The sequence below is a fragment of the Maricaulis sp. genome (assembly GCF_034670125.1).
GTDB lineage: Bacteria > Pseudomonadota > Alphaproteobacteria > Caulobacterales > Maricaulaceae > Maricaulis.
The window spans coordinates 340,692-393,624 of the sequence record NZ_JAXMOC010000003.1; the positions used below are offsets into that span (position 1 = coordinate 340,692).

The following is a 52,933-nucleotide window of genomic DNA, read 5'->3' on the forward strand; positions in this document are numbered from 1 at the left end:
CTTCCCCCATGGCATTCATTGACCCCGCGAACGAGACCCACAGCGACCAGTCCGACGCCATCGGCGGCGCGGCGCGCGAGCAGCTGAAAGCCTTCGTGGCCCGGATCGAGCGGCTCGAGGAAGACAAGGCCAATGTCATGGCCGACATGAAGGAAGTCTACGCCGAGGCGAAATCCTCCGGCTATGACACCAAGATCCTCCGCAAGGTGATCGCACTGCGCAAGATCGACCGCCATGAGCGCCAGGAAGCCGAAGCGCTGCTGGAATTGTATCTCGGTGCCGTCGAAGGCTAGACTGACAGCCTCAACCGGAGGCTCGCTTGGTTCGCAAGATCGACGAGAAGAAGACACGACGCGCCCTGCGACGGCTCGAGCGGGCCCGCAAGGCCGCCGTGGATTCCGGTATAGAGACCCCCGAGCTGTCGGAATGGGAGGGCGAGTTTCTCGGTTCCCTGGAAGAACGCCTGGAGAAATTCGGCTCGGCCTTCAACGATCCCGACAAGGGCAATACGGACGACGCCCTGTCGGCCCGCCAAGCCCTCAAGCTGCGCGAGATCGAGAACAAGGCCAAGGGCAAGGCGCGCAAGCCGATGTCGCGCGGCAACGGGTTCAAGCGCAAGGCCGGCAGCCCGGCACCGCGCAGTCGCGACATCCATGACGACCTCGACATTCCACCGGAAGCGTCGACGGGTCCACGCCCGCCAGCCGGGAACCGCCGCCCGGCGCCGGAAACCTTGCGGGCCGGATTCCGCGTGATCCCCGGCGGCGGCGGCGCGTCCGACGATTAGCATTTCGTTCAGGGTTAACCCCGCTTCCGCGCGCGTGGCATCGCTGGCGCGGCTATCCTGAGTTTCTGATTAGAACAGGATGGACGCGATGTTTCAGGACGTAGAACTGTTTGACCATCACGAGCAGGCCCTCTTCGAGGCCCTTGCCACCGCTTCCCGCGACGGACTCGCCACCGCGTCGGGGCAGGCCGCCTTCGCGGACGGAATGGCCGCTCTGGACCGTCTGGTCGACGAGCGCGAAGCACGTCTCTACTCGCCGCTCGCAGCCGACCCGCTGACCCGTGACTTCGTCACCCGGCTGGACGGCCAGATCCACGGACTGGCCAGCCGGATCGACATCCTGCGCCTGCATATCGAGCTGGGGCTGATGGCCGAGAATGACTCGGACACAGATCTCGACGCATCCCTGAACCGGCTGGTGCGACAGTTGCGGGCCCGCTTCCGCCGCGAGGCGTCGCTGCTGCCGGTCTATACCGGCTGGCTTGACCGAACCGCCAACGCGCTCGCCGTGGCGGGGTGAAGCCCGGCGGGCAGGACCTGTCCGCCAACGCGGCTCCCCATCCATCTGACATGAAAACGGGCCGGCGCGCATGGCAGCGCCGGCCCGTTCCGTCCCCCGCCCCGCAGGGCAGGCCTCCTCCCGTGGCGGGGAGGCTTTTTGGTGTGATCAGCCGGCGGCGCGGACGCCGTCCACATCCAGCTCGTATTCACGAACCTTGCGGTAGAGCGTCGAACGGCCGACGCCGAGACGCCGTGCCACTTCACTCATCCGACCGGCATAGGTCTCGATCGCGAACTCGATCAGATCGCGCTCGATGTCCTCGAGCGAGCGCAGATGTCCGCCCTCGTCCATGATGTCGACCGGTCCCAGATCGTCGGCAGCCGTGCTGTCGCCAGCGGCGACTGCCTGAGCGACCCCGGCCAGAGCCCCGGTATCCGGCATTTCCCCGATTTGCGGCGTGAGGCCGGAAATCTGCGGGAAATCTTCCGGCTTCAGAAGGTCATCGTCGGACAGGACGACCGCGCGGAAGACCGCGTTTTCCAGCTGGCGGACATTGCCCGGCCAGTCATAGGTCGCAAGCAAGGCATGCGTTTCCGGAGCAGCGTCCTGGATCGACTTGTTTTCCTGGGCGTTGAAACGACCGATGAAATGGCGGACCAAAGCCGGAATGTCGTCCTTGCGGGAACGCAGCGACGGCACCTCGATCGGAAACACGTTGAGGCGATAGAACAGGTCTTCACGGAATGCTCCGGTCGCGACCTGCTCGGCGAGATCACGATTGGTTGCCGAGATGATGCGGACATTGACCTTCACCGGGCGCTTGCCGCCGACCGGGTCGACCTCGCCCTCCTGGAGGGCACGCAGCAGCTTGACCTGCATGTCGAGTGGCAGCTCGCCGATCTCGTCCAGGAACAGGGTACCGCCATCGGCCTCCTGGAACTTGCCCATATGCTTGCCGACAGCACCGGTGAAGGCACCCTTCTCGTGACCGAACAGGGTCGATTCAACGAGATTTTCCGGGATCGCACCACAGTTCACGGCAACGAAGGGACCACCGGCGCGCTTGGACGCGGCCATGATCGATCCGGCCACCAGCTCCTTGCCGACGCCACTTTCGCCCGTAATCAGGATCGGAATATCGGATTGTGCGGCGCGTTCACCCAGACGCACCACCTGACGCATGGTTGCCGCCCCGGCGATCATGTCGGCAAAGCCCAGCGTGCCTTCCGCCTTGCGGCTGAGACGCTTTACCTCACCCGACAGGTTTTGCACCTTGAGGGCGTTGCGGATCGACACCGTGATGCGTTCCGGACTGGCCGGCTTGACGAAGAAATCGACCGCCCCGGCGCGCATCGCGGCCACAACCGTCTCGATACCCCCGCTGGCCGTCAGGACAATGACGGGGAGGTCCGGCTGTTTGCGTTTGACCGCTTCCAGCGTTTCCATCCCGTCCATGCCCGGCATGATCAGGTCCAGCAACATGACATCCACCCCGGGTGATGCCACACGCTCGAGCGCTGCCTCGCCGCTCTCCGCGGTCTCGGCCCGATACCCCTGCTTCTCGATCACCGCCTGAAGGAGGCGGCGTTGCGTCGGATCGTCATCCACGATCAGAACTGATTTCACCATCACCCACGCCTTTTCGGTCGCCTTGTTATTTCGCCGGACCTTGTGGCCTCACCACCCTTTCGAGCGGGGCGTCTATGCGAACCGTTATGGGACACTTGTCTAAATTTGACGTTTAAGAGACGGCAACGAGCGGTTAAGCATAAGGTTCAAGACCTGCTTAACGTTCGGAACGGGAGTGGCATTCGCCAACGACATGGCTGTCTCGCAAGGATCACAAACCCGCTGGCCATTTGCGCGCCATGACGTCTTCGCCGGCCTGGCGGAGCCGCATCGCATGCGGGTCATCCGCTCGCTACCGGGCATGATTGTCTGGCCGGCCCTGATGTTTGTCCTGATCATCCTCGCGCAACTGGCGACGGTCATCGGCTGGGCCATGGCTGGCGGGCCGGCCACCGGGCTGAGCGAAGGCAGTGCGATTTTTCTTGGCAACATCATCGGGTATTCCGGACTGGCCCTGGTCATGTGGATGTGGATGAAGCGCTACGAGGCGCACCGGCCGGTATTCAGCCTGTTTCCGCTTCGCATCACCGATTTCGTCGCGGCCGCGCTGGTCATCGTCTTCATGGTGCTGATCGCCAGCCCGCTGACTCTCAGCTTCCACGAATTCGCCATGAGCAATCCCGACATGACCCTGTCCGGCGGCGCCTCACGTGATGACCTGTCCAATGTCGATGATTTCGCAGGTGCCGGAGCCAGTGTGTGGCTGGTCATCGGCCTGACCCTGATTGCCGCTCCGGTGGTCGAGGAAATCCTGTTCCGCGGCTGGATGCTGCCAATGATGATGGCGCGGGGTGTCCCGGCCATTTTCGCCATCATCATTTCGGCCCTGGCCTTCGGCCTGGTTCATATCACCCAGGGGCTGCTGGTCATGACATCGACCTTCTTCCTGGCGCTGGCACTGGGCGCGGCCCGGGTCTGGACCGGACGACTGGCGGCCCCCATCCTGGGACATGTCGCCAATAATGCATGGGCCGTATTCGCCGTTCCCTACCTGATCTCGCTCGCTCCGGCGACCGGCGGCAATTGACGGCGCCGCCCCCCGGGGCTAGCGCTAGTTGATGAGCCAAAAAGCCGCGTCCTCCCCCCGCCCGCCTGCCCCGCTTGTCCAGTTCAAGGGTGACCGTCCGCCGTCACCCGACTGGTTTGTCAAAGCCCTCGCCGTGCCCACCGACACCGGCACGGTGATCGTCGAGGACGCGACCATTTGCTGGAAGGCGTGGGGGACACGCGGCGCACCCGGACTGATCCTTGTTCATGGCGGCGTCGCCCACAAGGACTGGTGGGACAGTATCGCCCCCTTCCTCGCTGAAACCCGCCGGGTCATCGCGCTGGACCTTTCAGGCATGGGTGACAGCGACCATCGCGACCGCTACCGCATGGAAACCTACGCACTGGAAGTTCTCGCTGCAGGCGAGGACGGCGGTGCGTTCGAGGCGGGCAAGCCCTTCGTCGTCGGACATTCCTTCGGCGGCTTCGTGTCGCTGGCGACGGCCATGGAACATGGCGAACGCCTCGCGGGCATCGCGGTTCTCGACAGCCCGATCCGGCCCAGCGAGAAGCAGCGCCGCTCCTCGCCGCCATCACGCGGCGGCATGATCTACAATTCCTTCGACGCCGCGCTGGCGCGCTTCCGCCTGCTGCCGGAGCAGGGCTGTGACAATGCCTTCCTGCTTGACCACATTGCCCGCCAATCGCTGAAGCCCGTCACGCGTCCGGACGGCACACCGGGCTGGACCTGGAAATTCGATCCAAAGCTCTGGGACAAGCTGGACTATAACCGCCCGCCACCGGCCGATATCGTCGGCGCGCTTAAGACCCGCATCGCGTTGTTCCGCGGGGCCAATTCACGCCTGGTCACGGATGAGGTCTGGGCTTTCATGCGCGAGACGTTCGGACCGGACACAACAATGGTCTCCATCCCGCAGGCCGAACATCATCTCATCCTCGACCAGCCGATCGCTGTTGCGGCAGCGCTGGAAGTCCTGACCGGTCCGGGCTGGAACTGAGCGACGAGGGCGACCGTTCCTAACGGGCTTCAGTGCTCGGGGTGGCGACGGATTTCCCGCGCCACGTCATCGGGAAGCTCGTCCGGCGGCGGTGTGGTTGCCTTGCGGAAGCCGGAGACCACGGCCGCAATCACCACGAGGGCGATCCAGACGCCGGCGACCTTCAGTCCGGTCGGCCACAGATGGTCGAACTCGACCGCACCGAAATTGAGATATTCCCGCCCGGCCAGACCGACAAACACAAGCAGGGCAAGGGCGCCCGACCAAAGGGCAAAGGGTATGCGCATGCGACGCTCCGGACTGGTTGCAGCCAGACCACCCTAGGACAGCCGGTTGTCTACAACCACCCCTTTTGTCGGGCGATGCGGGCCGCCTCGATGCGATTCGTCGCGCCCAGCTTGCCGATCGCGCTGTGCAGATAATTGCGCACCGTACCGCGGGCCAGACCCGACGCCTCGGCAATGGCGCCGCTCTCCAGACCGGCTTCGGCCAGACGCAACAGGCGGCGCTCGGCATCGCTGAGCGGGTCCGCCTCGTCCCACGCACGCGCCGCCAGTTCCGGCGCGATCACCCGCTCGCCGGCCGCGATGCGACGGATTGCGCCCGCCAGGTCGGCAGACGGTCCGTCCTTGAGCACAAATCCGGCCACGCCTGCCTCCATCGCCCGGCGCAGATAGCCGGGCCGGTCGAAGGTGGTGACAATCAGCACCCGGGTCCCGGACTCCTCGCGACGCAACAGGGCCGCCAGCTCGAGACCTGTCATGTCCGGCATTTCGATGTCGGTGAGCAGGATGTCGGGCTGGTGCTGCCGGACCAGCGTGTGCGCCTCGCGGCCATTGCCGGCGAGCCCGACCACGGCGATGTCGGTTTCCAGACCCAGCAGGGTCGACAGCGCGTCACGCAACAGCGTCTGGTCCTCGGCGATCACGACTTCAATCATGGCGACCTCCCGGCCAGGGCAATGAGGCTGTGAGACAGGTCCCCGACCCGAACGGACCCGTCCCGACACGCAAGGTACCGTCCAGGGCTGCCAGACGCGCATCAAGACCGGACAGGCCGCCGCCGGCCGGGTCAGCGCCGCCCACGCCATCGTCGACAATATCGAGACAGGCCGACGCGCCGTCACGGCGGAATGCCAGCGACACCGAACGAGCTTCGGCGTGCCGCAATATGTTGGTGACAGCCTCGCGAACGGCCATCGCCAGAGCCGTCGAGGCGTCGGGCGACAGCGCGGCGGCTTCGTCCGCACCGGTCATCCGGGCTGTGACACCGGCATCACGCAATCGCTGGACGGCATCGGCGAGTGCGTCGGCCAGAGACCGGCCCCGCAGCCCGATCACCGCCTCGCGAACTTCCGCGAGGGCATCCCGGGAGATGACCTGGATCGCCTGCAACTCGGCGCGCGCCCGGTCGCGGTCCTGCTCGAGGAGTCTTTCGGCGATTTCGGCCTTCAGGGTCACCACCGACAGCGTGTGACCGAGCAGGTCGTGCAGGTCCCGGGCAATGCGCTGGCGCTCGGCTTCGGCCGCCGCATGAGCCGCGCGGGCCTGGGTCCGGTCGGCCTGTTCGGCCTGGCGCTCATTGCGGGCGGCGATGGCCGAGCCACCCGCCGCCATCGCCGTCAGCCCCGCAAATCCGAGCGCCATCAACGGGGTCGGGGCAAACATGACCATCGCGACGACACCGGACCCGGTAACAGCGGCGAGCGCGAGCCAGACCGGCAGGCTGAAAGGCAACCGGCCCAGCATGGCCGCGGCAAAGACCAGATAGACGCCGCCGCCCGGGGAGTGAGGCAGCAGCGCCAGGCCGAGACCCGCCGCAGCCAGCGCGGCGGGGTAGATCGTCCAGTCCAGCCGCCGCATGGCCAAGATATAGACCGCGATGAAGCCGGCCATCGCCACCAGGGAGACCGCAGCCTCGACCGGCCCGGGTGGTGCGTAAAACCACCCGAAAAAGAACATGCCCAGATAGAGGAGGTGGATCCAGGGCCGGTTCGGCGATGTCAGCTCGCGCAGGGAAATCACGGTCGTCACCTTCCTCAGGCCGGCATCGCCAGCATGCGGCGGAAGCGGTTCGACTCCCAAGAAAGCCCGGCTGCTGCCAGAAGGTAAAGCCCGCTGACCACCATCGGGATGGCGACCAGGCTGATCTCGGGCAGGCCGAAGAAGATCGCCGTAACCGCCGCGACCCTTACAATGGCGTGGATGAGGCAAACCCGGCTGGCATAACCCCAACCAATGATCGGCCAGTGCAGCGCCATGCCTATGGCAAGCGTCAGCGGTGCCGCCTGGGGGGCCGTCCAGATGACGATCATGTGGACAGGCCAGAGCAGATTGATGGCGACGATGGCGGCGGTCGTGACCCCCGACAAGGGAGATTTGGCCTTCATGAAGGGGGACTTGAACAGACCTTGCAGGAGAACGCCGAGCGGGAAAATGGCACCGGAGAACATGGCCGCCGTATAGGCCCATTGGGTCGGCTCCATGTAGAGGCCCGCAATGGCGAGGCCGGCCCAGTAGACAGCACCCGCGATGGGCAGCGACACGCCGCCGCCGGCGGCCGCGCTGTAGCGGCGGCGTTCGTTGAGAAACTCGGTGGAAAGATCGGTCATGCCGTGGCTCCTTGCCTGTCTTGTCTGCCAACACATTCGCTCGGGCCTGGCGGACGCGGCAGTAGCAGGCGTCACCGATCGGACATGACAGGTGTCACCTGCGGCATATGGCGCTGGCATCTTGGCGGAACATTCAACGCGTGCTATCCGCTCAAAATCCAAATTGACGGAGGCACGCAACCGATGGCGTCTGATTATGTTCGCGGCGAAATGGACATCGCCCACCAGAAATCCACGTTCGGCGGTTTCATCGCGGTCACCGTCTGGGGCAGCCTGCTGACCGTTGTCAGCGTGCTGTTCCTTACCCTGGCCTTTGCTGTCGGCATCGACTGGCTGGTTTCACTGATCGCCACCGCGATTGTCGGCGGCGTGCTTGGCTACGCGCTGGGCATGAAGACGTCCTGGTATGTCACCCTGGGCGGACTTTTTGTCTTCAGCCTTGTCTGCGGCGGCCTCGTACAACTGTTCGGTATGGCGTTCGGCGGCTGATTTCCACGCCGCGACTTCGCACTGCACAATTCTTGCCGACTTCGGTCTAGAAATTTCCTGCGGGGGCCTTCCCCTCACGGGAGAATTCGCGCATCCTCGCCGCATCGAGCCATGAGCGGCGGGACGAAATGCGAATTGCCATTCTGAAAGAACGACATGCGGGCGAAACCCGCGTGGCTGCCACCCCTGAAACCGTCAAGAAATTCGTGGCCGCCGGCCATGAAGTCGCCATCGAAAAGGGCGCGGGTCTGACCGCTGCCGTCACCGATGACGCCTTCACCGACGCAGGTGCGAAAATCGGCACTGCGGCGGCCACCCTCAAGGGCGCCGACGCGCTCTTCGCTGTGCGCAGCCCCGACGAGGCGACGCTGGCCAAGCTGAAGGGCGTGCTGCTGGTCTCCCATCTCAGCCCGCACGGCAATACCAAGATGGCGGAAGGCCTGGCCAAGGGCGGGATCGACGCGCTGGCCATGGAATTCGTGCCGCGCATCACCCGCGCGCAAGCCATGGACGCGCTATCCTCGCAGGCCAACCTCGCCGGTTATCGCGCCGTGATCGAAGGCGCCGAACTCTATGGCCGCGCCTTCCCGATGATGATGACCGCCGCCGGCACGGTCGCGCCGGCCAAGTCCTTCGTGATGGGCGTCGGGGTCGCCGGCCTGCAAGCGATCGCCACCGCGCGCCGCCTCGGTGCCATCGTCACCGCCACCGATGTCCGTCCGGCGGTGAAGGAACAGGTCGCGTCGCTGGGTGCGAAATTCATCGCCGTTGAGGATGACGAGTTCAAACAGGCTGAAACCGCTGGCGGCTATGCCAAACAGATGTCGCCGGAATACCAGGCCAAGCAGGCCGAGCTGGTGGCCAGCCATATCGCCAAGCAGGACATCGTCATCACCACGGCCCTGATCCCCGGCCGCCCGGCTCCGACCCTGGTCACCAAGGCCATGGTCGAGAGCATGAAGCCCGGCTCGGTGATCATCGATCTCGCCGCGCCCAATGGCGGCAATTGCGAACTGACCAAGGTGGATGAAGTCGTCGAGCACAAGGGCGTCAAGATCGCCGGCTATGGCAATCTTGCCGGCCGCCTCGCCGCCGACGCCTCGGCGCTCTACGCCAAGAATCTCGCCAACCTCCTGCCGCTCCTCGTCAATGAGGAAGGCGGCCTCGCCCCGCACTGGGATGATGAAGTCATCCAGGGCATGGCGCTGACCAAGGATGGCGAAGTCATCCATCCGAGCCTGGTGAAGGAAAGCGCGTGATACCCAAGGCCACCCCCCAAGCGACAGTTGCAATTATCAGCGCATTGCTCACGGTCTTTGCGCTGGGGTTTAGCTTGTTGGGGTTGATTGACGGCCTGACATCAAACCAGCGAAACATGGTGGATTCCGACCGCACCACAATTGAGGTGCTTGATCGGTTGATCGCTCTTCATGACGCGCAGCAACGCGACATAGAGCACCTTCGCGAAATCATACTTGCCGCGGAACCGGATGACTTAGCCTCTGCACGCTTTCTCGAAGCCGCACAATTAACCGAGTCCCTCGACGCTAGGCTCAACATCATCGAAAATACCTTGGGTAGCGACCTCGAGCGCGCGCTGTCCGTCCCCCTACTACGTAGCGACCTGCTCGCTCTCGAAGCGAGTTTAGCCGCCACGGCGAGCCACGCGAATGATCGTATCAATCAAAACTTTCAAGCAACGCTTCAAGCGTGGGGCTTTAATGCAATGCTGGCAGTCGCATTGATAGCTGCCATCGTCGCTCAATTTTTCCAACGCAGACAAAGCTCCAGGGAGTCCTGATCATGGAAGCCGTTGATCCCGTCATCTTCCGCCTGGCAATTTTCGTCCTGGCGGTCTTCGTGGGCTATTACGTCGTCTGGTCGGTGACCCCGGCCCTGCACACGCCGCTGATGGCCGTTACCAATGCCATTTCCTCGGTCATCATCGTGGGAGCGCTGCTGGCCGCCACGGCGACCGCGACCGGTGGCGGTGATGCTGCAGCGACGGCCGAGGCCGCCGGCGGTGCCGGCTTCTCGCGCGGGCTGGGCTTTGTCGCCATCATCCTCGCCAGCGTGAACATATTCGGCGGTTTCCTGGTCACCCAGCGCATGCTCGCCATGTACAAGAAGAAGGAGCGCTAGGCATGTCCGCGAATCTTGCAGCCCTTCTCTACCTGGTCTCGGGCATCCTCTTCATCTTCGCCCTGCGCGGACTGTCGAACCCGGAAACCGCGCGCCGCGGCAACCAGTTCGGCATGGCCGGCATGGCGATTGCCATTGTCACCACCCTTCTGGCCGTCAATCTGGACGGGGCCTCGATCGCCCTGATCATTGGCGGGGTCATGATCGGTGGCGGGATCGGGGCGATCATCGCCCGCCGCATACCGATGACCGCCATGCCGCAGCTGGTCGCCGCCTTCCACTCGCTGGTGGGTCTGGCCGCCGTGCTGGTCGCTGCCGCGGCGCTGTTTGCCCCGGAAGCCTTCCACATTGCCGACGCCATGGGCGGGCTGAAACCACTCTCCCTGTTCGAGCTGTCGGTCGGCTCGGCCATCGGTGCCATCACCTTCTCCGGCTCGGTGATCGCCTTTGCCAAGCTGAACGGCAACATGTCCGGCGCGCCGATCCTGCTGCCCGCCCGTCACCTGATCAATATCGCCATTGGTGCCTTCATCGTCATCATGGTGGCCTTCCTGATGGCTTCGGGCGGTGACGCCAAGACTGCCTTCTGGCTGATCACCCTGGCCGCCTTCGTGCTCGGCGTGACCCTGATCATCCCGATCGGCGGCGCCGACATGCCGGTCGTGGTGTCGATGCTGAACTCCTATTCCGGCTGGGCCGCGGCCGCGCTCGGCTTCACGCTGGAGAACACCGCCCTGCTGGTCACCGGTGCGCTGGTCGGCTCGTCCGGGGCGATCCTGTCCTACATCATGTGCAAGGGCATGAACCGCTCCTTCATCTCGGTCATCCTGGGCGGCTTCGGCGAGAGCGGCGACGCCGCGGCTGCCGCCGGTCCGCAAGGCAATGCCAAGCAAGGCTCGGCCGAGGATGCCGCCTTCGTGATGAAAAACGCCGGCAAGGTCATCATCGTGCCGGGCTACGGAATGGCCGTCGCCCAGGCCCAGCACGCGCTGCGCGAGATGGGCGATGCACTGAAAGCCGAAGGCGTCGACGTCGCCTATGCCATCCACCCGGTCGCCGGACGGATGCCCGGCCACATGAATGTCCTGCTGGCCGAAGCCAATGTCCCCTATGACGAGGTGTTCGAGCTGGAAGACATCAATTCCGACTTCTCGAACGCCGACGTGGCCTTCGTGATCGGTGCCAATGACGTCACCAATCCGGCGGCCGAGGACGATCCCGGCTCGCCGATCTACGGCATGCCCGTCCTGCAGGTGTGGAAGGCACGCACTGTCTTCTTCATCAAGCGGTCCCTGGGTTCCGGCTATGCCGGCGTCGAGAACCCGCTCTTCTTCCGCGACAACACGATGATGCTGCTGGGCGATGCAAAGAAGATGACGGAGAGCATTTTGAAGGCGCTGGACTAGGGTCGACTGCAGGTGCTGTCGATAGTGAGACCGTTTACCGTCGGTGCCGCCACCACCCTCGCCTTGGTCGCCCTTGCCTTGCTCCATGCCTACTGGGCGTTTGGCGGGCTATGGCCGGCGCAGTCCGAGCCCGCTCTCGTCAACACGGTGGTCGGTATAACGCATGCCCAGACCATGCCGCCACGCCTGATCACGCTCGCGGTCGCCGCTGCCCTGTTCACCGCCGGCGGCCTGGCGTTCGCGCGAGGCATCCTGGGGTGGCAGGCGGTCATACTGGTCCGCCTGCCTCTTGCCGGCCTCGCCATCCTCTTTGCGATACGGGGCGTGATGGCTTACCTGCCCGGTCCGCTCGCCAATGCGACCGAGCCCTTCGCCCAGCTGAACCTGTACGTCTACTCGCCCGGCATCCTGCTACTTGCCGTCGCCTTTGCCTATCTGGCGACAAGTCGGCGCTGATCATCCGGCGGTCAGCCAGGGTTCATCGCGGACAGGGCAGGCTGTGCCCATGCTCGCCGAACTCACCCTCTCGCTCGCAACCAGCCTGAGCGGCCCCGTCTCCGAAGACTGCACCTTCAACGGCATCCCGCTGCACGGACGTGTCGAGATCGTGGAGAGTTTTCCGGATATCCGCGTTCAGCTCGTCACCAGCTTCCCCGACCTCAAGGTCAAGCGCGTCACATCCTTCCCGGATGCCTGCGGGACATGGGAATTCGTCAACAGCTTCCCGGATTTCACCATTCAGTTCGTGACCAGCTTCCCGGACATCAAAATCGAATATGTGACGAGTTTTCCCGGGATGCCGTGAGGGGATAGGCCCACGACTACGGCGAGGTCCGACTGAATTCGAACACCTCGGTCGTCAGGCTTCCATCCCGCTGTCTCATGTCGAGCCGGGCCGTGAATGCATCCGGTCCGTCGAATTCGAGAACAAGACCGCGGAACTCGATGCGTGTTTCCGAGATCTGCTCGAAGTGGAAGGTGATCTGTTCAGTCTGGGTTTCCCAGCCGGTGAAGTCGCGGTTGAAATGCTTCACCTGATAGCCAAATTCGCCCTCGGCATTGGTGCCGATCATCAGCATTTCCGTGAATTGCAGCGCCCCTTCAGCGGAATACTGGAAGGCCCCCACCAGCTCGCCGCTTTGCGTGCGCATCCAGCACTCCGACATCTCACCGGCGAACCCGTCGGCCTGCCAGCACCCTTCCATCCAGGCCAGCTGCTCGAGCACGTCGGCATCGGCGGGTCGGGCCTCGGCCGGCTGAACCATCAACGCCAAAGCCAGTATCGCATAGGTCATAACGGCCATCCCATTTGCTGCCAGAAGGCCCATCCTAGCGGAATATCAATCGACTGGCGTGCCAGATCTGGCGGTTTTGTCCGGCCCTCGCCAGACAACGCCGCTCATCGCACCCCCGCCAGCCCCCGATAGACATAACCGGCAAATTTCGGCGTGCGTGGCTCATAATCGGCTTCCAGGCGGTCGATGCGGAAACCGCCGCCCTCGATCAACCGGTCCATGGGACGGGTCAGGTGGCAACCGCCTCCGGTGATCTTCCAGACCGGCTCCAGCCGACGCTGCCATTTCACCACGCCCTCATCCGGCGCCAGGCCATGCTCCATGAAGACAAGGCGGCCGTCCGGTTTGAGCACGCGCCGCATCTCGGCGAGGGCGGCTTCATAGTCGGGGATGGTACACAGGGTGAAGGCCAGCAGGACCGTGTCGATCGAGTTGTCCTCGACGGGCAGGGCCTCGCCGGGCGCGTCGACCAGCTCGACCGGGATGGACTGGGCATTGATCGCCCGCCGCGCCTTGACCCGCATGCCGCTGGACGGCTCGACCCCGATGATCCGGCTGACCCGGCCGGCGTCGTAATAGGGCAGGTTCGGCCCCGCTCCCATGCCAACCTCGAGGACGCTGCCAAAGGCTTCCGGCACCATGACTTCGCGGTGGTTGGCGACCGGTTTGCTGCCACAGGCACAGGCGATGATGTTGGGCAGGATGCGCTCGCTGTAAAACCCCATGCAATACCTCCCTCACTGGCCACCGGACACTCGCCCGACGGCCTGCGCCTGTCCATGCACGAAAATGTCAGGCCGCCGGGCCCGGATTGACAGCCGACCCGTCCTGCGCGAGATCGGCGGGCATGACCGAGACCGTCCTGCCCTGCTCGCACGCGCGCCAGATCATCTCCCGGCACGGGCTGCTACGGCGACTGGCGGCATTCACTCCGCGCTGGGTGGGATCCATCCCGCTCAATATCCACGGACCCGGCGCCGATATCGACATCGCATGCTGTGCGACCGCCGGACTGCCGGACTTCAAGGCCGCACTTTCGGACCTGACCGCCAACCGGCCGGATGCCACCGTCAGCGACAACCAGCATGCCGGCGAGGCCTCGGTCATCGCCAGGCTGGAGATCGAGGGTGTGCCGGTCGAAATCTTCGGGCGGGAGCGTCCCGTCGAGACTCATGAGAGCTATGTCCACTGGCTGGCCGAACACCGACTGCTCGGTCTCGCCGAGGACCGACTGCGGCTGGATGTGCGACAGGCCAAGGCCGACGGGTTGAAGACCGAGCCGGCCTTTGCCCGCTGCCTCGGCCTGGGTGGCGACCCGTTTGTCGAATTGCTCAAGCTTGCCTCGCCCGGCGACGACGCCTTGCGGACCCTGATCAGCCGAGCCGGTTACGCGCCGCGCTAGCTGGCCCGGCTGACCGGTCCCGGATCGTCACCGGTCCGTAACCAGCCTGTCACCGACACGCGGTGTGCCGGCACGCCCGCCGCTACCGGGGTCACCTGGTGCGGTTGGGGAACCTTGAACAGGGACAGAGTATTGCCGCGCGGCACGAAGCGCTCGGTGACCGCTCCCAGCGCCGTCTCGAATTGCAGCACACCGCCCCATCTCTCCTGCCAATCCTCGCTCAGCGTGAGAACAAAGGCCGCCACCCGGTTCTTGCCGGGATTGCCGTCATCATGCGTGGTCAGGAAATGCCCGGCGCGATAGCGCGTCAACTGGGCGTCGGCAAAGCTGATCTCCGGGGCGTCCAGGATCTGCCGCATCGGATCCAGGAAGTCGGCGCTGTTGAGGGCGGTATAGAGGTCGGCCAGTACCGGCGCCTCATCGGCCAGCACGCCGCCATGCCATTTGTCGTAAAGCGGATAGGTCTCGTAGAGATATTGAAAGCCCTCCGCCGCGCCCGCCTGGACGCGATGGTCAAACTCGGCTTTCTGGGCGGGCGGCATGGCATCCATGGCCGCCGCGTCAAGGTCGAGATGCCGGCCGCCCAAGCGGGTGACCAGAGTCCAGCGCGGCACGGCATTCACGGCCGACAGCAGGTCCGCGTGCGCGTCGGCGGCCAGCGCCTGTGGCAGCTGTGCCCGCGTGTGATGGTTCAGCCAGTCTTCCGCTTGCGCCAGCAATTGCGCGGTCAGGTCAAACATACACTGTCACTCCCTCTCAGGCAGTTTCCCAGAAGGACGCGCCGGATTGAAGTGACGTGTCAGCAATTTGTCCGGGTCAGGCGCAGCCGGCGCAACGCGGAACGGCGGGGTCCAGGGCCAGCCGGGCGGGTTCGATCGCCTCGCCGCACTCAACGCACCAGCCATAATCATCGTCGTCGACGCGAGCCAGGGCCGCGTCGATCCGACGGACCTCGACGGCGCGTCTCGCATTGGCGGCCTTGGCCATCTCCTGAACCTGCATCGAATCGAGCCGCGACAGACGGCCCACCGATTGCTGATCGAGCTCGACCGGCTTGCGGTCGTCGCGGGCGGCGTCGGACAGGTCCAGCAATTCCTGGCGCAGCGCCATCAGCTGGGTTCGGGCGGTTTCACTGCTCATGCGCGTTCACCCTTGTGTGCTTTTGCAACACGGGCAGTATCGGCCTGAACCGGACCGGCGACCAGCAGATTGAACACTGGTCCGGCCGACAGCGGAGCCCGAGCCATGCGCGACCATTTTCTTCAACTGGCCGACTACAACGCCTGGGCCAACCGGCGGATCTATGCGGCCGCCCGGGAGATCGGAGCCGAAGCCCGCGGCCGCGAGACCGGCGCCTATTTTGGTTCCCTGCAAGGCACGTTGACCCATATTCTGGTGGCTGATCATCTGTGGTTGGCCCGCCTTCAGGCCCGACCCGCCCCGCATGCGCGCCTCGACGAGACGCCGACGGCCGATTTCGAAGCGCTGTGGACCGCCCGGCAGCAGCAGGACGATGCGGTTCGCGCCCTCATCGCCGCCCTGGACGACGCCGCGATCGCCGACGCGTTCGCCTATACCGACATGTCCGGAACGTCGCGCACCCTGCCGCGCCGGATCATTCTCACCCACATGTTCAATCACGCCACTCATCATCGCGGCCAGGCGCACCACCAGCTCAGCCAGCTGGGTCTGGCCGAACCACCCCCGCTCGACCTGCCCTATTTCGTCCTGGACCTGGTCTGACCGGGTGTCTTGGGTGGGAAGGGGGGACGCTGAACTGCCCAATGCCGGTGGCCTCCCGCCACCGGGCTGACTAGGCTCCGCCGGATACAGGATAGGGGGCATCATGTCCGAGACCATTCTCGAACTTTCCAACGTATCGAAGACCTTCGCCGGCAAGCCCGCCGTACGCGATGTCAGCTTCGGCGTGCAACGCGGCCGGATCACCGGCTTTCTCGGTCCCAATGGCGCCGGCAAGACGACCAGCCTGCGCATGTCGCTGGGCATTCTCACCCCCGACAGCGGCTCGGTGAGCCTGTTCGGCGGCAAGCCGCGACCGGCGGCTCTGGACCGCGTCGGCTTCCTGCCGGAAGAACGCGGCATCTACCGCAAGATGAAAGTGATCGATGTCATTACCTTCTTTGCCCGCCTGAAGGGTGTCGGCGCGGCAGAGGCCCGCAAGCGCGGCCTCGCCATGCTGGAAGAGTTCGACCTGCCGGATGTGGCCGAGAGCAAGGTGAAAACCCTGTCCAAGGGCATGGCCCAGAAGGTCCAGATCATCTCGACCCTGGTCCACGAGCCGGAATTCATCATCCTCGACGAACCTTTCTCGGGCCTCGACCCGGTCAACCAGAATGCGCTGGAACAGATCGTTCGCCGCCAGGCCGAAGCCGGGCGCACGGTGCTGTTCTCGACCCATGTGATGGAACATGCCGAACGCCTGTGCGACCAGATCGTGCTGGTCGCCAAGGGCCGCAAAGTCTTTGACGGCAGCGTCAAACAGGCGCTGGGCGAGGTCCCGCGCCGTGTCACTGTGGAGGTCACCTCCGACCATGACCTGTCACAGTTGCTGGCCGGCAAGGGCGAGATTGCCCGCGGTGAGCCGGTCGACGGACATGCCGTGTGGACGATCGACCTTGCGTCCGGCGCCGACGCCCAGGACGTGCTCAAGGCTTGCGTCGATGGCGGCGTGAAACTGGCCCGCTTCGAGCCCGTGCGCGCACACCTCCACGACGCCTTTGTCCATCTTGTCGGCGCCAGCGCCGCCTCCAACACGACTGCCACCACTGAAACGGAGGCCGTGTGATGCGCGCCATCTATCTCATCGCCCGCCGCGAATTCCTCTCCTATGTCGCCACCTGGGGCTTCTGGTTGTCGCTGGCCTCGGTGCCCATGTTCATGGCGCTGGGCATCGGCATGCCGATCCTGATCGAGAACTCCCAGCCAACCCGCTATTACGTCCTCGTCGACGAGACCGGCGGTACGCTGGAAGCCGCTATCGAGGCCCAGGCCGAGGCCAGTCGGGCCGAAGCGCTGGAACGGACGCGGGAAATGGCGCGCGAGATGTTCGGCGACCTGCCGCAGATCGAGGCCGCGCTGGCCTCCCAGCCGCAGCTTTCAGATGAACGCTATATCCGCGTTGACGCCGGCACGACCGAACTGGACCAGTTGCGCCCCTATCTGACTGGCGATGCCAGCATCACGACCGCTGACGGCGAGAGCGGTCTGTTCGCGGCGATCTACTTGCGCCAGTCGGCGACCGGCGCAATCGAGATGGATTACTGGAGTGCCAATGTGTCCGACAGCGGCCTGCGCTCGCAGATCCGCAACTCCCTGCGCGACCACATGCAGACCCAGTATCTCATCGATAATGGCGTCAATCCGGACCTGATCGAAACAGCCGATGACCTGTCGCCGGATGTCCGCGAGCTCAACCCCGAGCGCACTGGCGACACGGCCGAGGTCACAGCTGCCGAGCGCATTCCGCTGATTGTCAGCGCCATGACCGCGTTCGGTCTCTGGGTGATCATCTTTTCGGTGGTCAACATGCTGCTCACGGCGATGATCGAGGAAAAGGGCAACAAGGTGCTGGAAATGATGCTGGCATCGACCCGGCATCATGAGATCCTGACCGGCAAGCTGGCCGGGGTCGCGGCTGTTTCTGCCACCCTGCTCCTGGTCTGGGGCGGAATGGCGATCATGGGCACGCTCGGCGTGCAGCAGATCGCCGCCGGCAGTGACATGCCGATTGCCGACATCCTGGCCGCGGTACTTGATCCGGGCCTGCTGCTGCCAGCGTTTGGCTACTTCATCATCGGATATCTGATGTATGGCGCGATCTTCCTGGCCATCGGTTCGCTGTGCGAGACCCTGCAGGACGCCCAGACCCTGATGAGTCCGATGATGCTGATCATGATGGTGCCGCTTTTCCTGGTCATGATGGCGATCGAATCCCCGGACAGCCCGGTCGTGGCAATTGCCAGCTGGGTGCCGCTTTGGACGCCCTTCATCATGCTCGCGCGCCTGCCGCACGATATCGGCATGGTCGACATTGCCGGCACGACGGCAGCAATGATCGGCACCGCGATTTTCGTGATCTGGGGCTCTGGCGTGCTGTTCCGAATGGGCGCGCTCAACCAGGCCAACCAGGATACTGTGAAGGGCTGGTTCAGCCTTGGCGGCAAGAAGACGCCCGCTGAGGGCTAGGCATGCGACCCGGCTGCCCTTCGGGGCGGCCGGGGCTGCCCTGGAAGACAGGTGCCCGCCGTCTTTGGGCCAGTTGCCCGCTCCTGGACCCGTTAAACCCGAACGTGTTTTGCATGAATTGCTCAGTCTCTCGAAATGAACGAGTAAGCCGAAGGGCTCAGGACAGCAGAAATTGTGTCTGTCCCAGTTATTTTCAGGACAGCAGAAATTGTGTCTGTCCCAGTTATTTGTCACATGATGCGGATAACCGGGCAGAACGATCCGGGCTTGGCGGGCTATCGGAGCATACTCGTGCACCAGAGAATTCATGCAATCCAAAATTGTAAATCGGGCCAGAAACGGGTACGTGTCCCCGGTTTTGCCGGTAGACTGGCAGCCCCCCGTGGCACGCCCTCGCTGAGCCTGCTCGAAATGATTCGGGGAGGGGCCGTACCCTAGCTTGTGCCAGTCTGCTCGCGACGTAAGCGCTCGATAGATCTCTTTGCGCGTGGGTCAACGTGCATCCGTTCGTGACCCGGTTCATCTGCATGGCACAACGCGCAGAGCGGTTCGAGGTTTGAGGGGCGATTGTCGCCCTTATGACCATTTTTGTGATGGACGTGTAGCCAACGGTGGTGCGCTAACGCATGGAGGGATACGTCGCATTTCGAACAGGTCCAACCAGCCTGATATCGGACCCGTTCCGAGATTTTTGACCAGTCATCAACGTAAATGCTGCGAGGAGCAGTCTTGTCAGTATAGCGCGGCGCGCCGCCGAAGAACGTGCTGTAGGACTCTAGGAACTCGGTTACATCGAACTCGGATTGGATCCTCCTCCGAGCAGAACGACGTCCCTCCGCGGCACCTTTGTAGTTCAGCTCCTTCAAGCAGTTCAGGCAAACGTGGATTGGTGCTTCTATTTCGGACAGCGTGACCTCGTCGTATTCGAAAACGTCGATCCGGTAGAGGTTGTCTCTCCGGCTGGTGGCGACATACCGGTCAAATCTCTTGCGGCGACGCATTTCCTCGATCGTCGAACAGGCCTTTAAATGCACCCGGTTACCCCTCGCAGGGTCTTCTCGAACTTCAATTCGTCGGGTGTGGTCTTTGATGTAGATGACGACTTGCTGGCCTTCGAGTTGAAATAGACCGCCTGGGCCGTCCGCGACATCCTCAAGGGCGACGCCGTCGACTTCCACGGCCTCGAACCGAACCGCCTCTCGCTCCGCGAGATCGTCCAGCTCGGGGCGCCAGCTGATATCGGGTGCTTTCAACCTCTCTTGGACCTTGAGCAGCCCTGGATAATTATTCAGGAGCTTGATCATTCCGCTTCGAACTGTTCCAGGATTTCATTGAGCCGGTTCTGCGTTGTGGTACGTACGCGAAATTCAACCCGTCGGGAGCGAACGGGATCTTCCATCGAGCTATCGCCATCGGTGATCGGGCGCGACGAAGCGAGGCCATTGGCCGTCAGCAGTGGTCGCGCCCAGCCAACGTGCGAGGACGAGCCATCGAGCTCAAGGGCGTATTGGAGCACTGAACGGGTACGGTCCTGCGACAGCTCCATATTCCGGAAATAGGCTTCGCCCTCAGAAACACCGACCCAGTCGCTCGACGTGTGCCCTTCGATACGGATTTCCTCGATGAGCGAGGCTTCATAAAACGGTTCTAAGGTTGCGAGATACCGCGGAAAAAAATCCGACAGGATCACTTCGAATTCCGGCCTTAAGGCAGCGTCTCCCGCTTCGAACAGGACGTCTGGAGAGTTGAAACGAAGGGTCAGTTCATTGCGGTCCAACTGGGCATTCCAGCGCGGTAGGTCATCTTCGAACTCGGCTTGAAGGGCGTTGTAGATCTCCAGTTCACCTTCCTGCCAGGCTTGGACGATTGCCTCGACGTTCAATTTTATCCGCTGGAGCGGCTGGATGTAGAGAATGGCAATGAACAGGAAGAAGACCATCAGCCCCGCCATCAGGTCTGAAACTGATAGCCATCCCTCCCCCTCGGAATGCTCTCCTCGGCGAGCGAACATCAGTCAGCCCCAACTACGCGCAACGAGCCGACGGCATCCGCGGTGCGCTCATAATCATCCGCGAGCTTGGCAGAGATGCTGGCCAAGTGGTTGCCCATAACCTCAAGCGAACGTTTCAGTTCTTCCTGCATTTGCTCGTCAAAGGTGGAGAATGCCTGTTCGAGCGATTTCTCCAATCGGTCCATACCTTCGGCCAAGTGGTCCGCGGCCTCGCTGTAGTGGGTCTTCGCTTCAGCGGCGGACTCGCGCAGTGCATCAGCGGATTCCTGAACCTTGGCGGCAAAACCTGTGGTGAGCAGGTCGATGTTTTCGTTGATCGCCGGCATCGCGCCGCTGACCTCCGTTCGGAGGGTCGCGACGGCGTTGGTCAATCCAGCTGTTGCTTCCAGCTGTTCGCCAAGATCAGCCATGATCCTGTCAATCGCGGCCGCGCGCTCGGGCATTGTCTCTACCGACTTGCTGACCTCGGTGAGCGTTTGAGCTGCCGTTTCCAATTGCACGCCGACAGACTTCAAGCATTCTTCGGATTCCTCGATGTGTTGCTTGTACCGTTCTTGCCATTCCAGAAGCTGGCCGACGGCTTCGTTCAGCTGTTTGAAGTTCTCCCCGAACTGCTCGGTGAGCTTCTCGTTGAAATCCCGAATGACTTCGTTGAGCGCCTCGATCAGTGCCTTCGAGTTGTTCTCGGCCATTTCCTTGGCAAATGCATTAAATGCCTCGATTTGGCGTTCAAATCCTTCTTGAACGGCCGCACGGTTGGCGTCGTTTCCATCCTGAATGCTGGTTCTGAGTTTCTGGATTTGCGTTAGCAGACTGGCGTCTTCGCCGCCGCTCAGCGCACGGGTCTGTTCGCCTATGCCCATTTCGATCGCCTGCAGGATTTCAATCGGGTCTGTGGAGGTGCCGCCAGAAGGCGGAGCAATCAGGGGTTGCAGTAAGCGGAAGGCGATTGCCGCTCCCATCCCTGCGACGCTGCTCCAGAATGCGGTCTTGAGCCCTTCCAAAAGCAGAGGGACGCTCTCATCCACCTGCGTAACGTCGAACCCCAACAGGCCAATCAGTATGCCAACGAAGGTGCCGAATACACCGAACGTCGTGAGGAGCCCCGGCATGGAGGCGGCGAACCCAGCGTGTTTGGATTGGTCCTTGTCAGCCTTGCGCGCATGGACCTGGGCGTACAGCCCGAGCATGAAAAGAAGGCCGATTAGACCCAAAAACAATGTGGTTAGTGTCATGAACGTCGCCCCCATCGATATGGCCCGGGCGAAACCTACTCCTGGCAAGGTCTATCTCGCAAGGGTTTCGCATTGAAAAGAAATAGCTAATAGTAGATTTGGCCCTCGCCGCAGCGGGGCAAAGCGCTTGCGTCCTATCGTGTGGGGGCATGTTAGGGTGCGCTGATTCAGCAGAGTTCAGGTGGGGCACTGACCCAGCACCTTAAATTCCGGCCATGGGATGGTAGAGTCCACCGGCGGAGGATGGACGATGCGCAAGAGCCGTTATTCGGAAGAACAGATTATCGGGATGATCCGCGAGCACGAGGCGGGTGTCACGACGAAGCAGCTATGCCGCAAGTACGGCATCTCGCTAATAACCGGGGACACGTACCGATTCAGTCTTCCGGCGGCTCCTGGATTCACAGGGACAAACGCAATTAAATTGCCAGAAATTGTGTCTGTCCCGGTTAATTCCGTGTCTGTCCCGGTTAATTCCCGTCTTCGAAGAAGGTCTGCTGGCGCCGATTGCCGCGTTGCGTGACATGATGCGGATAACCGGGCAGAACGATCCGGGCTTGGCGGGCCATCGGAGCACACTCGTGCACCAGAGTATTGATGCAATCTGGAATAAACGGGGGCTCGTTCCGTTTTTCAGAAGAGCCCCTTTTAATCCGGCGCCGTGGCGCAAACTCCACCCTAAAACGCTTGCCGGAAGACCGCCGTATCCGGTTCTTCAGGTCAAGGGCGGCGCAGCCGCCGCTACGCGGTTCCACCCTTGAGCTGAAGAACCGGATACGGCCTGCTGGCTGACAAGCGATCTATGGTTCGCCCTGCGCACGGCGCCCGGGTCATAAGCGATCAACAGGCGGCCAGGGCTCGACCGACCACAGCAACACATACGCCCATCCGTTTGGCGGCAGGGTCGCGCACTCCGAATGGGGTATCTCGACCCTTTTTCCGCAATCGGGAAGAAGGGCGCAAAGCCCGGAACTCCCCTGAATCCCGGGCAAAAGGAAACCGCCGTGCCCGAGCGGACACGACGGTTTCACTTTACTCGCAATGAGGCCTGGCGACCCTAGCGGCGGGTGGTACCACCACGCTTGGCGATAAGCCCTTCGCGCTGCGCCCGCTTGCGGGCCAGCTTGCGCGCCCGGCGAATGGCTTCAGCCTTCTGGCGAGCCTTTTTCTCCGAGGGCTTCTCGTAATGGTTACGACGCTTCATTTCGCGGAAAGTACCTTCCCGCTGCATCTTCTTTTTCAGCGCACGGAGCGCTTGCTCCACGTTATTGTCGCGCACAACGATCTGTACGATGGCTCTCTCTCCATTAGGTTGGACGCGAGGGCCATTCCTCACGCCACTAGTTCGCCAGAGGCGGGGCTACTAGCAGGCCTGCGACCACGTGTCCACACTGTCAGCACACACGGGCGAGGTGACGAAGTCACCGCACTGGTCTAGACAGATCGACATGATGGAAGCCGATACCCTGCCCCGCTCCGTGAAGGATAGCACACGCGACGCGCTTTTAGAGTCGATTCTACCGCTGGCGGCCTTTGATGGCTGGACCAATGACAGTTTCGACCAGGCCGTCACCGATGCCGGCATCGACAAGGGTCAGGCCCTGCTGGCCTGCCCGCGCGGTGCGCTCGACCTGATCGTGCGCTGGTCGCGCCAGTTGGACCTTGCTGTTGTCGCTGCCGTCCGGGAGGCCGACATCAAGGCGATGAAGATCCGCGAACGGGTCCGATTCGGGGTCATGGCCCGGCTGGAAGCCATCGGACCGCACGAAGAAGCCGCCCGTCGCGCCCGCTCCCGCCTGATGCTGCCCGATGCCGCCAGCGAGGCGCCGCAACTCCTGTGGGCCACCGCAGACACGATCTGGCGGGCCATTGGCGACACCTCCACCGACGTCAACTTCTACTCCAAGCGCACCATCCTGGCCGGCGTTTATGGCTCGACCCTGTCGACCTGGCTCAATGAGGCCGACCTGGACAAGACCGAGGCACAGGCCTTCCTCGACCGCCGCATCCAGAATGTGATGGATTTCGAGAAGACCAAGGCCAATATCGCCAAGCTCACCGCCGACCTGCCCGACCTCGCCGGCCTGCTGGGCAAGCTGAGGCACGGGCCGGGCCCGCGGGTCTGACCGCCACGACGGGTTCAATTCCGACCCGGCAATACCCATATCCCGATTGCGAGACGTATCGCCGCGCGGCGCCGTGACACCTTCCGCTGCCCGACCGACGGGCGCATCGTCACTGGCATGCACCGTCTTTTACGGGAGGCTGACATGCCGACGACGGACCACATCATCCTTGACCAGCACCGCAAGCCGGAGGGCCTTGGCGATCACATTGCCTTCGGCTTTGTGAAATTCCTGCGCTTCATCGCCGATACTTTCTTTGCCAAACGCTATGGCCACCGGGCGGTGGTGCTCGAGACCGTCGCGGCCGTTCCGGGCATGGTTGGCGGACTATTGCAGCACCTCAAGGCGATCCGCCGGATCCGCGACGATGAAGGCTGGATCCGCACCCTGCTGGACGAAGCAGAGAATGAGCGCATGCACCTGATGACCTTCATCGAAATCGCCAAGCCGAGCCTGTTCGAACGCCTGGTGATCATGACCGTCCAGGCGATCTTCTATAATTGCTATTTCTTTCTCTACCTCTTCGCCCCGCGCACGGCCCACCGCGTGGTCGGCTATTTCGAGGAGGAAGCGGTGATCAGCTATACCCAGTATCTGGAAGGCATTGACGCCGGCCGCCACGAGAATGTCGCCGCGCCGCAAATTGCCATCGATTACTGGAAGCTGCCCGCCAGTGCCCGCTTGCGCGATGTCGTCATCGCCGTCCGCGCCGACGAGGCCGGACACCGCGACGTCAATCACGACTTTGCTGACCAGCTCAGCCGCAAGCCGCGCGCCCAGACGGCCTAATCGTCAGCCACATCATCCGCCCAGCGGGGCGAATGATAATAGGTCTGCCGCGCCGGGACCTGCACGCGCTCGCGTTCAGGCCAGCGCAGGGCGGTCAGGTGGCCACCGAAGACACAGCCGGTATCCACACAGATGACATTGTTGCGCTCGCGCACCTCCGGTTCAGCGACATGACCATGCACCACCGTGGCATCGCCACCGTAATTGCGGGCCCAGTCGCGACGGATCGGCAGACCGTGCGCGTCACGCTCCCCGGTCACCTCGCCGAACATGGCAAAGGCCCGCACGCGTTTTGAGTCTTCACCATGCATGTCAGCCTGCACACCAGCATGGGCAACGATCAAGCGGCCCTGATCCAGGATGAGGTGGTGCGGCAGCGCGTCGATGAAAGCGAGCAGTTCGCGCCGGAACTCCGTCGGCTCGGCCTGCACCTGCTCGACAGTTTCCGGCAGGCCGTGCGTCAGCTTGACATCGCGCCCGGCCAGCCAGCGCCGGAACTTGTCATCGTGATTGCCGACCACGCAATGGCCGCGCCCGCCGCTCACGGTTGACATCACTGTGCGCAGAACACCCGGACTGTCGGGCCCTCGATCCACAAGGTCACCGAGAAAGACGAGACGCCGCCCTCGCGGGTGGTGCCAGTCATGCACATCGCGCCGGTCATAACCCAGGCGCTCGAGCAGGCTGACCAGCTCGTCGAAACAGCCATGAATGTCGCCGATCAAGTCGAACGGGCCGCAGTCATCCATGAAAGCACGCGGGTCGGGGGGCGTCCGGATCATGTGCCCAGCATAAGGTGCCCGGCGCGTTTTGGAAGCGGCGTCAGAGCGGAGACAACCGGTTCACATGCCCCATCTTGCGCCCTTCGCGGGTGGAGCGCTTGCCATAGAGATGGAGGCGGGCCTGCGGGTCGGCGGCCAGTTCCGCCCAGGCATCGGCGTCATGACCGATCAGATTGGTCATGAGGCAGGCCGAATGGGCCGACGGGTCGCCCAGCGGCCAACCGGCGACAGCGCGCATGTGCTGTTCGAACTGGCCGCAACCGCACCCGTCCATGGTCCAGTGACCGGTATTGTGAACCCGCGGCGCAATCTCGTTGACGATCAACTCGCCCTCGCCGAGGTCAAACAGCTCGACCGCAAATACGCCGACATGATCCAGCCCGTCCCCGAGGGCGCGGGCAATCTGCAGGGCCCGGTCCTGCGTGGCACTGTCGACGCCGGTGGCCGGAGCCTTTGTCGTCTTGAGGATACCGTCGCCATGGACATTCTCGGCCAGCGGATAGGCCAGCACTTCGCCGCTCACCGATCGCGCCGCCACGACAGACAGCTCGCGCCGGAATGCCGCCGCGCCCTCGAGGATGGCAGGCTGCTGGCCGATCGCCTCCCAGGCCGTGCGGGCGTCGCTCTCGGTGCGGATCCAGGCCTGTCCCTTGCCGTCATAGCCAAAGCGTCGGGTCTTCAGCAGCGCCGGAAGACCGATATCCTCGATCGCCGCTTCCAGCCCGTCGATGTCGTCGACCTGGGCGAAGGGGACCGTCTTCACGCCCTGCCGGTTGATGAAATGCTTCTCGATGAAACGGTCCTGGGTCAGTTCCAGCGATGTCGAACCCGGACGCAGGGGCGCGGCGGCGGCCGCAACAGCCACGGTTTCGACCGGGACGTTCTCGAACTCATAGGTGATGGCGTCACAGCGATCAGCAAAATTGGCAACGGCGCCGGCATCGTCCCAGGGCGCGCAATAGCTGCGCGCGGCGACCCGGCTGGCCGGACAATCGGGCTCGGGATCATAGATGTGGACGTCAAAGCCCAGCGCCGCACCGGCCGTAGCCAGCATGCGGCCAAGCTGACCGCCACCAAGGATTCCGATCACACTGCCCGGGGCCAGGGGCGCATCGCTCATGATGTCAGTCCTCGACCGTCACCGGGACACTGTCCGTTTGCGCCTGACGCCAGGCCGCAAGTCGATCCGCGACGCCCGCATCCATCAGCGACAGGATGGAGGCCGCCAGCAGGCCGGCATTGGTAGCACCGGCATCACCGATCGCCAGCGTGCCGACCGGAACACCGCCCGGCATCTGGACGATGGAGAGCAGGCTGTCCTGACCGTTCAGCGTCCTTGATTTCACAGGAACACCCAGCACCGGCAGGCTGGTCATCGAGGCAACCATGCCCGGCAGGTGCGCCGCACCACCGGCACCGGCGATCACCACCTTGATGCCACGTTCGCGTGCGGTCTTGGAGAACTCGACCAGCCGGTCCGGGGTTCGGTGAGCGGACACGACACGGGTCTCATGGCTGATGCCCAGCTCGTCCAGCACGTCGGCGGCCTTCTTCATGGTCGGCCAATCCGAGCGCGAGCCCATGATGATGGCGACGTCTACGGGACCTGTGGGAGAATTCGGGGACTGGGGCGAAACTTCGCTCATGACGCTTCCTGCGCGGGAAAAGGAAGCGCGCGACCATACCTCTGACCGCGTGAAGGTCAAGATGATCCCGCAAAACCGGGGCAATCGGGCCCAAATCGGGCCGCGTTTGACCGTTTCTTAACCACACTTGGCGAGCCTGAGCGTGAACAGAATCGAATTGGAACGTGCCATGCGCATCGGACCGACCACCCCGACCGGGAATATCTCCCGCGCCGCGAAGACCGACAAAGCCCGACCCGGCAGCGAGACACGCGCGAGTGCCGCGCCGTCTGACGCGGCCTCCATCATGGGCGTGCCGGAAGCCGAACTGACACCGAACGTCCAGCGCGCCCTGCTGTCGCTGATGGGCGAGGTCGACCAGCTCCGCAAGGAAACCGAACGCCTGCGCGGCCGCGTCCGCGAACTGGAATCCCTGGCCGACCACGACGTCATGCTGCCGGTCCTGAACCGCCGCGCCTTCCTGCGCGAAGTCAGCCGGGCGCTGGCCCTGGCCGAGCGCCACGATGCGCCGTCCGCCCTGGTCTATTTCGATCTCAACGGCTTCAAGACCCTCAATGACCAATTCGGTCATGCCGCCGGCGATGCCGCCCTGCATCATGTCTCAAACCTGCTCACCGCCCATATTCGTGAAACCGACGCGGTGGGCCGCTTGGGCGGCGACGAGTTTGCGGTGGTCCTGACCCTGACCGGCGCCGAGGGGGCGCAGGCCAAGGCCCGCGAACTGGCGGACCGCATCTCGACAACACCCTTTGACTATGCCGGTCGTCAGCTGACCGTGGACACGGCCTGGGGCTGTCAGCCGCTGCAAGCCGGCAGCAAGGCGGAAGACGTCATGGCCAGCGCCGATGCCGCGATGTATGCCTGCAAACAGGCACAGAAGTCCGACAGCGACCGCAAGCAGGCCTGATCGCCGGTCAGGCGATGATGTCTGGCGTCAGCTGGTCTTCAAGGTGCGAAATCGCATCCTTGATCCGCAGCTTTTCCTTTTTCAGACGCGCGTATTTGAGCTGGTCGATCACCCCGTTTTCGGTCAGCGCGTCGACTTCGTGATTGAGGGCGACATGCTGTTCGCGCAAACCCTCGATCCGCTCGGTCAGCGCTTGCTGGTCCAGGAATTCTCCGTCCATTCCTCAGCCGTCTCTTTCTGATCTGGTCCTGATCCGGTCACAGCCCGCGTCGGACTGTCCGCCCGCCCCGAAACCGGTTCGGCGGGACGTGCCAATTGCGCACACGAAACTGCGTGGCGCTGCCCATAGGGTAACGGCATTCGCCGGTCAAATAAATTGCCGATCACGCTGCAGATGCGAACACGACCTAGCGGCGGCCGCCTTCGAGGTCCTCGCCCCAGCGCCGGGTGCCGTCCCAGTCCAACCCGAACAGGTCGAGCGCCCGCCCGACAGACTGGTCGACCAGGTCATCAATACATGTCGGTTTGGCATAAAAGGCCGGCAGGGGCGGACAGATGACGGCACCCATCTCGGTCAGGGCCTCCATCGTCCGCAGATGGCCAAGGTGAAAGGGCGTCTCGCGGACCATCAGGACCAGCCGCCTGCGCTCCTTGAGCACCACATCCGCAGCACGGGTCAACAGACTGGAGGTCACGCCCGTGGCAATTTCCGACATGGTTTTCACTGAACACGGGGCGATCAACATGCCCCGCGTGGCAAACGATCCGGAGGCGATGGGTGCGCCGACATCGGGCATTTTGTAGACATGGTCCGCCCGGGCCCGGAAACCCTTGATCGAGACGTCGGTTTCATAACCCAGCGTCATTTCGGCGGCTTTGGAGGCGACCAGGTGGGTCTCGATGCCCAGCGCCTTGAGCGCCTCCATCGCCCGGATCCCGTAGATGATCCCGGAAGCGCCCGAGACGCCGACAATCATACGGTCCGGTTTCATCATATCTTATCCTCGAAACGTTTCGTGAGTAGACATAGTGCGGGAACCTGTTTCAATCGAGTGTTCCACTTCACAAGAGGGAGACGTCTACATGCCCATCGAAGCCCGCATCCGTGAGCTCGACGCCAAACATTCGCGTCTGGATACACAAATCGACGAGGTCAAAAAGCACCCGTCGGCGGATTCCCTGGAACTGGCGCGCCTCAAGAAGCAGAAGCTCCGAATCAAGGAACAGATAGAGGATCTTCGACTATCGGCGCACATCACACTCACGGGTTAGCTGGTTACAACAGCGCAATCATCATCGGGGCGGCTTTCGGGCCGCCCTTTTTGCGCGCTACACTCCGTCCCATACCGAAGTCGTGACCGTCTGGAGTCCCCGATGCGATTAACCGCCCTGCTTGCCGCCAGTGTTCTGCTTCTGCCCGCCGCCCCGGCCCTTGGCCAGGACATGGCTGATGGCGAACCGTCCGCATGCGCGGCCGGTCGTGCCGCGCTCGAGCTGGGCAATTCCGCGGACGCCATTGATTTTTTCCGGACCTGCCTCGACCGGGCCGAACTCGACATGAATGCCGAAATCGGCATCTACGCCGCCATGGGGGCGGCACATCTGTCGGAACAGGATTTCCAGGCGGCACTGGAAGCCTACAACTTCGCCTTCGCCATTGTCGAAACCAATGGCGGTCGGGTGGTCGAACCCAGCCTGTATCGCAATCGCGGGATTGCCCGCTCCGAGCTCGGACAGCTGGACGGCGCGCTTGACGATCTGCTGCGCGCCGCCGCGGCTGCCCCCGACGACACGCTGACCCAGATCAATCTGGGCGTGGTCTATCAGGGTCTGGGCCGCGATGCCGATGCCGTGGTCGCCTTTGATACCGTGGTTCGGCTCGAGCCGGACTGGATCGGCGCCTGGATCAACCGGGCTGGCGCCCTGCTGGATGTCGGCCTGACCGGCGCCGCTGTCGAGGATGCCCGCCGGGCTGTGGAACTGGCGCCGGAAGACGGTACCACGCTGAACATGCTGTGCTGGACCCTGATCCAGGACGGCCGCGCCGAAACGGCCCTGCCCTTGTGCGAAATGGCGGTTGCGGCCGAGCCGGATATCGGCGCCATCGTGCATTCCCATGCGACGGCACTGGAGGCCGTGGGGCGCGCCGACGAGGCCCGTCGCCTGTTCCGTCGGGCCTGGCGCCTGGCGCCGGATGATCCGGAAATCACACAGGATTACGAGCGCACACACAATCCCTGACCGATCCGCCATTCCAGGCGCAGGGGCCGATGGATTGCCAGCGCGCTCTGCCTGTGCGAGGTCAGCGGACTTGAAACGCGCCGTTTTGTCGGTGTCGACTATGGGGACTGAAGATGGGTGACCGCGTCGCAATCGTCACTGGCGGTGCCAATGGCATCGGCAAGGCCTGTGCCCGCCGCCTCGCCGAGGATGGCTGCCACGTCGTGATCGCCGATGTCGACGTGTCGGCCGGCCAGGCGCTGGCCGAGGAGCTGGGAGCCGACAAGGGCAAGGCCCTGTTCGTGTCCTGCAATGTCGCCGACCGCCTGGCGGTCAACAATCTCCTGTCCGAGACCCGGTCGACTTTCGAGCGCCTGGATGTGCTCGTCAACAATGCCGGGATCGTTGCGGGCGGTGACATCCTGACCCTGTCGGAATCGGATTTCGACAAGGTGATGGGCGTCAACCTGCGTGGCGCCTTCCTGGTTGCCCGGGAAGCGGCCCGGCAGATGGTCGACCAGATCGAGGAGGATGGCGAGCGCGCCGAGGATGTGCGCCGCCGCTACGCGATCATCAACATGTCCTCGGTCAATGGCGTCATGGCGATCCCGGACCAGCTGGCCTATTGCGCCACCAAGGGTGCGATCAACCAGATGACCAAGTCGATGGCCCTGTCGCTGGCGAAGTACGGCATCCGCGTCAATGCGATCGGGCCCGGCAGCATCAATACCGACGTGCTCAAGGCGGTGAATGACAACCCTGAAGCGATGGACAAGATCATGTCGCGCACCCCGCTGCAGCGGATCGGGGACCCTGACGAGGTCGCCTCGGTCGCCTCCTTCCTGGCCTCTCGCGACGCCAGCTACATCACCGGCACCACGATCTATGCCGACGGCGGCCGCCTGGCGATGAATTACACGGTGCCGAAAGGCGGGTAGTCAGGCAACGCCTGCCATCACGCGGACACGAAAAAGGCCTGGAACCCGCCGGTTCCAGGCCTTTTGTCTTGCAGCGGCTGGCTGCCTATTCGGACTTGGGACCGCCAAACAGGGTTTCCAGGTTGATTTCCGCTTCCTCGGCCGGCTTTTCCTCGGCCTGGTGCAGGTCTTCCTGGGCTTTCAGCGTATCGGTCAGCAGCTCGGGATTTTCCTCCTCGAGCTTGCGGCGACGGGCCGAGGCCTTCTTGACCTGCTCGTCGAGGTCGATCTGGGTGCACAGACCCAGCGACACCGGGTCGGTCGGCTTGATGTTGGACGAGTTCCAGTGGCTGCGCTCACGCACGGCCTGGATCGTCGTCTTGGTCGTGCCGATCAGCTTGGAGATCTGCGCATCGGCCAGTTCCGGGTGGTTGCGGACCAGCCAGGCGATGGCGTCAGGCCGGTTCTGGCGGCGCGACAGCGGCGTGTAACGCGGCCCACGGCGCTTGGCCGGCTGGTGCAGGCCGGAGTATTTCGGCTTCACCACGGTCATGCGGTACTTGTCGCTCTTCTCGGCTTTCTCGATCTCTTCACGCGTCAGCTGACCGTTAGAAATCGGGTCGGCGCCGCGGACACCGACGGCGACGTCGCCATCAGCAATGCCCTTCACTTCGAGCGGATGCAGGCCGCAGAAATCGGCGATCTGGTCGAAGGTCAGCGAGGTATTGTCGACGAGCCAGACGGCCGTCGCTTTCGGCATCAGGATCTCGGTCATGATCTCAGCTCCCAAGGGATGGATTTAAGGGCACAAAAACAAGAAAAGCCCGACGCGGCGGCCGGGCTTGGGCTTCCGACGCTGGTGGCAGGATCTGCACCATCCAGCGATTTGATGCATTTATAACGCAGACCGGGGCCGCTGCAAAGCCGGGCGGCCTGCACAATTCAGCAATCCAGGAGTATTTTACCAGCGTGCTCACCGGAATCGAGCCGTTCGTGCGCGGCGCGGACATTGTCGAGCGCATAGCGGCTGTCGATCAGCGGGCGTAACGCCCCCGCAGCGATCCACGGCCACACCGTCTGGCGGATGGCTGCCGCCAGGCGCGCCTTTTCCTCGACCGGGCGGGCGCGCAAAGTCGAACCGGTCAGGGTGATCCGTTTGAGCATGACCCGCATCAGATCCACCTCGACCCGGCTCCCGGCCAGAAAGGCTATCGATACGATGCGGGCACCGACCCGGGCGCAATTGATGTTCTTCTGCACATAGCCGCCGCCGACCATGTCGAGGATGACATCGGCCCCGCCCGCTTCGGTCACCACGGTCTCGAAATCCGTGTCGCGGTAATTGATCGCGATATCGGCGCCCAGTTCGCGGCATTGCGCGACCTTTGCGGCCGTGCCGGCCGTGGCGATCACCCGTGCACCGGCAGCCTTGGCCATCTGGATCGCAGTTGAACCGATGCCGCTTGTCCCGCCATGAACCAGAAATGTTTCGTCTTGCGACAAAGCGCCGGTCTCGAACACATTGGCCCAGACCGTGAAGACGGTTTCCGGCAGACCGGCCGCATCCGCGACCGGCACACCATCAGGTACCGGCAGGACCGACCCCGCCGGGGCGACGGACCAGTCCGCATATCCGCCGCCTGCGACCAGCGCGCAGACCGCATCGCCCGGGCTGAATCCGGTCACGCCCTCGCCGAGTGCCTCGACATGACCGGCGACTTCCAGACCCAGGCCCTCCGGTGCACCGGGCGGGGCCGGATAGAAACCCAGGCGCTCGATCTGGTCGGGCCGATTGACGCCGCAGGCCGTGTTGCGGATCAGGATGTCTCCGGCTGCCGGTGTCGGCACGGGTCGGCTGACGACGTCCAGAACGTCCGGCCCGCCGGGCTCGCGCGCGATCACGATGCGATTTTCAGACGTCTGTCGCCGGGTCTTGGTATCGGTCATGGGACTTTGCCCTCCATCGCGCTATTATCTGCCGACACAAAGCTGATGTGGAGGCCAGACCATGTTTCACGACGAGGAGAGCATCGCAAGCCAGCGTGCCAAGCAAGGCATCATCCCGGGTGAGGACCTCAGTGCCCTGTCGCTGGACGACCTGGCCGAGCGCCGCAGCCTGCTGGAAGCCGAGATCGGGCGCATCGACGAGATCACTGACAAAAAGAAAGCCGGTTTGAACGCGGCCGACGCGGTGTTTAAGTTTTGATCAAACTCTTTGGGCACTGTGTGGCCCAAGGCTTGCTACGATTCGCCCAATACCCGTGATCGACGCTCAAATGGACCCGCAATGACCGACAGTCAGACACCGACCCTTTTCCCCGCCGGCGGCGCGCCTGCCGCCCGGGCCCAGGACTTCGCCGCTTCGGAAATGTTCCAGAAGCTGTTCCGCGAAGGCATGGACATGGTGGAAGAGACGGCCAGCTATCTGGACGGGCCGGGTCGTGATGATTCCAAGGCGCTCGACAGGGCAGGTGCCCTCTCCTACGCGACAGAGAGCATGAAACTGACCACGCGCCTGATGCAGGCGGCCTCCTGGCTGCTGGCCCAGCGGGCCGTCGCCGAAGGCGAAATGTCGGCCGAGGCGGCAACGGACGGCAAATACCGGCTCACCGCCGATCGTCCGGCTGAAAACCTGTGGCCGGAAGGCGAAACCCCGCCGGCCGTGCTGGGCGACCTGGTACGCCGCTCACGCTCGCTCTACGCCCGTCTCAAGCGGATTGACGACAATCTCTATGCCGATGGCGTGATCGAGGCCGAGGCCAATCCCGTCGGCGACCAGATGGCCATGCTGCGCGGCGCCTTCGGCCAGCGCTAGCCGCCCCGCCGCACAGCGAACAGAAAAAAGGCCCGCTCCAATCGGAACGGGCCTTTTTCTTGTCGCGAAGGACGTCGAAAGCTTACGCGAAGCCCTTGAACTTGTCCTTGAAGCGCGAAACGCGGCCGCCACGGTCCAGCAGGTGCTGGTTGCCGCCGGTCCAGGCCGGGTGCGACGTCGGATCGATGTCGAGATTGATCGTATCGCCTTCCTTGCCCCAGGTGGATTTGGTCTGGAAGGTGGTCCCGTTGGTCATCACGACATTGATGACGTGATAATCGGGATGAAGGTCCTTTTTCATCGGTCCGGCTCTCTCTTGTCCGCCGCGCCACGGGATTACGTTGCCCCGCACGCAGCTCATATAAACTCAGGAGCGCGGCTAGTAGCTGAAGATGCCGGCCATGGCAAGCGGGCCATGGAGTCTGGCCGCCCGGTCATGGACCAGCGGCATCGCCGCGGGCAGCGGTTTGACGGAATCGGCTCCGGTCCTGCGCGGAGACTGCCTCACGGGCGACCGACCGACTGTGCAATCTCCTGACCCGCCCTTGCCGGGATGGATCAAATCACCCAGCCTGCCGCATCTTTTTTGGTCGCTCCGGAGTGCTGCACATGCTGCGCCTGCCCACCTTGCTTGCCTGTCTCGCCCTGGTCACCGCCGCCGGGAACCCGGTGCTTGCACAATCAAACACCACGAGCCAGCCCGCCGCCGACGGGGCCGTCATCCCGCTGGGCATCCGCCACGAAATCCGGTCCGAGACCCTGGGTCAGACGCGGACGATCAATATCTGGCTGCCACCGGGTCACGACACCGCCGAGACGCCCTACACGGTTCTCTATCTCATCGATGGCGGGGTTGATCAGGACTTCCCCCACATCGCCGGCCTCGCGCAGCTGGGCGTCATCAGCTGGCAGTTCCAGCCCCTGATCGTGGTAGGCATCGAGACCGAGGTCCGCCTCCATGAGCTGACACCGTCGCCTCAGGACCACCGCTATGTCGAGAGCTTCGACACGGCTGGCGGTGCCTCCGATTTCCGCCGCTATATTGCCGACGACATTATTCCCTTCATCGAAAGCCATTACCGGGTCGGCGACCGGCGCGCGATCATCGGCGAAAGCCTGGCCGGCCTTTTCGTGGTCGACACCCTGCTCGAGCAACCCGAGCTGTTTGACGACTACATCGCGGTGTCGCCCAGCCTGTGGTGGGACGATCAGGCTGCGGCGAAAGCCGCCGCCGAGCGCCTCGCGGCAGCAGATCGCGACGACTGGCGCCTGTATCTCACCATGGCCGATGAAGGCGGCACCATGCAGGCCGGGCTCGACCGGCTGCTGCTCGCCCTTGAGGGCACGCCCGGCGCGCCGGAATGGCGCCACGTCGACCGCAGCACCGATGAGACCCATTCCACCATTTACCATCCGGCCGCCCTGGATGCGCTCCGCTGGCTCTACAGTTACCCGCCCTATGACTACGGACCGGCGCCTTGGTACCTGCGCGACGGCGCCAGCCCGGAAGACGATGCCCCCTAGTCGGGCAGCCCACCCCGCCACGCGGACTGAATTGAGCTCGTCCGGCATGTGTGTATGATCATACACACATCGGAGTCCCGACATGTCCGAACCGCGATACCCCGTGACCCAGCGCCGCAAGCGCACCAACCTCACCGTCCGCGAGGACGTGATGGCCGAAGCCAAGGCCCTGGGTCTCAACACCTCCCGCGCCGCCGAAGCCGGTATCGAAGCTGCGATCCGCGAAGAGAAGGGCCGCCGCTGGCTGGAAGAGAACCGTGAGGGGATCAAGGCGCATAATGAGCGGATCGCGCGGGAGGGCATGCTGCTGCCGCCACAGTGGTGGGCCCAGCCGGAAGAGGACTGAGTGGCCCGCTTCGACCTCTACCGGATCAAGGCATGGCGCATTCCGCTGGTCGTCAGCGTTCAGGCCGAGATGCTGGATGACATCGGGAGCCGGGTGGTCATCCCGCTCAGGGCCGTCGGACCGAACGAAGCGCCGACCTTGCCGCGTCTCAATCCGGTTCTTGATATCGACGGCCACCGACATGTGCTGGAAACCACCGACCTCGGAGCGCAACCGCTATATTGGCTGGGCGCACCCATCGGCAATATCAAGGAACACCGCGACACGATCACGGCGGCGATGGACTTCCTGTTTCAGGGGTATTGAGGGAGGGGTGCTTCCTTCCCCGCCTCGCGGGGAGGCAGACTGCCCGCTGACAATCAGCCTTTCTGCTGGACCTCAAGTGAGCCGCTGATGTCGCTCTGCGGCGCGCTTGCGTCAGCTGCAACCGGGCCCTCGTCCACCATTTCCGCCATCTCGAGCATGACAAGCATCGCCGAGGCGTCTGGCCGCACAGCGAGCGCTGAAAAATAGCTCATGAGCAAGACGCAAAACGCGCCTCCAATCACTCGGTAACGGGAGCGTACGAACGCCGCGACGTCCCCGGCAGGCGCAAGCCAGTGTGAGAGGGCCTGCCGCTCACGCTCGATTCGATCGGTGATCGCGGCGCGAACGAAAGCGCTACGGCTGACGCCTGTCGTCCGGCAATGCTCTGAAAGCGCCTCCTTGAGCGGCAAGGAAAGGCGGATTTCGAGCATCTCGCTCTTTTTGGAGGCGGTCCCGGGCCGACCGCCAAGGCCGGTCCGTCTCGCAAACTTGAGCCAGTCAAATCCCATCACGGATCAACCTATCGCGGTTCAGACAGGGTCAAACTACACGACCTCAGGCATACTGGAAACAGCACTCGGGCCCTGGAGGGCGCGCTCGCCCGTGCCAGGGGCGCTGTCTCCATGGCTTATCGCAGGTTGTAGTGGTCCAGGATCTGCTGTGGCCAGCTTTCCGGGTCGCCCTGAAGCGGCACGTCCACTGGCACGCCATTCTGATTAAACCCGCCAACGGGCAGGTGCGGATTGTCCGCTATCAACGGGTAGCCCAGGGAAAAGCGCAAATCCCCAGCCCCGACGGGCGTCATCAGCACATTCTGATAATCGATGGAGCCGCGCGTCGGTGCGCCGAAACTGGTCACCCGCGTGGATCGCCCGGCCCGCAGCAGCACGGCCTCCCCGGCGCTCATCACGTCAGCGTCCACCAGGATGGCAACACGGGTCGGCTGATCGAACAGATCGTCAGGCACGCGCGCATCATTGTAGAAAGCGATATGGGCAGGTTCGGTGAGCATCGGCACCAGCGAGCCCGGGTTAGACTCCAAGCGCTGCACCAGATCAGCGAAGACGCTCTGCTCCAGGCCTGGCTGCATCCGGTCAACGATCCCGGCGTAGTACCTGATCGTATCGGGTGATGAGAGCAGAACCGGTGAATACGGATCGGGCTGGTAATCCTCGCGGGCGTCATGGGTCATGATAAAGGGGTCGAGCGGTGCGATCGCCGACGCACTGCCCCCGTGATTGCCTCTAAGATCCACAACCAGCAACTCAGCACCCAGGATATCGTCGCGATGATTGTCGGCGATCATTTGCAGGCTATCGCCGACAAGGGCGGGCGAAAAACTGGGAATGGACAGCCAGGCGACGTCAGCGTTGAGCATTTCGAACCGGGGGCGACGTGGATTGCGCGGGTCCCACTCACCGATCACCTCACCCGGCGCCGGCGCGATGCGTCCCCAGTCGACCGGTGCCATGGACAGGATCGCGTTCGATGCGATGCTGTACCCGGTCCGGATCGGCGCGCGGTCCTCGGCGCGATAGCGGATAGCTTCGGCAACGCCGTTGCGGTTTTCAAACCGCGCAGCAATGTCGCCGACCGTCCAGTCATCGGAGTCCGTGTCCACCACCACAGCGACGAACCCGCCATCCGCCTCGGGGATGATCGCAGCCTCGAAATCATCCGCTGCCCAGACGCCAACGAGGGGCCCGCGTCCCGTCGCGGATCGCGCTTGCTGACGCAATAATTGCGGGGGCAGAGCGATGCGGGCCGCGCCGGCGCGACGTCGAGCGATGTCGGCCTCGGTCAGCGCCGGGGTCGCGTTCAGAAACAGGTGTGGATCCTCGTGGGAGCGCACATAGCCCTGCAACACGCGTGTGCACTCTAGAACATCGTCTGACGCAATCCCGGATGCCTGCGCGCGGTACACGGAGCGGTTTGCCTCAGCCGCCGCGGCGAGCGCCGGCGCGTTCTCAGCGTAGAGTGCACGCGCGACATAATTGCTTTCAATCTTGGCGTCGACTTCGTCGAAAACCGTCACGCACGCCGGCGACGCCGACAGGGCCGTACTGGCCAGAAAAACAGCGAACACAATAACACCTCTCTACAGTCTGCATGAACACGGACGGTGTGCGGGACGTACCCGATCTGGAAACCCATCCGTCACGCCCGTCGCTCATCCGTCCAACGCATGTGCAGGCGCAGACCGACGCTGCGACGCCAGGCGCTCCGGTCACAAGAAAATTGCTGTTGGGACAGCCCGTCTGAGCGGATATTTCGTGTGGGGACAGCCGTCAGGCACGATCCAAGCCGAGCGGCTTCCTCACCATCCGCGCCCCATCGACCCGACGCTGTGTACCGCCAATGTGAAAGTCCGGAATCGGGACGACATCGTCAGTACGCTGGGTTTTCTGCTTCACGGGTATTGAGGAAAGGAGTAGCTCGAAGAGGGCCGCGCCCAGGCGCACTCGCAGCCATACATCCCTTGCCGAGAGAAAGCCGTATCCGGTTCTTGAGCTCAAGGGTGAAACCGCGACGCGGCGCTTCGCGCCCTTGACCTCAAGAACCGGATACGGCCCGCTGGCTGGCATAGGTTTGATGGGAAGGTCTGGGCGGGACCCAATCACCGGGGCCGAATATGGCTTTGGGCCTCGTTGACCACCTCCATGGTTCCGCCACCAATCTTGATATCCATCATAAGCAACAAAGATGTCAGGTCCGCATATTCGATGCGCTGCGCGTCCTGCCGAAGCATCGCGTCGCGCGATCCACGCGCCTGAACATCAATGCCCCAGTTTTCACTCATCGCGCTGCTGGAATTGCTCGCTCGGGATGCCGGCGTAATCCGGACGAACTCAAAGCCACGCATGATGGCAAGGCGTCGGTTCATCGCATGGCTCAGCACCAGACCGTCGATCTGGTCTCCAGGGAATGCGCGTTTGTAAGCAGCGCGGTAAGCCGAGTATCTGACATGTACCCAGACCTGATGCGGCTGGTGCAGTATCGCCGACGCTGGGTTGTCCCAGATGGGTAAATCCCTGTCCGGCCGGACCTCAACTTCTCGAGCAACAAGAAATGCCTTGAACGGTGTTCTGCCGCTCAATCGCGTTACGATCCGTCCGACATGTGTTGAAATCGTGGTCTCGTCCCGCGCCGCTATGGGCACATGCAAACACTCAGGTATCACATACTTTTTGAGGGCCTTTTCACGCGCGACACGGTCGATCTCAAACACGAGCCCCTACCGAGCCGTCAGCTTCAGCTCGATGCGCCTGTTCCGCGCATTCGCTTCGGCGCTGCGGCCTTCCACCATCGGATAGTGCTCGCCGAAGCCGGCGGCCACCAGGCGGTTGGACGGGACGCCGAGGTCTTCCATCCAGTTGACGACGGAGATCGCGCGGGCCGCCGAGAGGTGCCAGTTGGAGGGGTAGGTCGTGCGGATCGGGACCGGGTCGGTGTGGCCGTCAATGCGGATCACCCATTCCAGGTCGGAGGGGATTTCGTCGGTCAGCTGGATGATCGCATCGGCAATCGGACGCAGGCTTTCGCGGCCCTCGTTTGACAGGGCAGCCGATCCGGACGGGAAGAGCACATCCGTTTCGAACACGAAACGATCGCCGACAATGCGCACGCCGGTGCGATTGCCGAGGATGGCGCGCAGACGGCCGAAGAAGTCGGAGCGGTAGACGGCGAGCTCGGCCGCCCGTTCGGCGAGGGCAGCATTGAGCCGTTCGCCAAGATTGATGACCTGGGCCTCGGCCTCCTGGGCGCGCACCTCCGCGGCGTCGAGGGCGGCGTTGAGGGTGGCGATCTGGTTGCGCAGGGCCTGGATCTGCTGGTTGAGCAGCATCAGGGCGCGCTGGCTTTCCTCGGACAGCTCACGCTCGGCGGCGAGTTCGTCCTGCAGGGACTCGGTCTGGGCGGCGGCCAAGGCCAGCGTGCCGGTCAGGGCATCGCGCTCGGCCTCCAGCCCGCTGATCTCGCTTTCGAGGCCGGACACCCGGATTTCCAGCTCGGTATTCTCTTCCTGGGTCAGGGCCAGCTCGTCGGCCAGCTGGGCGAGCTGGGCGTTGAGAGCGGCGAGTTGCTCGTCGCGCCCCGTCAGGGCCCGCGACAGGGCGAACTGGCCGGCCACGAAGATCGACAGCAAGAAGACAATGACCAGCAACAACGTGGCCAGGGCATCGACAAAGCCCGGCCAGTGATCGCCATTATCGGCTTCCTGGAAACGCGCGAACCGCGGCGAGGCCATGGCCTATTCCCCTCCCCGCTCCCGCGATTGCAGGGCCCGGATCAGCACCCGGATCTCGTCACGCAGCGCGCGCATGGCTTCTTCCTGGGTCGCCCGGCTGTCCTCGGCGAAGCGCTGCAGCGTGGTGTCCATCTGCCGCGAGTTGCGTTCCAGCGTGTGCGAGAGCCGGTCCAGCGTCTCCGCGGTCTGCTGCAGCAGGGCACCGACATAGGCGGTCGAGACCTCGCCATCATCACCGCTCGCGGGGCCGGCGGCGGCCAGGCGCGAGATCGAGGACAGCCATTCCTCGATCTCGTTGTAGAAGCGATTCTGCGCCCGGCTGGCGTGCAGGTCGAGGAAACCGATGACCAGCGAGCCGGCGAGACCGAAGAGCGAAGAGGCAAAGGCCGTGCCCATGCCCTGGATCGGCTCCTCAATGGCGCTCATCAGCCGCATCACATCGGCTTCACCACCGGTCGAGCTTTCGGTGACGGCACTGACAGCCGCACCCACGGCACCGACCACATCGAGCAGGCCCCAGAACGTGCCCAACAGGCCGAGGAAAATCAGCAAGCGTCCGAAATAGCGGGTAAAGGCGCCGGCTTCCGACATCCGCGCACCGACCGAGTCGAGCACGGTGCGCACCGAGCCGGCCGACAGCGAAACGCGGCCATCGGCGGACGAGATCATCGAGGCCATCGGGGCGATCAGGGCTGGCGGCTTGGGCAGGGAGGCGCGTTCCTCGGCCGAGCGGAAGCGGACCAGCCAGCGCGCGGCCGGGCCGATCCCCAGCGCCTGGGCATAGGTGTAGAGAACCCCGATCACCAGTACACCCAGAATAAGACCATTGATCGCCGGATTGGCCCGGAAGGCGGCCTCCAGCGGTTCGATCAGGAATATCCCCAGGGCCGCGACCACAGCCGTGAACAGCGCCATCCAGATGATGTAGCGCCACGGCCCGGTGAAGCTCACGCCGGGTGCCTGGGTCATGTCCTGACCGGAGTTGAGAACGGGCATGCTGACCCCTCGTTAAAGCCGCCGTCTTTCCTACCCTCCCGATTGGGACAATTTGGAGGCGAGGTCAAAGGGTGGCTGCGAACTTATCGCGACCGTGAGCCGGAAATCCGGACCTCACAGCCGGTATTTATATCCAATGCGGAAACAATGAGCCGCCAGATTGCTGGTTTTTCCCGCAGTCCGCCATAGCCATTTTGCCCTCATCGCTTTTCGGGCCCCGCGCCCCACAGCCCGATGATGGAGACTGTCATGACCCAATCCGCTGCCCGCCACATCCTGCGGATCGACGCCAGCATGCGTCGCGATGGTTCGGTGACCCGCCAACTCGCCGACGCCCTGACCGGGCGCCTGGTCGCCAACCAGCCGGCCACCACGCTCACCCGCCGCGACCTGGCCGACAACCCGCCCACATTCATCGACGAAAGCTGGATCGGCGCCAACTTCACCCCGGTCGACGCGCGCAGCGACGCGCAGCGCGCCGCTCTGGCCCGCTCCGACGCACTGATCGCCGAGATCCAGTCCGCCGATACGCTGGTGATCGCCACACCGATCTACAATTTCGGGGTTCCGGCCGCGCTCAAAGCCTGGGTCGATCTGATCGCCCGCGCCGGCGTCACCTTCAGATACACCGAGAACGGTCCGGTCGGCCTGCTGGAGAACAAGCGCGCCATCATCGTGATGGCCTCGGGCGGCACCCAGTCCGGCAGCGGTATCGATTTTGCCACGCCCTATCTCAGGCACGTGCTCGGCTTCATCGGCATCACCGATGTTGAAATCATCGCCGCCGACCAGCTCGGCAAGGGTGCAGACGAGAAACTGGCCGCCGCCAGCGCAGCGATCGAGCGACTGGCAGCGTAGCTGCAAAGAGGGGACAGGTGTCATTAACGCGCGGCTCGCAGACCGTCTTGGACCCTGGGTCGACGCGTAAATTATACCTGTCCCCCGCCGGCGTGCCGTTGGCCGGCGCCTATTCCCCGGGCTGAATGGCCGGTTCCCTCCGACGCAGCTTGGGGAGAAAGGCGCCCGCCTCCTTGCGGTATTCAAGATACTCATCGCCGATCTCGTCGATCAGGTCCTTCTCCTCGAAACGATAGACAGCAATGATCATGTAGGCCGTGGTCACAACCGCAAACAGGAGATGGCCCAGCGTCATCACCGGCGCCGCCCAGAAGGCGATCATGAAGCCGGTCATCATCGGGTGCCGCACCAGACGGTAGAACAGGTGTTTGCGGAACGGGGCCCCGTTGAACGGCCGGCGCCGCAGATTGGCGAAGATCTGGCTCAGGCCGAACAGGTCGAAATGGCTGATCAGGAAGGTCGAGACCAGCACGATCAGCCAACCGGCCCAGAACAGGCCCAGCACCCCATAGGTCGCCAGCCCGTCCGGCACCGACCAGACCACGCCCGGGATCGGCTGCCAGAAGGCATAGATCACGGCCAGCACGACGGACGACAGCAAGACGTAGATCGTGCGCTCGAGATAGTCCGGAATGAGTCGGGTCCAGGCCTGCTTGAACGCCGGGCGCGCCATCACACTGTGCTGGACGGCGAACAGGCTCAACAGCGCCAGATTGACGAGGACCGCGATAACGGGCGGCCCGGCCGTGCCGGAATCAATGGTTTTCGGCACAAGCAGATTGCCGACAAACCCGATCGAATAAAGAAACACGGCGAAAAAGAATGCGTATACGGCCATGCCGAACGCGAACCCGAAATAACGGCCCATGATGAGGTGCCCCCTGCCCTTTTGGCGCCCGAACCGGCACGCCCTGATTGCAGGTTAGGGGGTTCTCCCCAAATAGACAGACCGGCCGCCCAACCAAATTATGACCAAGCCGAAGTCCGGCCCGCGGAACGCAGCCGCCTCAGGACGGCGCGCGGGACAGGAATTCAACTTCCAGGACGCGACCATCGCCGAGTGTCGTCTCAAAGCGTGCTTCACCGCTCGGAGGCACGACAATGCCGCGATCGGTAACCGTCTCGACATCGGCCGACGGCGTTTCCCAGATGCGCAGGACGGCATGGGACCCACCGTCCGGACAGGACGTGCCATCATCCGCATCACAAGCCACCGCAGACAGCGCGTAACGCAGACCTTCGCCCAACGTATCGCTGACGGCGGCATTGTCGTCAAAGTCGGTCTCGCCGTGGGAGACGATACGGCCCACGCCGTCATCAACGGCGATCTGGTAGGCCAGCCGGACTTCGGCGGCGGCGACAGGCGCCAGCAGCAGGCTGCCCGACAGAGCCGCCACCAGGGCGACGGACGAGACAGCCGCACTCACGGGGCGGAAGAGAAGGTTTTTCAACATTGCAGGGATCCATTGGCTGAGGGTGTGAAACGCCACGAACAACCCCATCAGGCTGCGCAATACCGAACTGGCCGGCCGGTTGACGGCACGACAGGCGTTCAGGAAGGCGGACTTGTCCTCCTCGCTGACACGCACCTCGACCGACACGGTCTTTTTCGGTTCACGCTGTTTCGAGTTGTTGTTTCGCATGGCCCAGACCAAGTGGTTCTTCTGCCCGAAGAATGTAACTTGTTTCGCGTCCGGAGGAAAAACTATCGTGTCCGGACACGCGCAGGGATGCAGAATCCAAAGGGGACAGGTGTCATTAACGCGTGGCTCGTTGGTCGTCCTGGACCCTTAGTCGACGCGTTAATGACACCTGTCCCCTTTGGATCAGGCCGCCGCCTTCTTCAGACGCTCGACCACTTCGGCCAGCATCGGTTCGTTGCCAGCGGCGATATTGCCGGTTTCCAGCAAATTGTCCGCCCCGTCAGCTTCGGCAACGAAACCGCCCGCCTCTTTGACCAGGACGATGCCGGCGGCGATGTCCCAGGATTTCAGATTGCGTTCCCAGAAGCCGTCATAGCGACCCGCTGCGACCCAGGCGAGGTCGAGCGCGGCAGAGCCCATGCGGCGAATGCCGGCGCAATGCGGCATGATCTGGTGCAATTCCTTGAGGAAGCGCGCCTGGCCCGGCTTGCCGATATAGGGCGTACCGGTGGCGATCACCGCCTCGTCGAAATGCTTGCGCTCAGCAACCCGCAGACGGCGGTCGGCCAGCCAGGCGCCGCGACCTTTTTCGGCGTGAAACATCTCGTCCGTAGCGGGATTGTAGACGACACCGGCAACCAGTTCGCCCTCACGCTCGAGCGCGATCGAAACAGAGAAGTGCGGCATGCCGTGCAGGAAATTCAGCGTGCCGTCGAGCGGGTCGACGATCCAGCGGTGCGAGCGGTCACTGCCTTCGACGATGCCGCGCTCCTCCATCAGGAAGCCATAACCCGGACGGGCCTGGCTCAAACGGTCGTAGATGATGTCCTCGGCCTTGTGGTCGGCCACCGACACAAAGTCGGCGGGACCCTTGCGCGAGACCTGCAGGTGCTCGATGTCGCGAAAGTCGCGATTGAGTGAGCGGCCGGCGCGGGCGGCGACATCGGTCATGACAGTGAGGAGCGGAGACAGCGTACCCATGGTGTCAGTCCGCCCGCTTCACGTAGGAGCCGTCTTCGGTGGCGACGATGACCTTTTCGCCAACGCCGACGAAGGGCGGCACCGAGGAACGCACGCCATTGGACAGGATGGCGGGCTTGTAGGAATTGGCAGCGGTCTGCCCCTTCACCACCGGCTCGGTATCGGCAACTTCCAGGGTCACGTGCTGCGGCAGGGATATGCCGATCGGACGTTCCTCGTGGAACTCGACAACGACATTCATGCCATCGGTCAGGTAGGAAGCGCGTTCCTCACCAACGAAATCCAGTTGCAGCTCGATCTGTTCGTAGCTTTCGGCATCCATGAAGGTGAGCATGTCGTCGGCGGCGAACAGGAAGGTGTGGTCCTTCTGCTCGAGGCGCACTTTCTCGACCTTGTCGGCAGCCCGGAAACGTTCGTTCAGCTTGCGACCGTCGAGCAGGTTTTTCAGCTCGACCTGGGCGAAGGCGCCGCCCTTGCCCGGCTTGACGTGGTCCGTCTTGACCGCAACCCACAGCGTGTCCTGGTGCATCAGCACGTTGCCGGGGCGGATTTCGTTACCGTTGATTTTCATGCTTCACCTGTTGCCGCCGTCAAGCGGATGACCTGTCGCGCCGCCGCGCGCGCGCGGCAAAGTGGCGCTCTCCTATCAGCGGGCATGGCGAACGGCAAGCGGCGCGGCCTTTACGGCTCAGCGCAGTGCCTCGAACTCGGCCCGGATCCGCTGCCGGACATCGGGCGCCAGAGCGCCTTCCAGACCCGCTTCCAGACGCTCCCGGTCACGATCATGGACCGGCGCACCGAGATGGTCGATCGAGGCCAGAAGCGTCCAGCGATAGGCCATTTCCAGATCCTGGGGGACACCTTCGCCGCGCGCCAGCATGAAGGCGTAGAGGAACTGGCTCTCGGCGTCACCGCCACGGGCACCGCGCGAAAACCAGTAGGCCGCCATTTCGACATCGGTGCCGCCGCCGCGGCCCTGATACATCATCAACCCGTACTGACCCTGGGCCGGCGCATAGCCACTCTCGGCGGCGATCCGCAGCCATTCGCGCGCGGTTTCATCGTCCTGCTCGCCGCCCTCTCCGTCTGCCCACATCATGCCGGCCTGGAAGGCGGCCTCGGCGAGACGGTCATTGGCGGCGCGCTCATACCAGACCCTTGCCCCGGCCGCATCGCGGGGGCCGCCCTGTCCGGCATCCAGCAACTGGGCGAGCTGGTACATGCCCTCGGCGGAGCCCTGCTGCGCCGCCCGACCGGCCCATTCCCGTGCCGTGATGGCATCCTGGGGCACCGGCGAGGCCCGCAACGCGATCGCGTGCTCGACCATGGCCGGGATATGGCCGGCCCGTGCGGCCCGCTCAAACCACGGCTCGGCCTGTCCGAGGCCCAGCGAGGCATCGCCCAGACGGGCCAGCTGACCCAGATTGTAAAGCGCGACCGGGTCATTGCGGTCCGCCGCCCGGTTGAACCAGCGAGCCGCGGCCGACAGGTCGACCGGGCCACCGGCCCCATTGCGCGCCATGATGCCCGACAACAGCGCCGCATCGACGATGCCGCCGACAGCCGCCGTCTCGGCATAGTTGCGGGCTGACGCCCAGTCCTCGCCGACATAGGCGACCTGGGCGCGATACCAGGCCTCATCGGCACCACTGACGCCCGCCGGCAGGTCAGCCGTATCGGCGGCAAGCCCTTCGGCCGCGGCACTCTGGACCTCTTCCGGCAACAGGATCAGCTCCTGCGGGAAGACCGGGGCCAAGGTGCCGCTGGTCACATCGTCGGAGGTCTGGTCTTCAAGGTCGGACATCAGCTGTGCCGACGCGGTCGGGATCGCCGCAAGGCAAAGCGCGGCACCGGCCAGGGCGGCAAGGAGGGGAGCATTCAGTCGCGTGATCATGCCTATCCTAGAGCGCGTCGAATGCGGCACCGTCAAGGCCGGGCTGCGCAAGCTGGGTGAATTGTAATCCGCTCAGGCTTCGCCGGTCAGTGCCGCAAACGCCCGCACAGCCGCTGCCGGACCGTCGGCATGTTGCCAGACGCCGCCACAAACCGCCAGAAAATCGGCGCCCGCTGCGACCAGCGGTGCGGCATTGTCCGGCGTGATGCCGCCAATGGCGACGCAGGGCAGCTCGAACAATTCCACCCACCAGGTCAGCAGGTCGGTCGTGGCGACATGTTCGGTCGGCTTGGTCTGGGTCGGATGGAAGGCCCCGAAGGCGACATAATCCGCCCCGGCCTCACCGGCGACCATGGCGAGGTGACGGCTGGCATGGCAGGTCACACCAATGGTGCGGTCCTTGCCCATGATCGCGCGGGCCTCCTTCACGCGACCGTCGGACTGGCCGATATGGACGCCGTCACAGCCCAGCCGGTCGGCCAGCTGGGGACTGTCATTGAGGATGGCCGCCACACCGCGCGACTGGGCCGCCTTGATCAGGGTCGGCGCCAGCTCCATCAGCTCGGCCTCGGAATGATCCTTCAGGCGGATCTGCAGGGCCGAGACCGGGCCGGCATCGAGTGCGCTTTCCAGCGTCGCCAGGAAGTCGACATCAATGCGGGGCGGAGTGATCAGGTAAAGCTGGCTCATGCGCCGTCTTTTGGCAGGACTGGCCATTTCACACAATGCCACTCACACAATGCCGCGGCGTCGCTGGAAGATGAACATCACCCATTCGGGTCATTCATCTTCCTTTCATCCAGTTTATACAAATGTGTCGCGCAACACGGGACGGCCTGCTGCCTTCGCGTTTCAAACAGGGGAATTTTACATGTCTTTCAAAACCATTCTTGCCGCCGGCATTGCTGCCGCTTCCTTCGCCGGCCTGGCCGCTGCCCAGGACTGGTCGCTTCAGCCGACCTTCGGCACCGTCAACCTGAACTCGGGCTTCACGCCGGATCCGTACACCGTCGCCATCACCGCCGGCGGCACCATCGAAGCGTCCAACCTGTCCTCGTCCTGCCGCGGCATGATTGCCAACGCACCGGACTTCCGCCTGAATTTCGCAGCCGGTTCGCTGCCGCTTTACATCAGCGCCTATTCCGACGCCGACACGACCCTCGTGGTCAACGGCCCGGACGGGTCCTGGTACTGCAATGACGACACCAATGGTCTCGACCCGGCCCTGGCCTGGGGAAGCCCGGATTCCGGCCAGTACGACATCTGGATCGGCACCTACGGCACCAACAGCGACCTGGCCTCCTCGACGCTGCACATCTCCGAGCTGCACGACTAAGCTCCGGCGATAGCACCAAACGACGAACCCCCGGCCAGATGGCCGGGGGTTTTTTTGTTCAGGACCTCGGCGGATGACAATGCTAGCCTGCCCGGGGAACGGCCTGCGTTCGCACCGATCAATCCTGATTGTGCGAGCAGCGGCCAGCCAGGGGGATACTCATGCACAGACAGACAATCATGGCAGCCTCACTGAGCGTGATGGCGCTGGTTGCGCTCGCCGGTAACGCAAGTGCTCAAACGGCCAATGACGATCCGACCTCGGGAGTACTCAGCCTGGATCCGGCTCAGGGATCACAACGTTTCGACATGTCGATCACGGCCGGCGGGGACATTGAAGCCGATGATCTGGGGCGGGACTGTGCCGGGGATATCTCCGATGCTCCCAGCTTGCGACTACGCTATGGATCGGGCGGCGATACGCTGCGGATCATCGCCACTTCCAATACCGACACATCACTGGTCATCCAGACGCCTGCAGGCGATTGGCTGTGCAATGACGACGCCATGGGCGGGCTGGACCCGATCATCAGCCTGAGCTCACCGGCTGCGGGCGACTACGCCATCTGGGTGGGACGCGTGTCGTCTTTCTGGGGGAGCGGCGACGCGGAGCCGGTTGAATTGACCCTTCTGGACATCGACGGCGACGCGGCCACACCCAGATATCTGCCAACGCCTGGCACACTCGAACTCTCGCCGGGCTTCCAGCCCTCCGAAATCGGGGTTCACGTGCATGCCAATGGTGCCGTTCGCCCACGCGCCTGGGACAATCGCTGCGGAGCCGCCGCAAGTGAAACATCCGCGCTAAACCTGAGCTATGACGGGACCGGTGCCGGCCTGGATATCCGGGCAGAGGCGCAGGAGGATGTCACCCTCCTCGTTCGATCGCCGGATGGCAGTTTCGCGTGCAATGACGAGCTGGAATCCGTCGACTTTGTCAGCATCCCAAACGCTGGGGCCGGCCAGTATGTCATCTGGGTAGGCCCCCAGACCGATGAGGCCCGCCGGTCACTGGTCCCCGTCCGACTGATCCTGTCTGAATTCTAGCCGGCGACGACCGCCGCGCTGCCGGTCGCGCCATGTGCCAGGCGCGAAGGTGTGAAGAAAAAGCCCCGGATCGCGCACCGCCATCCGGGGCTTTCCTTCGAATAGGAGGGGGCCGGCTTAAGCCGTCTCTTTTTCCATCGCCGGCGTGTACTCACCCAGCGAGGCCAGGCCGTTCATGCGGGCGCGGTGGTTGAAGGCGGCTTGGGCGGCGTCATAGTTCGATGCCTTGCCGGCCCAGGCTTTCAGCGGGGCGGCCTGCAGGGCGCGACCATAGGAGAAGGTCATCGGCCAAGGCAGGTCATAGGCCTCATTCATGATCGACAGGTGCTCGGTGGCTTCCTCGTCGGACTGGCCGCCGGACAGGAAGGCAATGCCGGGCACAGCTGCCGGCACGCAATTGGCCAGGCACTGGACGGTCATGTCGGCGACTTCCTCGCGGGTCGCGCGATCGTCGTTCTTGGTGCCGGAGATGACCATGTTCGGCTTCAGGATCGTGCCTTCCAGCACGACGCCCTGGTCGAACAGCTCGCGATAGAGGGTCTTCAGGGCGAACTCGGTGACTTCATAGCAGCGCTCGATCGAGTGATCGCCGTCCATGATGACTTCCGGCTCGACGATCGGAACGATATTGGCTTCCTGGCACAGCGCCGCATAGCGGGCCAGGGCATGCATGTTGGTGTTGATGCAATACTGGCTCGGCACGCTTTCATCGCTGCCACCACCGATATTGACCACGGCGCGCCATTTGGCGAAGCGGGCACCCAGCTCGTAATAGTCGGCGAGGCGGTCGCGCAGGCCGTCGAGACCTTCGGTGATCATTTCGCCTTCGGCACCGGCCAGCGGCTTGGCGCCCATGTCGACCTTGATGCCCGGGATCGAGCCGGCATCGGTGATCAGCTTGGTCAGCGCGGTACCGTCCTTGGCGCTCTGGCGGATGGTCTCGTCATAGAGGATGACGCCGGAGACGTGCTCTTTCATCGCGGTTTCGGTGCGGAACAGCATCTCGCGCCAGTCGCGGCGATTGTCCGGCGTGTTGTCCAGGCCGATCGAGGCAAAGCGCTTGCCGATCGTTCCGGTCGACTCGTCTGCCGCCAGAATACCCTTGCCCGGGGCCACCATGGCGCAGGCGATTTCGTTGAGTTGATCGAGATCCATCAGGATACCCCCAGCTGTTCAAGCATGTTGAGACAGGCGCCCGCCTGCCCGTTCCGACTGTCGCCCTTTTAACGCGGGGCGACGCAAATTCCCACCGCTTCCGCGCAATTCCTGCGCGGTTTTCCGGGACTTATGTTACCGATACCAGCCAGCCCGTGGCGAGTCATCCCGCCGGGTCAAGCGACCAGTTCCGGAGTGCCCATGACCGCCGCCACGCCGGGCAGGGTCTTGCCCTCCATCCATTCCAGGAAAGCGCCGCCGGCCGTCGAGATGAAGGTGAAATCGTCTGCCACGCCGGCCTGGTTGAGCGCCGCGACCGTGTCGCCGCCGCCAGCGACCGCGATCAGCTTGCCCCCAACCGCCGCGCGGGCGGCGTGGCGGGCCGCTTCGACCGTCGCCGTGTCAAACGGCGGCGTCTCGAAGGCGCCCAGCGGACCATTCCAGATCAGCGTCGCCGACGTGTCGATCGCCTGGCCGAGCGCGACCACCGTCGCCGGACCACAATCGAGGATCATTTCATTGTCCTGGACGTCGGTCACCGCGGCGAGGCGGGTTTCCGGATTGGGCTTGAACTCTTTGGCCAGCACCACATCGCTCGGCAGCATCAGCTTGCAGCCGCTTTCTTCCGCCGCCGCGAGTATGGCCCGCGCCGTATCGACCAGATCCCTTTCGCACAAGCTCGCCCCGACATTGACGCCCCGGGCGTGCAGCAGGGTGTTGGCCATGCCACCACCGACGAAGAGCGTGTCGACCTTGGTCACCAGGTTCTGCAGGAGGTCGATCTTGGTCGAGACCTTGGCCCCGCCCACCAGGGCGATGAGCGGACGCTTGGGGCTTTCCAGCGCCGCGACCAGATGGTCGATCTCGCGCTGCAGGGCCAGACCGGCATAGGCGGGCAGATGGTGCGTCACGCCTTCCGTCGAGGCATGAGCCCGGTGCGCGGCGGAGAAGGCATCGTTGACGTAGAGATCGCCGAGCGCGGCCAGCGCCTTGGCAAAGCCGGCCTCATTCTTCTCTTCGCCAGCCTCGAAACGCGTGTTCTGCAACAGCAGCACGTCGCCATCGGCCATCCCGGCCACGGCAGCGGCGGCATCGTCACCCGCGACATCATCCACGAAGCTGAGCTCGACACCCATCAGATCGGCCAGGGGCTGGCAGACCGGCTCCAGCGACATCGTATCGACGCGCTGCCCCTTGGGACGGCCGAAATGGGCCATCAGGATCACCTTCGCGCCGCGCTCGACGAGATGGTCGATGGTCGGCAGGGCCGATTCCAGACGCGTCGCATCGCTGACCTGCCCGTCTTTCATCGGCACATTGAAATCAACGCGGACAAGCACGCGCTTGCCGGCGACATCGGCATCCTGGATGCGGCGGATCGTGGTCATGACGAAGCTCTTTCGCGGCGAGACTTAAAGGAATTTGCCCATGGCGACGGTGGTGTCGATCATCCGGCAGGCAAAGCCCCACTCATTGTCATACCAGGTCATGACGCGGGCCAGCCGCTTGTCGATGACGTTGATCTTGTCGATGGCGACGATCGAAGACCGGCTGTCGTGATTATAGTCGATCGACACCAGCGGGATGCTGTCATAACCGAGCACACCCTTCATCGGACCGTCGGCGGCCGCCTTGACGGCAGCGGCGAGTTCCTCGGCGGAGGTGTCACGGCCCGGTGTGAAGACCAGATCGATCAGCGAGACATTCGGCGTCGGAACGCGCACGGCAGCACCGTCGAGCTTGCCGACCAGTTCGGGCAGGACCAGGCCGACGGCCTTGGCGGCACCGGTCGAGGTCGGAACCATCGACATGCCGGCAGCACGGGCGCGGTGCAGGTCCTTGTGATTGCGGTCCAGCGTCGGTTGGTCGCCGGTATAGGCATGGATGGTGGTCATGTGACCGCGCTCGATGCCGACCGCGTCATTGAGCACCTTGGCGACGGGCGCCAGGCCATTGGTCGTGCACGAGGCATTGGAGACAATGATGTCTTCGGCGGTCAGCTGGTCGTGATTGACGCCATAGACGATGGTCTTGTCGGCATTCTTGGCCGGAGCCGAGCAGAGGACGCGTTTGGCACCGGACTCGATATGGGCCATCGAACCCTCTTTCGAGTTGAACTTGCCGGTGCACTCGAGGACGATATCGATGCCCATCTCTTTCCAGGGCAGCTTGCTCGGGTCGCGGTTGGAAACCTTCTGTATCTTGCCAAAGCCGGCATCGATCCAGTCATCACCGACCTTGATCTCGCCGGGATAACGACCGTGCACACTGTCATAGGTCAGGAGGTGGGCGTTGGTTTCGGGCGTGGAACTGTCGTTGATCGCCACGATCTCGACCTCGTCCCAGCGCTTGTTCTCGAGAACCGCGCGCAACGCCAGACGGCCGATACGACCAAAACCGGTAATCGCAACCCGAAGGGCCATACTCATCTCTCCTGATCAGCTCGACCGGACCCTGTGCGTCCGGCAGAAGTTGGCGCGGATTTAGCGACCTTTGACGCCCTAGTCCACCAATGCTGTGCGGGAATCCGCCGGAGACGGAATTTTTCCCATTTCAGGGCGCGCCAGTCGTTTTACCCGGAACCGCGCGCATTCCCGCAATTTTGGTGCCGGTGACGGGAATTTCCTGCATCAATCTCCAATGATACCGCTATCGGCTGCACCAACGCCTTCCCGCAGC

General features: G+C 63.7%; 65 protein-coding genes and 2 pseudogenes. 31 read left to right on the forward strand and 36 right to left on the reverse strand.

What is annotated here, in order from left to right; translation table 11 throughout:
* Positions 1-8 precede the first annotated feature (8 nt).
* The 3 genes from VOI18_RS07830 to VOI18_RS07840 all read left to right on the forward strand — a co-directional run bounded on the left by VOI18_RS07830 (position 9) and on the right by VOI18_RS07840 (position 1,307).
* Complete coding sequence (locus VOI18_RS07830; RefSeq protein WP_323761841.1) at positions 9-293, forward strand: DUF2312 domain-containing protein; 285 nt, start codon at positions 9-11, stop codon at positions 291-293.
* Between the two features lie 26 nt (positions 294-319).
* A complete protein-coding gene (locus VOI18_RS07835; protein WP_323761842.1) occupies positions 320-787 on the forward strand; it encodes a hypothetical protein in 468 nt (155 codons plus the stop codon).
* Positions 788-875: 88 nt separating this feature from the next.
* Complete coding sequence (locus tag VOI18_RS07840; RefSeq protein WP_323761843.1) at positions 876-1,307, forward strand: hypothetical protein; 432 nt, start codon at positions 876-878, stop codon at positions 1,305-1,307.
* Positions 1,308-1,454: 147 nt separating this feature from the next.
* Here the strand turns inward: VOI18_RS07840 and VOI18_RS07845 are convergent, their stop codons facing one another.
* Positions 1,455-2,918 carry a sigma-54 dependent transcriptional regulator gene (locus VOI18_RS07845; protein ID WP_323761844.1) on the reverse strand — a complete coding sequence of 488 codons (1,464 nt, stop codon included), beginning with the start codon at positions 2,916-2,918 and terminating at the stop codon, positions 1,455-1,457.
* Between the two features lie 175 nt (positions 2,919-3,093).
* Here VOI18_RS07845 and VOI18_RS07850 point away from each other — a divergent pair, with 175 nt between their 5' ends.
* On the forward strand, positions 3,094-3,945 hold the full coding sequence (locus VOI18_RS07850) for a type II CAAX endopeptidase family protein (RefSeq protein WP_323761845.1): 852 nt from the start codon (positions 3,094-3,096) through the stop codon (positions 3,943-3,945).
* Between the two features lie 31 nt (positions 3,946-3,976).
* The gene (locus tag VOI18_RS07855) at positions 3,977-4,924 is read left to right on the forward strand and encodes an alpha/beta hydrolase (protein ID WP_323761846.1); all 948 of its coding nucleotides are present in this window, start codon (positions 3,977-3,979) and stop codon (positions 4,922-4,924) included.
* 29 nt (positions 4,925-4,953) lie between these two features.
* Here VOI18_RS07855 and VOI18_RS07860 read toward each other — a convergent pair whose 3' ends face one another.
* Genes VOI18_RS07860 through VOI18_RS07875 form a run of 4 tightly spaced genes read right to left on the reverse strand, consistent with a single transcriptional unit; the run spans position 4,954 to position 7,535 of the window.
* Complete coding sequence (locus VOI18_RS07860) at positions 4,954-5,211, reverse strand: hypothetical protein (RefSeq protein ID WP_323761847.1); 258 nt, start codon at positions 5,209-5,211, stop codon at positions 4,954-4,956.
* Between the two features lie 50 nt (positions 5,212-5,261).
* Positions 5,262-5,864, reverse strand: coding sequence for a response regulator transcription factor (locus tag VOI18_RS07865; RefSeq protein ID WP_323761848.1), 603 nt, complete (start codon positions 5,862-5,864; stop codon positions 5,262-5,264).
* Positions 5,857-6,948: a sensor histidine kinase gene (locus VOI18_RS07870; protein ID WP_323761849.1), complete on the reverse strand. Its 1,092-nt coding sequence runs from the start codon at positions 6,946-6,948 to the stop codon at positions 5,857-5,859. Before VOI18_RS07870 ends, VOI18_RS07865 begins: the two co-directional genes overlap by 8 nt.
* Before the next feature lie 14 nt (positions 6,949-6,962).
* Positions 6,963-7,535, reverse strand: coding sequence for a DUF7010 family protein (locus tag VOI18_RS07875; RefSeq protein ID WP_323761850.1), 573 nt, complete (start codon positions 7,533-7,535; stop codon positions 6,963-6,965).
* An 84-nt stretch (positions 7,536-7,619) separates the two neighbouring features.
* Between VOI18_RS07875 and VOI18_RS07880 the strand changes: the two genes are divergently transcribed.
* The 7 genes from VOI18_RS07880 (at position 7,620) to VOI18_RS07910 (ending at position 12,377) form a co-directional block, all read left to right on the forward strand.
* Complete coding sequence (locus VOI18_RS07880) at positions 7,620-8,024, forward strand: aa3-type cytochrome c oxidase subunit IV (RefSeq protein WP_323761851.1); 405 nt, start codon at positions 7,620-7,622, stop codon at positions 8,022-8,024.
* A 128-nt stretch (positions 8,025-8,152) separates the two neighbouring features.
* Positions 8,153-9,283, forward strand: a complete 1,131-nt coding sequence (locus VOI18_RS07885; protein WP_323761852.1) for a Re/Si-specific NAD(P)(+) transhydrogenase subunit alpha — start codon at positions 8,153-8,155, stop codon at positions 9,281-9,283.
* Positions 9,280-9,825 (forward strand): hypothetical protein, encoded by a 546-nt coding sequence (locus tag VOI18_RS07890; RefSeq protein WP_323761853.1) that lies wholly within the window; start codon positions 9,280-9,282, stop codon positions 9,823-9,825. The genes VOI18_RS07885 and VOI18_RS07890 overlap by 4 nt, the downstream gene beginning before the upstream one ends.
* Before the next feature lie 2 nt (positions 9,826-9,827).
* A complete protein-coding gene (locus VOI18_RS07895) occupies positions 9,828-10,166 on the forward strand; it encodes a proton-translocating transhydrogenase family protein (protein ID WP_011644478.1) in 339 nt (112 codons plus the stop codon).
* 2 nt (positions 10,167-10,168) lie between these two features.
* The gene (locus VOI18_RS07900; RefSeq protein ID WP_323761854.1) at positions 10,169-11,572 is read left to right on the forward strand and encodes an NAD(P)(+) transhydrogenase (Re/Si-specific) subunit beta; all 1,404 of its coding nucleotides are present in this window, start codon (positions 10,169-10,171) and stop codon (positions 11,570-11,572) included.
* A gap of 24 nt (positions 11,573-11,596) precedes the next feature.
* Positions 11,597-12,028 (forward strand): DUF3995 domain-containing protein, encoded by a 432-nt coding sequence (locus VOI18_RS07905; protein WP_323761855.1) that lies wholly within the window; start codon positions 11,597-11,599, stop codon positions 12,026-12,028.
* 49 nt (positions 12,029-12,077) lie between these two features.
* On the forward strand, positions 12,078-12,377 hold the full coding sequence (locus tag VOI18_RS07910) for a hypothetical protein (protein WP_323761856.1): 300 nt from the start codon (positions 12,078-12,080) through the stop codon (positions 12,375-12,377).
* A 16-nt stretch (positions 12,378-12,393) separates the two neighbouring features.
* Here VOI18_RS07910 and VOI18_RS07915 read toward each other — a convergent pair whose 3' ends face one another.
* Both VOI18_RS07915 and VOI18_RS07920 read right to left on the reverse strand, forming a co-directional pair.
* Positions 12,394-12,867, reverse strand: a complete 474-nt coding sequence (locus tag VOI18_RS07915) for a DUF6265 family protein (RefSeq protein WP_323761857.1) — start codon at positions 12,865-12,867, stop codon at positions 12,394-12,396.
* A 104-nt stretch (positions 12,868-12,971) separates the two neighbouring features.
* Complete coding sequence (locus VOI18_RS07920; protein WP_323761858.1) at positions 12,972-13,592, reverse strand: class I SAM-dependent methyltransferase; 621 nt, start codon at positions 13,590-13,592, stop codon at positions 12,972-12,974.
* Between the two features lie 122 nt (positions 13,593-13,714).
* Between VOI18_RS07920 and VOI18_RS07925 the strand changes: the two genes are divergently transcribed.
* The gene (locus VOI18_RS07925) at positions 13,715-14,269 is read left to right on the forward strand and encodes a DUF4269 domain-containing protein (protein WP_323761859.1); all 555 of its coding nucleotides are present in this window, start codon (positions 13,715-13,717) and stop codon (positions 14,267-14,269) included.
* Here the strand turns inward: VOI18_RS07925 and VOI18_RS07930 are convergent.
* Positions 14,266-15,009, reverse strand: coding sequence for a 2OG-Fe(II) oxygenase (locus tag VOI18_RS07930; protein WP_323761860.1), 744 nt, complete (start codon positions 15,007-15,009; stop codon positions 14,266-14,268). The two genes, VOI18_RS07925 and VOI18_RS07930, sit on opposite strands and share 4 nt — an antisense overlap.
* 76 nt (positions 15,010-15,085) lie before the next feature.
* Positions 15,086-15,409 (reverse strand): TraR/DksA family transcriptional regulator, encoded by a 324-nt coding sequence (locus VOI18_RS07935; RefSeq protein ID WP_323761861.1) that lies wholly within the window; start codon positions 15,407-15,409, stop codon positions 15,086-15,088.
* Positions 15,410-15,514: 105 nt separating this feature from the next.
* Here VOI18_RS07935 and VOI18_RS07940 point away from each other — a divergent pair, with 105 nt between their 5' ends.
* The 3 genes from VOI18_RS07940 to VOI18_RS07950 all read left to right on the forward strand — a co-directional run bounded on the left by VOI18_RS07940 (position 15,515) and on the right by VOI18_RS07950 (position 18,475).
* Complete coding sequence (locus tag VOI18_RS07940; RefSeq protein WP_323761862.1) at positions 15,515-16,012, forward strand: DinB family protein; 498 nt, start codon at positions 15,515-15,517, stop codon at positions 16,010-16,012.
* A gap of 103 nt (positions 16,013-16,115) precedes the next feature.
* Positions 16,116-17,075: an ABC transporter ATP-binding protein gene (locus VOI18_RS07945; RefSeq protein ID WP_323761863.1), complete on the forward strand. Its 960-nt coding sequence runs from the start codon at positions 16,116-16,118 to the stop codon at positions 17,073-17,075.
* Complete coding sequence (locus tag VOI18_RS07950; RefSeq protein WP_323761864.1) at positions 17,075-18,475, forward strand: ABC transporter permease; 1,401 nt, start codon at positions 17,075-17,077, stop codon at positions 18,473-18,475. Before VOI18_RS07945 ends, VOI18_RS07950 begins: the two co-directional genes overlap by 1 nt.
* 434 nt (positions 18,476-18,909) lie before the next feature.
* Here VOI18_RS07950 and VOI18_RS07955 read toward each other — a convergent pair whose 3' ends face one another.
* Genes VOI18_RS07955 through VOI18_RS07965 form a run of 3 tightly spaced genes read right to left on the reverse strand, consistent with a single transcriptional unit; the run spans position 18,910 to position 21,721 of the window.
* Positions 18,910-19,779: an HNH endonuclease gene (locus VOI18_RS07955; RefSeq protein WP_323761865.1), complete on the reverse strand. Its 870-nt coding sequence runs from the start codon at positions 19,777-19,779 to the stop codon at positions 18,910-18,912.
* Positions 19,776-20,486, reverse strand: coding sequence for an OmpA/MotB family protein (locus VOI18_RS07960; RefSeq protein WP_323761866.1), 711 nt, complete (start codon positions 20,484-20,486; stop codon positions 19,776-19,778). The genes VOI18_RS07955 and VOI18_RS07960 overlap by 4 nt, the downstream gene beginning before the upstream one ends.
* Positions 20,486-21,721 (reverse strand): hypothetical protein, encoded by a 1,236-nt coding sequence (locus VOI18_RS07965; protein ID WP_323761867.1) that lies wholly within the window; start codon positions 21,719-21,721, stop codon positions 20,486-20,488. Before VOI18_RS07965 ends, VOI18_RS07960 begins: the two co-directional genes overlap by 1 nt.
* Before the next feature lie 250 nt (positions 21,722-21,971).
* On the opposite strand from VOI18_RS07965, the pseudogene VOI18_RS07970 reads away from it, so the two are divergent.
* Positions 21,972-22,073 (forward strand): annotated as a pseudogene (locus VOI18_RS07970) (transposase); the annotation flags it as partial.
* 127 nt (positions 22,074-22,200) lie between these two features.
* Here VOI18_RS07970 and VOI18_RS15055 read toward each other — a convergent pair.
* Both VOI18_RS15055 and rpsU read right to left on the reverse strand, forming a co-directional pair.
* Positions 22,201-22,290, reverse strand: a pseudogene (locus VOI18_RS15055) (transposase); the annotation flags it as partial.
* A 488-nt stretch (positions 22,291-22,778) separates the two neighbouring features.
* The gene (gene rpsU, locus VOI18_RS07975; protein WP_011644492.1) at positions 22,779-23,057 is read right to left on the reverse strand and encodes a 30S ribosomal protein S21; all 279 of its coding nucleotides are present in this window, start codon (positions 23,055-23,057) and stop codon (positions 22,779-22,781) included.
* A 112-nt stretch (positions 23,058-23,169) separates the two neighbouring features.
* Between rpsU and VOI18_RS07980 the strand changes: the two genes are divergently transcribed.
* A complete protein-coding gene (locus VOI18_RS07980; protein ID WP_323761868.1) occupies positions 23,170-23,847 on the forward strand; it encodes a COQ9 family protein in 678 nt (225 codons plus the stop codon).
* A 144-nt stretch (positions 23,848-23,991) separates the two neighbouring features.
* A complete protein-coding gene (locus VOI18_RS07985) occupies positions 23,992-24,636 on the forward strand; it encodes an alternative oxidase (RefSeq protein WP_323761869.1) in 645 nt (214 codons plus the stop codon).
* On the opposite strand, the gene VOI18_RS07990 is transcribed toward VOI18_RS07985, so the two are convergent.
* The 3 genes from VOI18_RS07990 to purE are packed head-to-tail and all read right to left on the reverse strand — an operon-like array spanning position 24,633 to position 27,064.
* Positions 24,633-25,418: a metallophosphoesterase gene (locus tag VOI18_RS07990; RefSeq protein WP_323761870.1), complete on the reverse strand. Its 786-nt coding sequence runs from the start codon at positions 25,416-25,418 to the stop codon at positions 24,633-24,635. The two genes, VOI18_RS07985 and VOI18_RS07990, sit on opposite strands and share 4 nt — an antisense overlap.
* 40 nt (positions 25,419-25,458) lie before the next feature.
* Positions 25,459-26,538, reverse strand: a complete 1,080-nt coding sequence (locus tag VOI18_RS07995; protein WP_323761871.1) for a 5-(carboxyamino)imidazole ribonucleotide synthase — start codon at positions 26,536-26,538, stop codon at positions 25,459-25,461.
* Positions 26,539-26,542: 4 nt separating this feature from the next.
* A complete protein-coding gene (purE, locus tag VOI18_RS08000) occupies positions 26,543-27,064 on the reverse strand; it encodes a 5-(carboxyamino)imidazole ribonucleotide mutase (protein ID WP_323761872.1) in 522 nt (173 codons plus the stop codon).
* A gap of 142 nt (positions 27,065-27,206) precedes the next feature.
* On the opposite strand from purE, the gene VOI18_RS08005 reads away from it, so the two are divergent.
* Entirely contained in the window at positions 27,207-27,971 is a 765-nt protein-coding gene (locus tag VOI18_RS08005) for a GGDEF domain-containing protein (RefSeq protein WP_323761873.1), read from the forward strand.
* A 7-nt stretch (positions 27,972-27,978) separates the two neighbouring features.
* Here the strand turns inward: VOI18_RS08005 and VOI18_RS08010 are convergent, their stop codons facing one another.
* Positions 27,979-28,191: a YdcH family protein gene (locus tag VOI18_RS08010; protein WP_323761874.1), complete on the reverse strand. Its 213-nt coding sequence runs from the start codon at positions 28,189-28,191 to the stop codon at positions 27,979-27,981.
* Positions 28,192-28,378: 187 nt separating this feature from the next.
* Entirely contained in the window at positions 28,379-28,966 is a 588-nt protein-coding gene (locus tag VOI18_RS08015) for a UbiX family flavin prenyltransferase (RefSeq protein ID WP_416374870.1), read from the reverse strand.
* 88 nt (positions 28,967-29,054) lie between these two features.
* Between VOI18_RS08015 and VOI18_RS08020 the strand changes: the two genes are divergently transcribed.
* The 3 genes from VOI18_RS08020 to VOI18_RS08030 all read left to right on the forward strand — a co-directional run bounded on the left by VOI18_RS08020 (position 29,055) and on the right by VOI18_RS08030 (position 31,129).
* Complete coding sequence (locus VOI18_RS08020; protein WP_323761876.1) at positions 29,055-29,243, forward strand: YdcH family protein; 189 nt, start codon at positions 29,055-29,057, stop codon at positions 29,241-29,243.
* A gap of 102 nt (positions 29,244-29,345) precedes the next feature.
* Positions 29,346-30,212, forward strand: coding sequence for a tetratricopeptide repeat protein (locus VOI18_RS08025; protein WP_323761877.1), 867 nt, complete (start codon positions 29,346-29,348; stop codon positions 30,210-30,212).
* A 113-nt stretch (positions 30,213-30,325) separates the two neighbouring features.
* Positions 30,326-31,129: an SDR family NAD(P)-dependent oxidoreductase gene (locus tag VOI18_RS08030; RefSeq protein ID WP_323761878.1), complete on the forward strand. Its 804-nt coding sequence runs from the start codon at positions 30,326-30,328 to the stop codon at positions 31,127-31,129.
* An 85-nt stretch (positions 31,130-31,214) separates the two neighbouring features.
* Here VOI18_RS08030 and VOI18_RS08035 read toward each other — a convergent pair whose 3' ends face one another.
* Both VOI18_RS08035 and VOI18_RS08040 read right to left on the reverse strand, forming a co-directional pair.
* Positions 31,215-31,883, reverse strand: a complete 669-nt coding sequence (locus VOI18_RS08035; protein ID WP_323761879.1) for a DUF1013 domain-containing protein — start codon at positions 31,881-31,883, stop codon at positions 31,215-31,217.
* 167 nt (positions 31,884-32,050) lie between these two features.
* On the reverse strand, positions 32,051-33,055 hold the full coding sequence (locus VOI18_RS08040; RefSeq protein WP_323761880.1) for an NAD(P)H-quinone oxidoreductase: 1,005 nt from the start codon (positions 33,053-33,055) through the stop codon (positions 32,051-32,053).
* 61 nt (positions 33,056-33,116) lie between these two features.
* Between VOI18_RS08040 and VOI18_RS08045 the strand changes: the two genes are divergently transcribed.
* Positions 33,117-33,314: a DUF1192 domain-containing protein gene (locus VOI18_RS08045; protein WP_323761881.1), complete on the forward strand. Its 198-nt coding sequence runs from the start codon at positions 33,117-33,119 to the stop codon at positions 33,312-33,314.
* An 81-nt stretch (positions 33,315-33,395) separates the two neighbouring features.
* The gene (locus VOI18_RS08050) at positions 33,396-33,923 is read left to right on the forward strand and encodes a DUF1465 family protein (RefSeq protein WP_323761882.1); all 528 of its coding nucleotides are present in this window, start codon (positions 33,396-33,398) and stop codon (positions 33,921-33,923) included.
* Between the two features lie 82 nt (positions 33,924-34,005).
* Here the strand turns inward: VOI18_RS08050 and rpmE are convergent, their stop codons facing one another.
* Entirely contained in the window at positions 34,006-34,224 is a 219-nt protein-coding gene (gene rpmE, locus VOI18_RS08055) for a 50S ribosomal protein L31 (protein ID WP_011644511.1), read from the reverse strand.
* Between the two features lie 308 nt (positions 34,225-34,532).
* Here rpmE and VOI18_RS08060 point away from each other — a divergent pair, with 308 nt between their 5' ends.
* From VOI18_RS08060 to VOI18_RS08070, 3 genes are all read left to right on the forward strand, one after another.
* Positions 34,533-35,447, forward strand: coding sequence for an alpha/beta hydrolase (locus VOI18_RS08060; RefSeq protein WP_323761883.1), 915 nt, complete (start codon positions 34,533-34,535; stop codon positions 35,445-35,447).
* Between the two features lie 82 nt (positions 35,448-35,529).
* Complete coding sequence (locus VOI18_RS08065) at positions 35,530-35,793, forward strand: type II toxin-antitoxin system CcdA family antitoxin (protein WP_323761884.1); 264 nt, start codon at positions 35,530-35,532, stop codon at positions 35,791-35,793.
* The gene (locus VOI18_RS08070) at positions 35,794-36,099 is read left to right on the forward strand and encodes a CcdB family protein (protein ID WP_323761885.1); all 306 of its coding nucleotides are present in this window, start codon (positions 35,794-35,796) and stop codon (positions 36,097-36,099) included.
* A 53-nt stretch (positions 36,100-36,152) separates the two neighbouring features.
* Here the strand turns inward: VOI18_RS08070 and VOI18_RS08075 are convergent, their stop codons facing one another.
* The 5 genes from VOI18_RS08075 to VOI18_RS08095 all read right to left on the reverse strand — a co-directional run bounded on the left by VOI18_RS08075 (position 36,153) and on the right by VOI18_RS08095 (position 41,341).
* On the reverse strand, positions 36,153-36,530 hold the full coding sequence (locus VOI18_RS08075) for a ribbon-helix-helix domain-containing protein (protein WP_323761886.1): 378 nt from the start codon (positions 36,528-36,530) through the stop codon (positions 36,153-36,155).
* Between the two features lie 197 nt (positions 36,531-36,727).
* A complete protein-coding gene (locus VOI18_RS08080; RefSeq protein WP_323761887.1) occupies positions 36,728-38,185 on the reverse strand; it encodes a S41 family peptidase in 1,458 nt (485 codons plus the stop codon).
* Between the two features lie 531 nt (positions 38,186-38,716).
* The gene (locus VOI18_RS08085; protein WP_323761888.1) at positions 38,717-39,328 is read right to left on the reverse strand and encodes a hypothetical protein; all 612 of its coding nucleotides are present in this window, start codon (positions 39,326-39,328) and stop codon (positions 38,717-38,719) included.
* Positions 39,329-39,334: 6 nt separating this feature from the next.
* Positions 39,335-40,345, reverse strand: coding sequence for a peptidoglycan -binding protein (locus VOI18_RS08090; RefSeq protein WP_323761889.1), 1,011 nt, complete (start codon positions 40,343-40,345; stop codon positions 39,335-39,337).
* 3 nt (positions 40,346-40,348) lie between these two features.
* On the reverse strand, positions 40,349-41,341 hold the full coding sequence (locus VOI18_RS08095) for a hypothetical protein (RefSeq protein WP_323761890.1): 993 nt from the start codon (positions 41,339-41,341) through the stop codon (positions 40,349-40,351).
* Between the two features lie 249 nt (positions 41,342-41,590).
* On the opposite strand from VOI18_RS08095, the gene VOI18_RS08100 reads away from it, so the two are divergent.
* Positions 41,591-42,199, forward strand: coding sequence for an FMN-dependent NADH-azoreductase (locus VOI18_RS08100; RefSeq protein ID WP_323761891.1), 609 nt, complete (start codon positions 41,591-41,593; stop codon positions 42,197-42,199).
* Between the two features lie 109 nt (positions 42,200-42,308).
* Here VOI18_RS08100 and mddA read toward each other — a convergent pair whose 3' ends face one another.
* The 6 genes from mddA to thiE form a co-directional block, all read right to left on the reverse strand.
* A complete protein-coding gene (gene mddA, locus VOI18_RS08105; RefSeq protein WP_323761892.1) occupies positions 42,309-43,067 on the reverse strand; it encodes a methanethiol S-methyltransferase in 759 nt (252 codons plus the stop codon).
* 139 nt (positions 43,068-43,206) lie between these two features.
* Entirely contained in the window at positions 43,207-43,842 is a 636-nt protein-coding gene (locus VOI18_RS08110; protein ID WP_323761893.1) for a hypothetical protein, read from the reverse strand.
* A 183-nt stretch (positions 43,843-44,025) separates the two neighbouring features.
* Positions 44,026-44,823: an inositol monophosphatase family protein gene (locus tag VOI18_RS08115; RefSeq protein WP_323761894.1), complete on the reverse strand. Its 798-nt coding sequence runs from the start codon at positions 44,821-44,823 to the stop codon at positions 44,026-44,028.
* Positions 44,824-44,827: 4 nt separating this feature from the next.
* On the reverse strand, positions 44,828-45,394 hold the full coding sequence (efp, locus tag VOI18_RS08120) for an elongation factor P (RefSeq protein WP_323761895.1): 567 nt from the start codon (positions 45,392-45,394) through the stop codon (positions 44,828-44,830).
* A 117-nt stretch (positions 45,395-45,511) separates the two neighbouring features.
* A complete protein-coding gene (locus VOI18_RS08125; protein WP_323761896.1) occupies positions 45,512-46,717 on the reverse strand; it encodes a tetratricopeptide repeat protein in 1,206 nt (401 codons plus the stop codon).
* A gap of 72 nt (positions 46,718-46,789) precedes the next feature.
* A complete protein-coding gene (gene thiE, locus VOI18_RS08130) occupies positions 46,790-47,407 on the reverse strand; it encodes a thiamine phosphate synthase (RefSeq protein WP_323761897.1) in 618 nt (205 codons plus the stop codon).
* 181 nt (positions 47,408-47,588) lie between these two features.
* Between thiE and VOI18_RS08135 the strand changes: the two genes are divergently transcribed.
* Both VOI18_RS08135 and VOI18_RS08140 read left to right on the forward strand, forming a co-directional pair.
* The gene (locus VOI18_RS08135) at positions 47,589-48,053 is read left to right on the forward strand and encodes a peptidase S1 (RefSeq protein ID WP_323761898.1); all 465 of its coding nucleotides are present in this window, start codon (positions 47,589-47,591) and stop codon (positions 48,051-48,053) included.
* 161 nt (positions 48,054-48,214) lie between these two features.
* A complete protein-coding gene (locus VOI18_RS08140; protein ID WP_323761899.1) occupies positions 48,215-49,099 on the forward strand; it encodes a hypothetical protein in 885 nt (294 codons plus the stop codon).
* Positions 49,100-49,216: 117 nt separating this feature from the next.
* Here the strand turns inward: VOI18_RS08140 and VOI18_RS08145 are convergent, their stop codons facing one another.
* The 3 genes from VOI18_RS08145 to gap all read right to left on the reverse strand — a co-directional run bounded on the left by VOI18_RS08145 (position 49,217) and on the right by gap (position 52,677).
* On the reverse strand, positions 49,217-50,254 hold the full coding sequence (locus VOI18_RS08145) for a class I fructose-bisphosphate aldolase (protein WP_323761900.1): 1,038 nt from the start codon (positions 50,252-50,254) through the stop codon (positions 49,217-49,219).
* Between the two features lie 176 nt (positions 50,255-50,430).
* Positions 50,431-51,642 (reverse strand): phosphoglycerate kinase, encoded by a 1,212-nt coding sequence (locus VOI18_RS08150; RefSeq protein WP_323761901.1) that lies wholly within the window; start codon positions 51,640-51,642, stop codon positions 50,431-50,433.
* Positions 51,643-51,666: 24 nt separating this feature from the next.
* The gene (gene gap, locus VOI18_RS08155; RefSeq protein ID WP_323762001.1) at positions 51,667-52,677 is read right to left on the reverse strand and encodes a type I glyceraldehyde-3-phosphate dehydrogenase; all 1,011 of its coding nucleotides are present in this window, start codon (positions 52,675-52,677) and stop codon (positions 51,667-51,669) included.
* Positions 52,678-52,933: the final 256 nt, after the last annotated feature.

Excerpts from the sequence above, each read along its gene's own strand:
- VOI18_RS07830 (WP_323761841.1), top strand. The coding sequence starts at position 9 with ATGGCATTCATTGACCCCGCGAACGAGACCCACAGCGACCAGTCCGAC.
- VOI18_RS07950 (WP_323761864.1), top strand. The coding sequence starts at position 17,075 with ATGCGCGCCATCTATCTCATCGCCCGCCGCGAATTCCTCTCCTATGTC.
- VOI18_RS08075 (WP_323761886.1), bottom strand. The coding sequence starts at position 36,530 with ATGCTCGAAATCCGCCTTTCCTTGCCGCTCAAGGAGGCGCTTTCAGAG.
- VOI18_RS07925 (WP_323761859.1), top strand. The coding sequence starts at position 13,715 with ATGACCGAGACCGTCCTGCCCTGCTCGCACGCGCGCCAGATCATCTCC.
- VOI18_RS08145 (WP_323761900.1), bottom strand. The coding sequence starts at position 50,254 with ATGGATCTCGATCAACTCAACGAAATCGCCTGCGCCATGGTGGCCCCG.
- VOI18_RS07990 (WP_323761870.1), bottom strand. The coding sequence starts at position 25,418 with ATGATCCGGACGCCCCCCGACCCGCGTGCTTTCATGGATGACTGCGGC.
- VOI18_RS08135 (WP_323761898.1), top strand. The coding sequence starts at position 47,589 with ATGTCTTTCAAAACCATTCTTGCCGCCGGCATTGCTGCCGCTTCCTTC.
- VOI18_RS08025 (WP_323761877.1), top strand. The coding sequence starts at position 29,346 with ATGCGATTAACCGCCCTGCTTGCCGCCAGTGTTCTGCTTCTGCCCGCC.
- VOI18_RS07865 (WP_323761848.1), bottom strand. The coding sequence starts at position 5,864 with ATGATTGAAGTCGTGATCGCCGAGGACCAGACGCTGTTGCGTGACGCG.
- VOI18_RS08125 (WP_323761896.1), bottom strand. The coding sequence starts at position 46,717 with ATGATCACGCGACTGAATGCTCCCCTCCTTGCCGCCCTGGCCGGTGCC.
- VOI18_RS08050 (WP_323761882.1), top strand. The coding sequence starts at position 33,396 with ATGACCGACAGTCAGACACCGACCCTTTTCCCCGCCGGCGGCGCGCCT.
- VOI18_RS07935 (WP_323761861.1), bottom strand. The coding sequence starts at position 15,409 with ATGAGCAGTGAAACCGCCCGAACCCAGCTGATGGCGCTGCGCCAGGAA.
- VOI18_RS07900 (WP_323761854.1), top strand. The coding sequence starts at position 10,169 with ATGTCCGCGAATCTTGCAGCCCTTCTCTACCTGGTCTCGGGCATCCTC.
- thiE (WP_323761897.1), bottom strand. The coding sequence starts at position 47,407 with ATGAGCCAGCTTTACCTGATCACTCCGCCCCGCATTGATGTCGACTTC.
- VOI18_RS07895 (WP_011644478.1), top strand. The coding sequence starts at position 9,828 with ATGGAAGCCGTTGATCCCGTCATCTTCCGCCTGGCAATTTTCGTCCTG.
- purE (WP_323761872.1), bottom strand. The coding sequence starts at position 27,064 with ATGAGCGAAGTTTCGCCCCAGTCCCCGAATTCTCCCACAGGTCCCGTA.
- mddA (WP_323761892.1), bottom strand. The coding sequence starts at position 43,067 with ATGGGCCGTTATTTCGGGTTCGCGTTCGGCATGGCCGTATACGCATTC.
- efp (WP_323761895.1), bottom strand. The coding sequence starts at position 45,394 with ATGAAAATCAACGGTAACGAAATCCGCCCCGGCAACGTGCTGATGCAC.
- VOI18_RS08140 (WP_323761899.1), top strand. The coding sequence starts at position 48,215 with ATGCACAGACAGACAATCATGGCAGCCTCACTGAGCGTGATGGCGCTG.
- VOI18_RS07855 (WP_323761846.1), top strand. The coding sequence starts at position 3,977 with ATGAGCCAAAAAGCCGCGTCCTCCCCCCGCCCGCCTGCCCCGCTTGTC.
- VOI18_RS08030 (WP_323761878.1), top strand. The coding sequence starts at position 30,326 with ATGGGTGACCGCGTCGCAATCGTCACTGGCGGTGCCAATGGCATCGGC.
- VOI18_RS07980 (WP_323761868.1), top strand. The coding sequence starts at position 23,170 with ATGATGGAAGCCGATACCCTGCCCCGCTCCGTGAAGGATAGCACACGC.
- VOI18_RS08040 (WP_323761880.1), bottom strand. The coding sequence starts at position 33,055 with ATGACCGATACCAAGACCCGGCGACAGACGTCTGAAAATCGCATCGTG.
- VOI18_RS08060 (WP_323761883.1), top strand. The coding sequence starts at position 34,533 with ATGCTGCGCCTGCCCACCTTGCTTGCCTGTCTCGCCCTGGTCACCGCC.
- VOI18_RS07885 (WP_323761852.1), top strand. The coding sequence starts at position 8,153 with ATGCGAATTGCCATTCTGAAAGAACGACATGCGGGCGAAACCCGCGTG.
- VOI18_RS07910 (WP_323761856.1), top strand. The coding sequence starts at position 12,078 with ATGCTCGCCGAACTCACCCTCTCGCTCGCAACCAGCCTGAGCGGCCCC.
- VOI18_RS08095 (WP_323761890.1), bottom strand. The coding sequence starts at position 41,341 with ATGCCCGTTCTCAACTCCGGTCAGGACATGACCCAGGCACCCGGCGTG.
- VOI18_RS07945 (WP_323761863.1), top strand. The coding sequence starts at position 16,116 with ATGTCCGAGACCATTCTCGAACTTTCCAACGTATCGAAGACCTTCGCC.
- VOI18_RS08035 (WP_323761879.1), bottom strand. The coding sequence starts at position 31,883 with ATGACCGAGATCCTGATGCCGAAAGCGACGGCCGTCTGGCTCGTCGAC.
- VOI18_RS08020 (WP_323761876.1), top strand. The coding sequence starts at position 29,055 with ATGCCCATCGAAGCCCGCATCCGTGAGCTCGACGCCAAACATTCGCGT.
- VOI18_RS08150 (WP_323761901.1), bottom strand. The coding sequence starts at position 51,642 with ATGACCACGATCCGCCGCATCCAGGATGCCGATGTCGCCGGCAAGCGC.
- VOI18_RS07845 (WP_323761844.1), bottom strand. The coding sequence starts at position 2,918 with ATGGTGAAATCAGTTCTGATCGTGGATGACGATCCGACGCAACGCCGC.
- VOI18_RS08110 (WP_323761893.1), bottom strand. The coding sequence starts at position 43,842 with ATGCGAAACAACAACTCGAAACAGCGTGAACCGAAAAAGACCGTGTCG.
- VOI18_RS07930 (WP_323761860.1), bottom strand. The coding sequence starts at position 15,009 with ATGTTTGACCTGACCGCGCAATTGCTGGCGCAAGCGGAAGACTGGCTG.
- VOI18_RS07995 (WP_323761871.1), bottom strand. The coding sequence starts at position 26,538 with ATGAGCGATGCGCCCCTGGCCCCGGGCAGTGTGATCGGAATCCTTGGT.
- VOI18_RS07965 (WP_323761867.1), bottom strand. The coding sequence starts at position 21,721 with ATGACACTAACCACATTGTTTTTGGGTCTAATCGGCCTTCTTTTCATG.
- VOI18_RS07955 (WP_323761865.1), bottom strand. The coding sequence starts at position 19,779 with ATGATCAAGCTCCTGAATAATTATCCAGGGCTGCTCAAGGTCCAAGAG.
- VOI18_RS08100 (WP_323761891.1), top strand. The coding sequence starts at position 41,591 with ATGACCCAATCCGCTGCCCGCCACATCCTGCGGATCGACGCCAGCATG.
- VOI18_RS08015 (WP_416374870.1), bottom strand. The coding sequence starts at position 28,966 with ATGATGAAACCGGACCGTATGATTGTCGGCGTCTCGGGCGCTTCCGGG.
- VOI18_RS07880 (WP_323761851.1), top strand. The coding sequence starts at position 7,620 with ATGACAGGTGTCACCTGCGGCATATGGCGCTGGCATCTTGGCGGAACA.
- VOI18_RS08065 (WP_323761884.1), top strand. The coding sequence starts at position 35,530 with ATGTCCGAACCGCGATACCCCGTGACCCAGCGCCGCAAGCGCACCAAC.
- VOI18_RS07840 (WP_323761843.1), top strand. The coding sequence starts at position 876 with ATGTTTCAGGACGTAGAACTGTTTGACCATCACGAGCAGGCCCTCTTC.
- rpmE (WP_011644511.1), bottom strand. The coding sequence starts at position 34,224 with ATGAAAAAGGACCTTCATCCCGATTATCACGTCATCAATGTCGTGATG.
- VOI18_RS07920 (WP_323761858.1), bottom strand. The coding sequence starts at position 13,592 with ATGGGGTTTTACAGCGAGCGCATCCTGCCCAACATCATCGCCTGTGCC.
- VOI18_RS07915 (WP_323761857.1), bottom strand. The coding sequence starts at position 12,867 with ATGACCTATGCGATACTGGCTTTGGCGTTGATGGTTCAGCCGGCCGAG.
- VOI18_RS08045 (WP_323761881.1), top strand. The coding sequence starts at position 33,117 with ATGTTTCACGACGAGGAGAGCATCGCAAGCCAGCGTGCCAAGCAAGGC.
- VOI18_RS08115 (WP_323761894.1), bottom strand. The coding sequence starts at position 44,823 with ATGGGTACGCTGTCTCCGCTCCTCACTGTCATGACCGATGTCGCCGCC.
- VOI18_RS08090 (WP_323761889.1), bottom strand. The coding sequence starts at position 40,345 with ATGGCCTCGCCGCGGTTCGCGCGTTTCCAGGAAGCCGATAATGGCGAT.
- VOI18_RS08010 (WP_323761874.1), bottom strand. The coding sequence starts at position 28,191 with ATGGACGGAGAATTCCTGGACCAGCAAGCGCTGACCGAGCGGATCGAG.
- VOI18_RS07860 (WP_323761847.1), bottom strand. The coding sequence starts at position 5,211 with ATGCGCATACCCTTTGCCCTTTGGTCGGGCGCCCTTGCCCTGCTTGTG.
- gap (WP_323762001.1), bottom strand. The coding sequence starts at position 52,677 with ATGGCCCTTCGGGTTGCGATTACCGGTTTTGGTCGTATCGGCCGTCTG.
- VOI18_RS07985 (WP_323761869.1), top strand. The coding sequence starts at position 23,992 with ATGCCGACGACGGACCACATCATCCTTGACCAGCACCGCAAGCCGGAG.
- VOI18_RS07960 (WP_323761866.1), bottom strand. The coding sequence starts at position 20,486 with ATGTTCGCTCGCCGAGGAGAGCATTCCGAGGGGGAGGGATGGCTATCA.
- VOI18_RS07940 (WP_323761862.1), top strand. The coding sequence starts at position 15,515 with ATGCGCGACCATTTTCTTCAACTGGCCGACTACAACGCCTGGGCCAAC.
- VOI18_RS07875 (WP_323761850.1), bottom strand. The coding sequence starts at position 7,535 with ATGACCGATCTTTCCACCGAGTTTCTCAACGAACGCCGCCGCTACAGC.